Genomic DNA, 53,429 nt, shown 5'->3' on the forward strand with positions numbered 1-53,429 from the left:
AAAACCACCTGCTGGATGCGCGTCGCCAGCGGCTGGGCCGGCGCCGCGTACGGCGGCATCGCCATCCCGCGCATCGGCATGGAAGTCCTCGTCACCTTCCTTGAAGGCGATCCCGACCAGCCGCTGGTCACCGGTTGCCTGTACCACAAGGAAAACGTCGTCCCCTACGACCTGCCGGCCAACAAGACCCGCAGCACCTTCAAAACCCTGAGCTCACCGGGCGGCAAGGGTTACAACGAGTTCCGCATCGAAGACAAGAAAGGCGTCGAGCAGATCTACATCCACGCCCAACGCGATTGGGACGAGAACATCGAGCACGACCAGAAAATCCGCGTCGGCAACGAACGGCACGACACCGTCGAAGCCAACACACTGAGCGAGTTCAAAGTTGAGGAGCATCGGATGACGCATCTGGATCGTTTCAGTGAGATGCGCGCGGATGATCACCTGACCGTGGGTGTCACGCAGCACCTGAAAGTGGGCACTGCGCAGTTGGTCGAGGTAGGGTCCGAAATCCACTATCACGCTGGCGACAAGGTTGTGGTCGAGGGAGGCATGGAACTCACCGCCAAGGCTGGCGGCAGTTTCGTCAAGGTCGATGCCGGTGGCGTGACCATCAGCGGTGCGCAGGTGAAAACCAACTCCGGCGGATCGCCGGGGTCCGGTACCGGCATTGCGATCAAGCTGCCGATAGCGTTGACACCTGCTGGCGCCGATTCCGCCGGTAAAACCCTCAGCGCAGCGCCAATCAACACACCAACAGCCGCGGCATCGCTCACAACACCGTCGTCTGCAGCCGCGCCGAGCGCCGCAGAAACCCGGCTCATCCAGCAAAACATGCAGGCGCAGACATTGGTGGCCGCCGCAAAAACCGGCGTGCCTTTCTGCGAGATCTGTAACCGATGAGCCAGTTTCGACCCAGCCTCTACGAATGGTTGACCACCGAACTCTGGCCAAAAGGCTGGCGCCCGAACGCGCCTAAGGTCTACGCCTTGCTCGACGCCGCTCGCGACCCACGCATCGAATCGCTGGTCCGCAGCAGCGGCGCTGAATTTTCCTGCCTGTACGCAGGAGAACTTGCGCCGAGCCTGTCGGCAGCCGCGCCCTATCTGCTGCACCTCGATCCGCAGCAGGCGCACACTTGGCGACTGCTCGAAGACAGTTGGGGACAGAGTTGGGGCATTTTCGTCACCGCCCCCGCGCAGGTGTCCCTGGACGAATTACGCGGCCACTTTAGAACCTTGCTGCGAGTGACCGACCCGGAGGGCAACCTGCTGGTGTTCCGCTTCTACGACCCCAGAGTCCTGCGCGTTTACCTGCCGACCTGCACACCCCAGGAGCGTGCCGCGATGTTCGGTCCGGCGAGCCAACTGATCACCGAAACCAGCACCGGCCATTCATTGATTGTTTACCCGGCAGATCCTGCGGGCGGGCCGGCGGCGCGGGTCAGTGGCTGGCCGTCGGCTGATGCGGGCGGATGAAACGTTTTCAACAGACATTTCAACGTCATCTGCTCCATACACCGAGAAAACAACAATCATGGAATCCATTACTTGAAGCGTTTTGTGGCTTTTGTTTCCTGTGCTCGCACCCTGTAGCGCTGGCCCGCTCCTGTACCCCGATTCGCCCTGACCATGCCTGAATTGTTGAGGGCTCAGACCGGAGAAATCGTTGCCAGCAAGCCGATCAAAATAGTGAGGGCCAGAAAACCACCCAGGAAAATCGCCATCTTGTTCATTTTGCTCTCCTCAATGCTCAGCTTGCGGTGCACCGGACACTTCGGGATGAAGGATTGTCGTGAGTGACCGAACTGTGGGGCTATTTTGAGCGGATGACTGAACCGGTAACAGAGGCAGATCCAGCGAAAAAATACGGATCAGATGCGCATCTGATCTGCTTGAGCCATTGGCCGACATTCAGATCGCCGCACAGGGGTCCACTTTCCGAGCGATTGATCTAGAGTCATAGCCGTCGCGAGTACAACAACAAAAATCCCGGAGTGAACATGACCGACCTGAACCTGCAACCCAACGTCGCCGAATCGCTGAAGCACTGGCACGAAATGATCCGCACCGGCAACCTCAGCGCCCTGCCCGGCCTGCTCGACCCGCAAGCCGTGTTCCGCTCGCCGATGGCGCACACGCCCTATCCGGGCGCGCCGGTGGTGTCGATGATTCTCAACACGGTGTTCGAGGTGTTTGAGGATTTTCAATATCACCGTGAACTGGCGACGGCGGATGGGTTGAATGTGATTCTGGAGTTCAGTGCAAAGGTTGGAGCGAAGGCGTTGAAGGGGATCGACATGATTCGCTTTGATGAGAGTGGGAAGATTGTCGAGTTTGAGGTGATGGTGCGGCCGTTGAGTGGGTTGCAGGCGTTGGGGGAGGAGATGGGGCGGCGGCTTGGGGGTTATCTGGCTGCCGCAAAAATCTGATTTTGCTTTGAATAATCAGTAATTGATAAAAAACGAAGCCAGGTTATTCCCCGCTTATGAACAATGCGGGGTTTGGCTTTAAGATTACACCCACTTCAATGCACAATACCTCCAAAGACACTCTCTCAAGAATTATCCAACATAAGAATCCGGCATTCGCCATGAGAAAAAACAGAAAGCTTTTTGACATGTCCCTGGACCACGAAACCAACGACACTTATATTTGCCGCGAGTGCCTTGGCGACACTTTCTTGAAAAAAGCAATAATAGACTTCGCAAAAAAGCCTTGTCACTCCTGCCAGAAATCCAGTAATGGCTGCATTACAATAAAAATAATTTCGACGATGATTATATCTATCATAGAAGAACATTTTGAAATCCATGGAGCCAGTAAAACAAATCAGGAACCACTGACCCTAGGCCAAGTCACTGCACAAATAATAGTATGCAGCAACACTGAAATCTGCGAGCTAATCGCAACCCACCTACTATCTGATTTAGCTGACGAAAAAAAGACTCTATTTTCCGCAACAAACAAATATCAACAAAAGAAACGCGCATTTGATTCAGAAGAACAACGGCATGCATTTTTTCTAGCAGAATGGAATATCATTACTACCAAGCTCACGCACGCTCAAAGATACTTCAATGACGACGTGCAAGACTTCTTTCGATCTTTATTTACGGAAGCTACGGATGCTACAACAGAAACGCTATTTGAAACCAAGTCTACAATCGTCAAAAAAATAGACCCCGGACTTGAATTATTCAGAGCACGCCGTATGGATAGCCCTGAAAGTAAAAAACAAATATGCGAAAACCCCGAAAAATGGCTTGGAGCTCCACCCAAAGAAGCCGCTGGCCACAACCGAATGAATTCAGCGGGTATTCCGCTCTTTTACGCGGCAAAAGACAGGAGAACAAGCATTGCTGAAGTCCGCCCATCTCTTGGCGATTCGATTGCCATTGGTAAATTCGTAACCAAAAAAACCCTCACTTTTTTTGATTTCACCGGCTTTAATTATCCATGGAAGCACGAAGAGCTGAGTTTTTTTGAAAACAACTATACGGTAAGGGCGAACCAACGCGAGTTTCTGCGCTACTTCCACGACATCATTTGCCAACCTGTCCGCAGTGACGGGACTGGCTATATTATCACTCAAGCGATGGCGGAGTTTCTTGCAAGCAAACACCGCATAAAGTTTGATGGAATCATTTATAAATCAGTACAAGAACAAAACGGAATTAATTACACCATATTCAGCGAAAAACCTCGCGACTCTGAAATCACCGACAAAGACTGGCAACCGACATTTCCTGTGGCTTTCATAGGCGAGCCCGCATTTCAAACGGTGACAAGCATAAGTTATGAGTGCACTCCAGAAAAAACGATCAAATAGTAGAGCACAATAAAGCCTAAGACGCGCATCAAGTTAAATCTTTCATCCAAGACTTCGAACAACTAGTTCTATTTATAATAAAAAACCCGCTGACCATTACCGGCTCAGCGGGTTTTTATGTTTCAGCTTCAACAACTCAAGCGAACCACCATTCAGGTGGAGTACTCAAATCACAGCGCCATGTCACGTGCAGCATTTTCCTTCGGTGCTTCAACTTTTCCAGCGGCAGGTGCAGCAGGGGCAGCAACCTGACCAATCACCGGAGGCGTCGGCAGTTCGAGGATCTTGGCGGTGTAGGCCCATTCTGCAGCCACTTTGGCTGGATCGCTGTTCAACTGAGTGCCGTAGCTTGGCACGATCTGGTGCAGCTTGGTTTGCCACTCTGGGCTAGCCACTTTGTCTTTGAAGACTTTCTGCAGCACGCTCAGCATGATCGGTGCAGCGGTCGACGCGCCTGGCGATGCGCCCAGCAGGCCGGCGATGGAGCCGTCTTGTGCAGCAACGATTTCGGTGCCCAGTTTCAGCACGCCGCCAGCGGCTTCATCACGCTTGATGATTTGCACGCGTTGGCCGGCCTGCCACAGGCGCCAGTCTTCGGCTTTGGCGTTCGGGAAGTATTCCTTCAGCGCGTTCAGACGGTCTTCATCCGACAGCATCAGTTGGCCAGCGAGGTACTCGACCAGCGGGTATTCCTTGATGCCGACCTTGGTTATCGGCCAGATGTTGTGGGTGGTGGTGCTGGTCAGCAGGTCCAGGTACGAGCCTTCCTTGAGGAACTTGGTGCTGAAGGTCGCGAATGGGCCAAACAGGATGACGCGTTTGCCGTCCAGAACACGGGTGTCCAGGTGCGGAACGGACATCGGTGGTGCGCCAACCGACGCTTTACCGTAGGCCTTGGCCAGGTGCTGTTCAGCGATGGCCGGGTTATCGGTCACCAGGAACGAGCCACCTACCGGGAAGCCAGCGTATTCCTTGGCTTCAGGAATACCCGATTTCTGCAGCAGGTGCAGTGCACCGCCGCCCGCGCCGATGAACACGAACTTGGCGTCGGTTTCGGTTTTAGTGCCGTCTTTCAAGTTTTTGTAGCTGACGCGCCAAGTGCCGTCGGCATTCTTGGTGATGTCCTGGACTTCGCTCGACAGTTTCAGATCGAAGTTAGGCTTGGTCTGCAGGTACGTCGCGAACTGGCGGGTGATTTCGCCGAAGTTCATGTCGGTACCCAGCGGGCTCCAGGTGGCCGCGATTTTCTGGTTCGGGTCACGCCCTTCCATCATCAGCGGGACCCACTTCTTGATCACAGCCGGATCTTCGGAGTACTGCATGCCGGCGAACAGCGGGCTCGCTTGCAGGGCCTCGTAGCGCTTTTTGAGGAACTTGATGTTGTCATCGCCCCACACAAAGCTCATGTGCGGCGTGGTGTTGATGAACGAGCGAGGGTTCTTCAGAACGCCTTGCTGAACCTGCCAGGCCCAGAACTGACGGGAGACCTGGAACGCTTCGTTGATCTCGACGGCTTTCGGGATCGTTACGTTGCCTTTGTCGTCTTCCGGGGTGTAGTTCAGCTCGGCAAGTGCCGAGTGACCGGTACCGGCGTTGTTCCAGCCGTTGGAGCTTTCCAGGGCGACGCCGTCGAGGCGCTCGACCATTTCCATCGACCAGCTTGGCTCCAGCTCATTGATCCACACACCGAGGGTGGTGCTCATGATGCCGCCGCCGATCAGCAGAACGTCGACTTTCTTTGCTTCGTCAGCATTGGCGGATGTCATCCCCATCGCCAAAGCCAGACCCAGCAGGGCTGTGTTCACTTTCTTAAACATCTGTTGCACCTATGATAAAACGCCTTCCGCCCGCCGCTGTTATCTGTATGCGATCCGCTTTGATGACGCTCAGGCTAGCGTCTGGGATTGCAGCACACTTCAATTTTGACGGGTGGGCACACAAGGCCGACATGCCGCATCGACCTCAGTTAATGTCCCTTCTGAACTGACTTCTTATCATTATTGGCTTCAGCTACTTGAGCGACAGGGATTCCGTCGGCCCGCCCGAAGGCAAGCAAACTGAATAAGGTCAAACCAAGTTGGCGCGAAGAATATCACGTCAGGGCAAACCCGCGCGTCTGTTCCCGACTTGAGAGTCTTTTTCCGCTCAGGACACTATCGGCCGACGAAGGCTGAACATGACCCCTGAAGACTGAGGATGTGGAAGGAGTGCCTAAGTTCTGGATAACCTGCTAAGTTGTACGATGACTGACGAATGTTCGAGCAGTCATCACCCATAACAACAAGGAAACAACTTCCATGACCAAAACCCGACTCCTCATCGGTTTCCTCTGCGCCTTTAACGGCTACGCCATGGCCGCCGCTGCCCCGGCAGAGAAAGATGTCGCCCAAGCGGTCGATCATCTGACCCAGGCGATGCTGCACAAGGACATCGCCGAACTGAACGTACTCACCGCGCCCAACCTGACCTACGGCCATTCCAGCGGCAAGATTCAGGACAAGAAAGAGTTCATTGCTGACATCGAAACCGGCAAGAGCGCGTTCAAAACGTTAGAGATGCAGAATCAGACCATCACGCTGTCCGGCGATACTGCACTGGTGCGCCATCACTTTTCCGCGCAGGCGTTGAAGGGCACTGAGGTGATACCGACCGAAATCGAGAACTTTCAGATCTGGCAGAAGCAGGATGGTAAATGGTTGCTGGTGGGGCGGCAGGCGTTCAAGTTTTAAGGCCAGTGATCTAGCCTGAATGGATGTTGATTGTGCCGGCCTCTTCGCGGGCAAGCCCGCTCCCACAGGGTTCGATGTTGTGAATGCAATTTTGTTTACACCACCGCCCACTGTGGGAGCTGGCTTGCCAGCGATGAGGCCGGTTCAGACACCGAAACCGCATTTGACCCAACGGCTATCACAACCGAAACCGATCCACCGACTGCGCCAACTGCCCCGCCAGACTCGACAATTCATCCGTGGTATTCGCCGTTTGCCCGATCACCCGGCTATTGCCCTCGGACATCCCGGCAATCATTTCCACCTGATGGGCAATCTCGTTACTGGCCTGGCTCTGTTCGCCAATCGTGCGGGTGATGTCGTTGACCAGTTGTGTCGTGCTCAGCGTCGCCTCGAGGATTTCGCGGATGGCCCGCTCGACATTCGCTGTCACCGCCATGCCCTTGTCGACCTGGGCGACACCCGCCTCCATGCTGCTGACCGCCTCGCGGGTACTGTGTTGAATGCGCGCAACCATCGCGGCGATTTCCTGGGTCGAGGCGCTGGTGCGCGCCGCCAGGCTGCGTACTTCATCCGCGACCACCGCAAAGCCCCTGCCCTGTTCCCCGGCCCGGGCCGCTTCAATGGCAGCATTGAGCGCCAGCAGGTTGGTCTGGTCGGCGATACTCTTGATCACCTGAATGATGTTGAAAATGGCTTCGGATTCCTGATCCAGCGTGCGGATCACCTGTGCCGACTGTTGTGCTGATCGGGCGATATCGTCCATGTCGCTGACCACTTGATGAATCACTCCGCCGCCCTCCTTGGCCAGCGTCTCGGCCTGACTGGCCATGCTCAGGGCACGTTCGGCGTGGCGGGTGATTTCCTCGATGCTCGCGGTCATCTGGCTGGCGGCGGCGGCCATGGTGCCCGCGGCGACGCTTTGTTGCTGGCTGCTATCGGCGACCTGATGGCAGCCGTGGCTGAGTTGTTCGCTCATGCCACTGACGCCGTGAGCATTGCGCCGCACCACGTCGATCATGTTGCGCAAGTCTCGCTGCATGGTCGCCAGCGTGCGGATCAGGACACTGGCTTCATCCTTGCCGGACGGTTCGGCAATCGGCTCGCTGAGGTTACCGTGGGCGATGCTTTCGGCGATGCGACTGGCGGTCTTCAACGGCCCCATGATGCTCAGAATGACCCAGCGCCCCTGAATCAACAGCAGCACAAGGCTGGCGAGCAACACCACACCGAGCGCGACGTTGGCATTGCGGATGGCCGCTTCAGTGCCTGCGCTGGTCTGCCGGGTATTTGACTCGATCAACTCGCTCAAAGCGGCCATCTGTTCTTCGAGCTGACTGAATGCCGTGTTGAACGTGCCCAGCTCCTGTTGAGCGGCATCAGGATTGTCCAGCGCCAGCCCGACGATCCGCTCGCCCGCGTTGATGTAGGTATCGAGGCTCGGTTTGATCTGCTCCAGCGCCGTGCGCAATGTCGGGTTGATCGGCAACTTGAGGTTCTCCTCGAGCACCTCGCGAAAATGCCCCGCATGCTCGTTGATCGAATCGCGCACCTCGGTCGCCGTGCTGGTGCTTTTGCCCAGTCCAACCAGCATCGCCGAGTAGACATCGGCGCGCAGGGCGTCGTGCATCATGTCGGCTTCCATGTGGTTGCGCAGCGCGCTCATGCTGACCGCGTTGTCGCTGACCGCCGAGGCCATCCGCTGGTTGCCGACGTAACTGACCAGACTCACGATCAAGGCTGTCAGCAGACTTGTCACAATCAGCAACACTAAACGCAGTTTGATCGACACCGGGTTTTCCTCCTTGGCCACGCCCGTAAGCGCTTGTCAGCCTTCAGTTAAGCCTATTTGCGCAGGTCTGCCGGACCAGAGCGTGTCAGCCGGTGTCGGCATGCAGGCAGACTGCCGCAAAACTTTCGGATTGCGCGGCAAGTCTCACTTTTCAACGCGCACGGCCAACGCCTTCATCACCGGTTAATGCCGGCAGGCTATTGAGTCCGTCGTTTTGAATTCTCATGCAGCAAAAGGAAACGCTTATGAAACGCGCATTGTGGTTGGGTTTGCTCGGCACCTTCGCCATCGGTACCGCACACGCGGCGACGGAGAAAGTCGCCATCAATCTGGTCAGCGCCGACGGCGCGCCGCAGGCAATCGGCTCGGTCACCATCAGTGAAACCGCGTACGGCCTGTTGTTCACGCCCGACCTGAAATCCTTGCCGGCCGGCGTGCACGGTTTCCACGTGCATGAAAACGGTAGCTGTGAAGCCGGCATGAAGGACGGCGTGAAAGGTGCCGCACTGGCCGCGGGCGGACATTTCGATCCGCAAAAAACCGGTAAGCACCTCGGCCCTTACGCCGACGGTCATCTGGGTGATCTTCCGGCGGTTTACGTGAGCGCTGACGGCATCGCCAACTATCCGGTACTGGCGCCGCGTCTGAAAAAGATTTCCGAGATTAAAGGTCACGCCCTGATGATCCACGCCGGTGGCGACAACCACGCCGACATGCCCAAACCGTTGGGCGGTGGCGGTGATCGCATGGCCTGCGGGGTGATCTGAGCCGTCGCAGTTTGAAGGCCGGGCAACCCGCACGGGTGTTGCCCGCGTCTGTCTTGCAATAACGCAGACTTTCCGGCCATGCGGAACTCCCGCCCGCCGCGCCCCTCTCACATTATGTAGTCCTTCCCTTTTTGCTTCGCGCTTGTGGAGGAACACCGTCATGCGCAAGTTAGTGCTCGTTTCTTCTTTACTCTTATGCCTGCCGGTCGGTTCGGCGTTGGCCCGCGTTGATGCGGGAGACGTTGCCACCTCGGCCGGTGTCTCCGCGTCGCTGTACTCGACCTTCAAGGATCACAAAATGGTGATTCCGGCCCGTGACGACTTGTCTGCATTTGTCGCCAGTGGCGGGGCCATTCGTGGGGTTTATCTTGAATCGGTGCTGCAACAGGTCCGCCAGAATAACCCTGGCCTCGACGCCAGTGATGAAGATCTGGCCAACGCGATTCTGGTGCATTACGAAGGCCTGAATCAGTAGCCATCACGGATAAAGCAGCCGATGGATGGCCGCTGAAGGCGCATAGGCAAAACTGTCCGACGGCCTCTATGATGGAGGCCATGACGACTTCTGTGCCCTTGCGCTCACCCTGCCCGCCCGGCGCCTGCAATTGCGGGCGCGACCCGTTGCTGGAGACGCCCGGCGCGGATGTGCGCATCCTGCGCCTGACCCGCGAGGAGGAGAAACGCCTGCTCGCGCGCCTTGAAATGCTCAAGGACTTGAATGACCTCAAACATCTGCAACAGCGGATGTTCGAGCAACTGGGGATTCGCGTTGACGTCGCCCCTGGGTTCAATGAAGTCCGCACCATGCGCGGCATTGCTATTCAGATCGACGAATTACCGGGCTTGTGCCGCAAGACGCGCACAGCGATTCCAGCCGCCATCCGTCGCGGCCTGGAAAATCACCCGGAAATCGCCTTCGAATTGCTCAACGCCCACGACTTGCTGCGCGACACCTGATCATTTTTTCAGACCCAGGCGTTTGCGCATCTCGGCCGTGATGCTCTGACGGGTTTTCTTCATGTCGGCCCACGGTTCGTTGCCAACCTCCGCCAGCCGCTCATGAACGTTATGCACGTTCCACTGATTGCCGCCCTTTATTTCAGCGACCTCTTCACGAAACAGCGGCACCGACACCGGCAGACCTTCGCGGGTTCGTGCAGCGTAAGCGCAGATCGTGGTCGCGCCCAGGCCGTTGCGCAGGTAATCGATAAAGATCCGCCCGACGCGATTTTTCGGCCCGGACACCGCTGAAAAGCGGTCCGGCAATAGCTTGGCAATATGACTGACGATGGCGTGGCTGAAATCCTTGACCTCATCCCAGCCGAGTTTGCGGGTTAGCGGCACCACCAGATGAATGCCCTTGCCGCCGCTGGTTTTGAGAAACGCCTTGAGGCCCAGTTCATCGAGTACGGTCAATGTCAGCGCCGTCGCTTCGACCATGCTTTTCCACGGCAGCGACGGATCCGGGTCGAGGTCGAGGACGAAGCGATCGGGCTTGTCCAGATCGACCGTGGTCGCGTTCCAGGTGTGCAGTTCGACGGTGCTCATCTGCACCGCGCCAATCAGCGCTTCGGCATTGTTGATCAGCATCACCGGTTGCCCGGTGACATCCTTGTCCAGCGTGGTGATGCCAGGGATCGCCAGGCGTTCGGCGTTTTTCTGGAAGAACAGTTCGCCGGCAATACCGTCCGGGGCGCGCACCAGGGCCACCGGGCGATCCTTGAGTTGCGGCAGAATCCATTCGGCGACGCTGGCGTAATACTCGGCCAGTTGCATCTTGGTCGTACCGCTGACCGCGTCGATCACCCGGTCCGGGTGCGTGATGCGCACCTTGCCATTGGCCAGGCCGAGCTGTGACGGTGCCGTGTCAGTGTTGCTCACCGGGGCTTTTTTCGTCGGTTTCGTCGTGGCGGTTTTCTTCTCTGCAGTCTTCACCGGTTTCGCTCGCTCCTCAGTAATGGCTTTGGCCGGTTTGTCATTGCGCAAGCCATGGAACACGGCGTGGCGCACCGAACCGTCCTTGGTCATTTCGGCAAACGCGACTTCCGCCAGCAGTTTCGGCTTGAGCCAATGCACGCCTTTGACCTCGAAGCCGCTGGGTGGGTTGACCACCGCAGCCTTCTTCGCCTGCAACGGTTTGAGTTGAGCCAGAATGCTTTTCAACGTCGATTCGTTGAAGCCCGTGCCGACCTTGCCGGCGTAGCGCAACTCGCCGCTGTCGCGGTCATGCAGCCCCAACAGCAATGCGCCGAACGCACTGCGCGAGCCTTTCGGATCGGTGTAACCGACGACCACGAATTCCTGACGGTGTTTGCACTTGAGCTTGATCCAGTCGCCACTGCGCCGCGACACATATGGCGAGCCGAGGCGTTTGCCGATCAGGCCTTCCATCTGCATCTGGCAGGCGCTGTTGAGCAGGGCGTCCGGGGTTTCGTCGAACGCTTCGGAGAATCGCAGCAATGGTTGTTCATGGCTGCCGAGCACCGTGGCCAGCGCCGCGCGACGTTCCTCGACCGGCACTTCACGCAGGTCGACACCGTTGAGATACGGCAGATCGAACAGGTAGTAGAGAATGTTGCCGCTACGTCCCGCCTCAAAGGCATTTTGCAGGGCCTGAAAGTCCGGTACGCCTTGTTCATTGGCGACGACCATTTCACCGTCCAGCCATGCGGATTCCAGCCCCAGCGCAGCCAAAGCTTGCGCCTGTTGCGGTAACTTGTGGGTCCAGTCGTGACCGTTGCGGGTAAACAGTTGCACTTGATCATGATCGATGCGCGCCATGATCCGGTAGCCGTCGAATTTGATCTCGTAGCTCCACTGCCCTTCGGGTGCGCTGTCGACCAGCGTGGCCAGCTCCGGCTTGAGTTGCGTCGGCAATTTCGCCTTGTGCGCGCCGGTGAGCTTGCCGGTCGCGGGTTTGCGGGTCTTGCCCGCGGGCTTCTTTAACGGTTTGCTTTGCTCGGCGGCCAGTTTGGGTTTGCCCACTATCGTGCGTTCGCTCAGCACGCTGTCCGGTTCGGCCACCAACACATCGTAATCATCCTGCGGCCGTGCGGCGCTGTCCTGATGCTTGATCAGAAACCAGTTCTCCTTCTTGCCCGGCATGTGCGTGCGCACCAGGTTCCAGATGCCGGCGAGCTTTTCGCCTTGCAGCTCGAACTTGAGCTTGCCCTTGGCGTAGGCCTTGTGCGGATCCTCCAGAGGTATCCACACGCCGCGATCCCAGACGATCACATCACCAGCGCCGTAATGCCCTTCGGGAATGCTGCCCTCGAACGTTGCGTAATCGAGCGGATGATCCTCGACATGCACCGCCAGCCTCTTGACCTTGGGGTCGAGCGATGGTCCTTTCGGCACCGCCCAGCTCTTCAAGGCGCCATCGAGTTCCAGGCGAAAGTCGTAATGCAAGTGCGAAGCGTCGTGCTTCTGGATGCAGAACTGCAACGCGTGATCGGTGCCGGTTTTACGCCCTGAGCGCTTGACGGCGGCCGGTTCCGACGTCGCCGAAAAATCGCGCATGCGGTTGTAGTCGTCGAGGTTCCTGTTCATCGTGCACCTGCCTTGTTTCAGCCCATTCGGGTCACGGTCAGCGCCACCACCGCGATCCGGTCGACCCGTTGATAGCCGGGGTTGAGCAGTTCTTCACCGAAGACATCCGGATCAAGTTCGCGGTACGTCCAGCCAAAGCGCTGCTCATCCAGTCGTGGCAGCACGGTGTCGAGAAACGGATCGCGACCATCGACCATCGCCACGCCGGTGTAGAGCAACAGCGAGCCGCCGGGCGCCAGTCGATTCAGCGCCTGTTCGACAATACGCAACGACAGCCCTGCCCCCAGCGTTCCGCCACCGTGGCGATAGGCGCGTTCCGCCGGATCGGCCATGTACGGCGGGTTGGCGACGATCAGGTCAAATTCACCGTCGACACCCTGCAACAGATCACTGGCGTGCACTTCGACATTGGCGACCTCTGCCAGTGCCGCATTGATCGCGGTCAGACGCAGTGCCGCAGGGTTGATGTCCAGCGCCAGGACTTGCGCCTCGCGACGGGCGCGGCCGATCAGAATCGCACCGACGCCAGCCCCACAGCCGATATCTATTGCGCGATGGATGGGCGCGAAATTTTGCTGCAGGTGAGCGTGGATCAGTTGCGCGAAACGGTAGGTGTCGGGGCCGAAAAACACCGCATCAGCCGCCTCGGTGGGGAATGCCGAATGCACGAAGAGCAAATCATCCAGATTTGACCAGCGCACCCTACTCTTCAAGTGACCTTCGTAATTATCAATGACCTGTGCGTCTAGCAGTTGCCGCTGTTCATCGGCCGACAACAACCCCGGCGCGAATGGACGGGACCAGCCGAACACATCGCGCAAAGAGTCAGCCATCTGGCCCTCGTCACGCTGGTTGACCCGTTGATGGGTCAACGGCGTCGGCGTGGTGAACCGATACCCGTCTGCCAACAAGCGCCGGCCCAATTGCAACAGCACGAGGTCGTTGGGGCAGAGTTTTTCTTCCTGATTCATCGGCAAAGTCCTTAAGGCAAACGAGATTTGAGTTCGATAAAGTGCCGCGTGGCGAGCAGTCCGGCCGGGTGTGCATGGCGGGCCGGTGCGAGCCACGGGATCAGAATCGCCATCTGCGCCAAGCCGTCCTGACCTTGCAGCGCGGCGTTGAGCGCCTGTACGTCGGGATCCTGTTCAAGCCCTTCGATGGGCGCTGCGGTTTGACTGTGCCGGCGAGCGGGTCTGGTTTTATCCGTTGACGTCCAGTCGCCGGCAATCCAGTCGTGCACCAGTTGTTTCTCGTAGGCATTGAACACGCCAAACATCGCCGCACCATCGCCCGCGATCAGTTGCCAAAAACGACTGGCCTGCGGGTCGTCGTGGCGTTTGATCCAGCCTTTGTTCTGCAACGCCTGAAGAAAACCGGTCAATTGCTCCGGTGCGGCCAGCCATTGATTGACGGTCTGCCCTTCGAAGCGGCAGTAATCGGAGTGCATGTGTTGGGCGAATGGACATTTGCGCTCGAGCATCGCCAGCAACGCCTGCTCAAGGTCGAAACCTTCAATGATCGCGCGACTGCCCTGCCCCAGATCGTTGAGCCGATAGCCCAGCGAGACCCGGCGCAAGAACTCGGCGCGATCAGCCTCAAGCGGCAGCAGATCGAGCGCCGCTTGCACGGCTTTTTGCGCATGCCCGGTGCTCGCGTTATCGATGGTCACATGCAGGGTGAAATAGTACGGATCGATGCCTAGCTCACTGAGTTCGTAACTGCTGATCAACAAGTGCAGCGGCAGTTGTTCGTAGCCGAGGTTGTAGCCGATGACCTCGGGCAAGTAATCAGCGCCACAGACACCGAGGGCCAGTTGTATCGCGCCTTGCAAGTAGCGTTCATCGTCGATGGCACTGTTGTCCTGCAAGTCGTGCTCGGCGAGCAGTTTGCGGTAGATCACCACGTGGTTCTGCGCCGGATTGCCCTCGCCCAGTTCTTCCAGAAAGGTGCGCAACAAGCCTTGGAAACGCGGGTCCTGCCAGCGCGGCAACAGGCCGGAAAGCCAGGCGCCGTCGACCAGCTTGGTCGGTGCCACCGCTTGCAGAAAATACAGCGCGTGCGCCTTGCCACGGAAGAATTGCCGAGGCCCGCCGGCCTTGCGCTGTTGCAGATAGTCGGCGTATTGCCGGGCGACATCGGCGCAATGTTCGGCGACCCACGCGTGCCACGTTGTCGGATCTTCGGGCAGAGCATCGGTGAGTTGCGCAGCGTGTTGCAGTTGTTCCTGCAAAAACGCCCGCGCAAAGTCCTGTGAATTGTCATCGCGCAACAACGCGTCATAGATCTGTCGGATGTTCCCGGCGGCATTCATAAGATGCGGTTGGGCAGGCGCGGCTTGCAGGCGTGTCAGGACAGTCATGGCAGTTTTCTCGGTCGGTTGGCAGGACGCTGTTCCACGCGCCTCTACAGCAGCAGAGAGGCAGCGCCTGTGAAAAATTCAATCGACGTGAAAATTGCCCGGACGGACGGCCGTCTGCGCGATCCTCGCACACACTTAATTCCTCTGTAGGAGCTGCCGAAGGCTGCGATCTTTTGATTTTGATTTTAAAAAACAAGATCAAAAGATCGCAGCCTTCGGCAGCTCCTACGGGGTTACATCGTGCAATGGGTTGAGTTCGCGTAACGGTGAGGGATGGCTAACGTTCAGGAACGATGTTTTTGGGAGGGCAAAGGAATGCCTGTTGCTGCAAAGGCGTGTGGATTACGCAAGGGACGTTATAGCGAGGCTGGACGTATTTATCTGCTTACTGCCGTCGTTTACGAACGTCAGAGAGTGTTCTCGGATTGGCGTTTGGGAAGACTGCTGGTAGAGCAAATGCGTGCAGCCGATGACGAGGGAATGGTTCAGTCACTGGCGTGGGTGGTGATGCCGGATCATCTGCATTGGCTGATTGAATTGAAACAAGGTTCATTGGCAGCGCTCATGTGCCGCGTGAAATCGCGCAGTTGTCGCTCGGTCAATCTCAAGCGTGGCAGTCAGGGACGGTTATGGCAACGCGGTTACTACGACCGGGCGTTACGTCGTGATGAAGACCTTAAAGCGGCGGCCCGATACATCATCATGAACCCGTTGCGTGCCGGATTGGTTCGGCGTGTGGGGGATTACCCGTTGTGGGATGCAATCTGGCTTTGAAGATCAAAAGATCGCAGCCTTCGTCAGCTCCTACATGGAATGATGTACACCCTGTAGGAGCTGCCGAAGGCTGCGATCTTCTGATTTTGCTTTCAGGCCTGACCTTTGGCCTGCTGCTCCAGATGCACCTGCAAATCCGGGTCGATCTGCAATGCTGCCGCCAGTTCATCCAGATAACTGCGCTCGACGCCCTGCTGATCATCCACCAGCATCACGCTGGCCAAGTACATTTCGGCGGCGACGGCGGGGTCGCCATTGGCTGACTTTGCCACTTCGGCGGGGTCCAGCGGCTTGGCGACTTCGGCGTCGAGCCATTGCTGCAACTGCGGATCATCGGTGTGTTTGCCGATTTCGCTGCTGATCAGGTGTTTCTCGGATTCATCGATACGACCGTCAGCCTTGGCCGCCGCGATCAAGGCGCGCAGCACCGCATGGCTGTGTTCTTCGATTTCCGGGCCGGCAAGGAGATTCGCCGTTTGCGGGATCTGTTGCGGGGCCGCGCTGGCCTGACTGCGTTGCCAGGCCTGATAGGCCTGAAACGCCATCATGCCCAGCGACGCCAAAGCCGCATAATTGGTCCCGCCGGAGCGGCTTTGTGTGCCGCCGCCACCCAGCGCCCCACCCAAGGCGCCGCCAAGACCACCACCGGCACCGCCGCCGAGCAAACCACCAAGCAAGCCGCCCAAGCCGCCAAGTCCACCGGCGGATCCGCCGCCGCTGGCCGCGCCCGAGCCACCACCGAGCAGTCCGCCCAACAACCCGCCTAAACCACCCAAACCATCGCCGGCAGACGCTGAAGACTGTTGTCCCGCCGAGGCCTGGCCTCGCAGCAGTTGTTCGAGCAAATCGCTGGTGTTCATGACGTCATCCTCAAGCATTGGCAGTGACTGCGTCTGGCAACGATAGACCCCTCAAGCCATAGCGCCAGCACCGTTTGGCTGATGCTCGAAGCCCTGGCGGATTTCGCCCGCGTATTTTTTCGCCGGCCAGCTAAGATTGATCAATGGTGAACCTTATCCCGGCCAGACCGGTCGATAGCTGCAACCCCGACCCGGTTTGCCGGCGCCCTGCTACCCAAGGGTGATACCCGGCTTGCTTCACTTTCTGGAGAACGCCCCCGTGATATCGACCGTACACATCGCCAGGCTCAAAGCATGGGGCGCCCATGGTTTTACCGCGACTGGCGTGGTCACCGCTTTTCTGGCCACCCTCGCCCTGTTGGAAAACCAGCCGACCCATTGCCTCATGTGGCTGGGCGTGGCGCTGATTGTCGACGGCCTCGACGGCGCACTGGCGCGCAAGGTCAATGTGCAATCGGTGCTGCCGAGCTTCGACGGTTCGATCCTTGATCTGGTGATCGATTACCTGACATATGTGTTCATTCCGGCGCTGTTTATCTATCGCTACATTCCGCTGCCCGACTACACCCTGCTGCTGACCGTGTCGCTGATTCTGGTGTCGTCGCTGTTCTGTTTCTGCAACGTCAATATGAAGAGCAAGGACAACTACTTTGTCGGGTTTCCGGCGGCGTGGAATGTGGTCGCACTGTGTCTGTACATCATCGGCCCGGGGCCGTGGATTACGTTCCTGACGGTCATTGGCCTGGCGTTGCTGACCGTGACCCGAATGAAGTTTCTGCACCCGTTCCGTGTGCGCCGGTTCATGCCGATCAACATTGCGGTGACGGCGATCTGGCTGCTGTGCAGCTTGTCGCTGGTACTCAACCATCCGGTGATCAACCCGTTGGTGATGGGCTTGTGGTTGTTGATGTCGGCCTACTTTCTGGGGATCTGTATCTGGCGCACGGCGCTGGAATGGTTTGATCGGCCTCAGGTGAAATAGGCTAATAGATATCAATACAAAAGCCTGTGGGAGCTGGCTTGTCAGCGATGGCGGTAGATCTGCCAACAGCAATGTCGAATGACAGTCCGTCATCGCTGGCAAGCCAGCTCCAACAGGGATTTCCTTTGAACCGGAGATCGGCTCTTTTAGCGTTTAGTGATTACCACCTCCAGATATTCACTCGGCACCACCAGCGAACTCTCCCCCGCCCGATTCAACCGATTGAGCAAATCCGCCAGATCACTTTCCAGCGCCTGCCCGCTCTCCGGCGGCAGTGCCGCGAAGGCCTTGTGCACCGGCCCGTACCAATGGCGGAATATGTCGATGAAGTGCGCGGCCGAGCGATAGCGAAAATTGAACTCGCGCCGCGTCACGCGCAGCAGAAAATCACGGTCATCGAAATGCTTGTGCAGCCAGGCATCGGAGCCCCAATTCGAGGGGGGCTGGGCACCGGCAGGCGGGGGCAGATGCCGGCCGAGCGTCTTGAACATCTGACCGACGAAACCTTCCGGCGTCCAGTTGGCCAGACCGATCCGCCCGCCACGGCGACAAACCCGGCCCAGTTCGGCGGCAGCCTTGTCCTGGTCCGGCGCAAACATCACGCCAAAGGTCGACAGTACCGCGTCGTAACTCTCGTCAGCGAACGGCAGCGCTTCGGCATCGGCCACCTGAAACGTCACGTCCAGATGCTCTGCCCGGGCACGATCCTGCCCGCGCTCCAGCAATGCCGCGACGTAATCGGTCGAGGTGACCAGACAACCGCGCCGTGCCGCCGCCAGCGTCGCATTACCGTTGCCGGCGGCGACATCCAGTACCTCCTCGTCGCAACGCAGGTCGCAGGCTTCAGCGAGGTTTTCGCCGACGATTTGCAGGGTGGTGCCGATCACGGCGTAGTCGCCACTGGCCCACGCGACTTTCTGGCGTTCCTTCAAGGCAGTGAGATCAATCGGGGTACTCATGAACGTGAGCTCCGCTGCAGGTTGGGCCGGTGATCATTCGGCCGTGGTCGGATCGATGACCGTCACCACACGCGCCACACTGTTGGCAGGAAACCCACCGAGCCTGGCGTGTTCGCGGACCTGCTCTTCGTCTGGTGCGATGTACACGCAATAGACTTTGTCAGCGGTGACGTAACTCTGCAGCCACTGCACCTGCGGCCCAAGTTCGCGCAACGCCTGACACGACGTTTGCGACACAGCCTGAAGTTCTGCTTGCGACAGCTTTCCGGCCCCTGGAATCTCGCGTTCAATCACGAATTTCGGCATGGCAACCTCGCGCTCTTGTTATGTGGCAAGGCCGGCAGTGACCCTGCTCCTGCACTATCGCGCCGAGACCGCCCGGCGTCCCTGCCAATCGTCTGTCAACTCCGTAAAACCGGGGGTTTGCCGATGAGCGGTGGAAATCTGTAAAGCCTCTGGAACACCTAGAAAATTGCCAACGTCCCGGGATTGGTTTCTGATGCGTTCTCGCTTCTGGAACGGACTCGACTGATGTCACTGCAAATCGATTGGCTCGCGCATCACCTGCACCACAGCGACCGTTATGCTCAATGGATCCACCAACAATTCCCCTACGAATACGTCGACCACCCGCTGGACGAGTGGCAGCGTGAATTTGCCGAGGGCCAAAGCAATGGCGACTGGTCCTGCCTGATCGCCATGGACGGTGAACATCTGGTCGGCGGCGCCGCGCTGGCACGCGATGACCTCCCCCTGCGTCCCGAGCTCGGCCCATGGCTGGCCTGCGTGTTCGTCAGCCCTGAAGCGCGCGGGCAAGGTCTGGCGGAACGCTTGATTGAAGGGGTTTGCAAGAAGGCGAAAGACTGCGGGTTTACACGTCTTTATTTGCACACACAAAACAAGCAGGACTACTACGCCAAGCGCGGCTGGCAAGTCCTGGAGCGCTTTCGCGCCTGGGACAACGAACAATGGCTCATAGTCCGCGACCTCTGAGCCATTGGTTTTGCTGATCAAGCGGCAGGCGCCTTCGCCTCCTTGAGCAACTGCTGGATCATCTGCTCCTGCGTTTCGTAACGACCTTCGCCGAAGTGGCTGTAACGCACCTGGCCTTTGGCGTCGATCAGGTAATGCGCCGGCCAGTATTGATTGTCGAAGTTGCGCCAGATCGCATAGTTGTTGTCGATGGCCACCGGGTAGGTGATGCCGAGCTTTTTCACCTGATCCTTGACGTTGTCGATGATCCGCTCATAGCCGTATTCCGGGGTGTGCACGCCGATCACCACCAGGCCGTCCTTCTCGTATTTCTTCGCCCATTCTTTGACGTACGGCAGGGTGTGCTGGCAGTTGATGCAGTCGTAGGTCCAGAAATCCACCAGTACAACTTTGCCGCGCACGGATTCAGCGCTCAGTTCTGGCGAGTTCAGCCATTGCACTGCGCCGGCCAACGACGGCATCGCGCCTTTGCCCTCCTCCATCGGCGAGTCCGCGCGGACTTTGCTGATGAAGTAGTCGACCACTTTTGGCACGTTCTCCAACACGCTTTTTTCGACGCTGGCCACACCTTGGGAGGACGTGTTTGCCAGCAAGGTTTTATCGAAGCCGGTGGCAATGACCGCCGCCGTCGCGAGTACCGCAACACCGGCACCACGGCGCAACCAACCGGTGAACGGGATTGACGGTTTCAGGCGATTGACCAAGCCGCGCCCGGTAAAGATCAACGTGCCCAGCGACAAGGCACTGCCGGCGCCGTAGGCCAGCAGCAACAGGCTGGTCTGCGCGTTGGCGCCTTGCAGCATGGCACCGGTGAGGATCACGCCAAGAATCGGCCCGGCGCACGGTGCCCACAGCAGCCCTGTAGCCACGCCAAGCATGATCGAGCTCAACGGCCCGGCCTTTTTCCGGGTATCCGGGTCGAGACGATTGCCGAGCATCACGAAGGGACGTGTCAGCCAGTCGCCGATACGCGCCGAGATCAGCGACAGGGCGAACACGCTCATCACAATCAGCGCGACGTAACGGCCGCTGTTGCTGGCTTGAATCACCCATTCACTGCTGACCACCGCCAGGCTGGAGATCAGCGCGAAGGTCAGGGCCATGCCGCCGAGGGTCAACAGTATCGAAGCGCGGCTACGTTGGGCGCCGGCAAACAGAAACGGGACCACCGGCAGGATGCAGGGGCTGAGCACGGTCAGCAGACCGCCGAGGAATGCGATGAGGTACATAGTGAGTCACCCTTGATCAATGAATGTGACAGGCCATTCAAACGTTCTGGCTTTCCAGCCAATGGCTCTGCGGCGTGCGACTGGAACCGTCTGCAGCAAACATCTGGCCCTGCGGCGTGCGGCTGGCGCCGTCCGCTGCAATCTGGCCGTCGCTGCCCTGCTTGGCCACCGGTGTCAGCTGGAAGCAGGTGCCGCTGTGGCAGCTATGCTGTTCAACCGCAGCGTTTGCATGGGCAGCGACACCGGCCAGTGAGAAGGCGATGACGGTCAAAAAGCGCGATACGTTGTTCATGGCTGTTTCCTTCTATAAAGAGTGATGGCTTAGTTGTCGTTGTTGCAGCCGTCAGCGAATTTGCTGTAATCGAGCACGCGGGTCTGACCGGCCGAATCGAGGTAGGTCATGCGCGCCTCGACAATCCCGCAATTCACTGAGTTGTCCTGTTTCAGCGAGATCACTTTCTGGATATCCAGGTGAGTGCCGTAGGTGTAGGTTTGCGGGGTGACATCGGCTTCGGCGCGGGCCGACAGCGTGCAGATGTTCAGGGCGGCAAACAGGCAGGCGGCGATTACGGATTTGTTGTTCATGGCGTGTTCCTCAAGGCTTCAGTGGGTTTGAGCCGAGGCGATCGGTGTGGGCCTCGATGGAGCCTATTTGAGGCTCGCGAGGTATCGCGTCTGTGTCAGGAACAGGCGTGTTTCAATCGCTGTGTATCCCGGCCAGCGGGGGATACACAGCGATACAAAACCCTGAAAAAACCGCGTTTTTGCGTGCTCATGTATCCGTTGTCACGGCAGATACACTGCAATACAAAGGCAGGCAGGCGAGCCGCCCGAGGCTCGATAGACTGCTCGGCATTCCCCTTTGATAGAGGCTCGAACCCGATGGATCATGTCGATCACATTCTCATCGTCGACGACGACCGCGAGATCCGCGAACTGGTCGGCAACTACCTGAAGAAAAACGGCCTGCGCACCACGGTGGTCGCCGATGGCCGGCAGATGCGCAGCTTTCTTGAAGCCAACACCGTCGACCTGATTGTGCTCGACATCATGATGCCCGGCGACGATGGCCTGCAGTTATGCCGTGAACTGCGCGTGGGCAAACACAAGGCCACGCCAGTGTTGATGCTGACCGCGCGCAACGATGAAACCGACCGCATCATCGGCCTGGAAATGGGCGCCGACGATTACCTGACCAAACCGTTCGCTGCCCGCGAATTGCTCGCGCGGATCAACGCTGTGCTGCGTCGCACGCGCATGCTGCCGCCGAATCTGGTGGTCACCGAAGCCGGTCGCTTGTTGGCTTTCGGCCGTTGGCAACTGGACACCTCAGCCCGCCACTTGCTCGACAAGGACGGCACCATGGTCGCCCTCAGCGGCGCCGAATACCGCTTGCTGCGAGTGTTCCTCGATCACCCGCAACGGGTGCTCAGCCGCGATCAACTGCTCAACCTGACGCAGGGCCGCGACGCCGATCTGTTTGATCGCTCGATCGATTTGCTGGTCAGCCGTTTGCGTCAGCGTCTGCTTGATGATGCGCGCGAGCCGGCCTACATCAAGACCGTGCGCAGCGAAGGTTACGTGTTCTCGCTGCCGGTCGAGATTCTCGGTGCCCCGGCATGAGCATCAATCTGCACTGGCCGCGCACCCTCGCCTCGCGCCTGTCGCTGATTTTCCTGATCGGCCTGCTGCTCGCCCAGGCGCTGTCGTTCGGTGCGCAGTATTACGAGCGTTACCAGAGCGCCAAGAACACCATGCTCGGCAATCTCGAGACCGACGTTTCGACCTCGATTGCGATCCTTGATCGCCTGCCTGCCGCAGAGCGTCCCGACTGGCTCAAACGTCTGGCGCGAGCCAACTACGGTTACCTGTTGAGCGAAGGTGAACCGGGCACGCCGATCGAAGCCAGTGATGTTCCGGTGGCTGTCACCTCGATCACCGAAGCCATTGGTGAACGCTATCCGCTGACCTTCACCGACATTCCCGGGCCGAAGAAACACTTTCAGGGCCATCTGCGCCTGAGTGACGGCAGTCCGGTGACCATCGACGTGCGTCCCGCCATGGTCCCGTTGTCACCGTGGTTGCCGGCGGTCCTGCTCGGCCAACTGGCGCTGATGCTCGCCTGTACCTGGCTGGCGGTGCGCATTGCGGTCCGCCCGTTGACCCGGCTGGCCGACGCCGTGGAAACCCTCGACCCCAACGCCCACCCGATCAATCTCGACGAAAGCGGCCCCACCGAAGTGGTCTACGCCGCGCGTGCATTCAACACGATGCAGGCGCGCATCGCTGCCTACCTCAAAGAGCGCATGCAACTGCTGGCGGCGATTTCCCATGACCTGCAAACCCCGATCACGCGAATGAAGCTGCGCGCCGAGTTCATGGACGACTCCGCCGAGAAAGACAAACTGTGGAATGACCTCAGCGAGATGGAGCATCTGGTACGCGAAGGCGTGGCTTATGCCCGCAGCATCCATGGCTCGACCGAGGAAAGCCGCCGCACCAACATGGATTCCTTCCTCGAAAGCCTGGTGTTCGACTATCAGGACATGGGCAAGCAGGTGAACCTGGTTGGCAAGAGCGCGGCGGTCATCGACACTCGGCCCCATGCCTTGCGCCGTGTTCTGGTGAACCTGACCGACAACGCGCTGAAATTCGCCGGCGCCGCCGAAGTCTGGGTTGAAGCCAACAAGGGCAGCCTGGCGATCACCGTGATGGACCGTGGGCCGGGCATCGCTGAATCCGAACTGGCGCAAGTGCTGCAACCGTTCTACCGCGTGGAAAACTCGCGCAATCGCGATACCGGCGGCACCGGGCTGGGACTGGCCATCGCCCAGCAACTGGCCATGGCGTTGGGCGGCTCACTGACCTTGAGCAACCGCGACGGTGGCGGGTTGTGTGCGGAACTGAAACTCCCCCTGCACTCCTGATAACAGCGAAAAGCCCTGTGGGAGCGAGCTTGCTCCCACAGTGTGCGGCGCGGTTTAAGTATTCAAGATGCCAGACCGATCACCTGGTCCTCATGCATCTGCCGCAACAACATCAGGCCGTTGTCCATGAACGAATTGCTGGCGGACTGCCCGGCCTCCTGCGCCAGAGCTTGCAGCTGCTCGCGCCCTGTCAGCGGTGCAAACTCGGTGATGCGCTGTAACAAGCGCCAGGCCAGCGGGCTCAGTTCGGAAAACTTCACACTCCAGTCTGCCGTGCGCCGCACCAGCAAAAACGTCGGTTGCCCCGGTGGCGTGGCGGGCTGATTGTCCGGATCGAGTTCATGCACCGGCCAGACATACGCCAGAGGCCAGACCAACGCCGAGATTTGCAGTGGGCGTTCCAGCAACAGCGCCGGATCGGTCGGCGGCAGCGCTTGGGCATCCGATTGCTGCAAGACCATCTCAACCCATTCGTAATGCGCCAGCTCCAGTAAAAACGCCGGCCACTCACCCTCGCGCAACACTTGCGGTGGCGAAGCGAGGAAGTCGAGAAACGTTTCGGCAATCTCTCCAAATTTCGGGGTCTGCGCCCGCCAGTCGCGCAAGAACCCTCGCACCAGCAAGTGCCAGCGTTGCTCCCCGATAATCCGGATCAACACCGGAAACGTACCGCTTAACAGTTGCGATACGTTGTTGAACACCAGATCGCGATAGACGTTGACCCGCGCCACGTTCATGTCGGCCGGTGGCGACCGGTGTTCGGGATCACGCAAATACCGGGTCAGTGCCTGTTGTTGCAACGTCAGGTTATCCACGATGGCGTCCCCCCGCTTGCAAGTGGCGAATGGTCTGCAATTCGGTAACCAGCTCGGAAAAGGCCGGGAAGTTGAAATCCCGCTCCAACAAAGTGGGTTGCGCGTCAAATCGTGCGTAGGCCTCGGCCAGCAATGCCCAGACCGCCGGCTTCACCGAGGCGCCATGGGTGTCGATTTTCAGCGTGTCGGACTCATCGAAATGTCCGGCCACATGCATGCCGACCACCCGGCCTGGCTCGATACCGGCTAAAAATGCTTGCGGATCAAATCCGTGGTTGATCGCGTTGACGTAGACATTGTTGACGTCCAGCAGCAGGTCGCAATCGGCCTCGCGCAGCACGGCGTTGGTGAAGGTCACTTCGTCCATGTCCTGACGCGGCGCGGCGTAGTAGGAGACGTTTTCCACGGCCAGACGCCGGCCGAGAATGTCCTGAGCCTGACGGATGCGCGCAGCGACGTGATGCACCGCTTCTTCGGTGAACGGCAATGGCAGCAAATCATAGAGATGCCCGTCATCGCTGCAATAACTCAGGTGTTCGCTGTAGAGCGGCACATTGTAACGGTCGAGAAACACCCGCACTTCGTGCAAGAACCCGATATCCAGCGGCGCCGGCCCGCCGAGTGACAACGACAAACCGTGACAGGACAACGGGTAGCGTTCGGCCAGTTCACGCAACGCCGCGCCATGGGCGCCGCCGACGCCGATCCAGTTTTCCGGAGCGACTTCGAGAAAGTCGAAATCGCCGGTGCGGGCAGCTTGCAGGTCTTTCAGCAGGCCACGGCGCAGGCCGAGGCCGACGCTGGGTGGCGTTGATGATTGAGGAATTTGCATGGGGAAACCTCGATGGGTGGGTCTACCCAGTGGAATCGACGCCTGTATCACGGCTGTGTGCAACTGACCGGACGTTTGCAGCCCTGTGTATCCTCCAACCACCGCGATACACAGTGATACTCAATCTTCATCAAACAGCTCCCACAGTTTTTTCAGTGTTCACAAATACAGCGTCACGCCCGGACCGGGGCTAGACTCCTTTATTACCCAGTCGAGGGGGACGCAGGGCGTCAGCCGTGCCCTGCCCAACTCCGCGACCACCGCCCGGTGGCGCACGCCTCGACCTTCGACGCCGCCGGACTGTGATCCTGTTTCAGGAGCACACGTGATGGACGAGGCGAAGCTCAACCAATTCATGGGCAAACTGGTCAACGACATGGGCGGTGCGGCGATGCTGGCCAATGTCATCGTCGGCGAAGAGCTCGGCTTGTACCGGGCCATGGCCGACAGTCAGCCAATCAGTGCCGATGCCCTCGCCGCGAAAACCACCTGCAATCCGCGTCTGGTGCGCGAATGGCTCAGCGCTCACGCGGCGTCCGGCTATATGGAGCACCACGACGGCCAGTTCCGTTTACCGGAAGAACAGGCGCTGGCGTTGGCCGTCGAAGACTCGCCGGTCTACGTCGCCGGTGGTCTCGGGGTGGTGGCGTCGTTTTTCCACGACAAGGACAAACTGGTCAAAGCCATGCGCGGTAACGGCGCCCTGCCTTGGGGCGATCACCATCCGTGCATGTTCACCGGCACGGAACGCTTTTTCCGGCCCGGCTACAAAGGTCACCTGATCGCCGAATGGCTGCCGGCGCTGGACGGTGTCGTGGCCAAGCTTGAAGAAGGCGCCAAAGTCGCCGACATCGGCTGCGGCCACGGCGCCTCGACGGTGATCATGGCGCAGGCGTTTCCCAACTCGCGCTTCGTCGGCTACGACTATCACGCGCCGTCGATCACCGTTGCCACCCAACGCGCCGAGGAAGGCGGCGTCAGCAGCCGGGCGAAGTTTTTCCAGGGCTCGGCAAAGAGCTACCCCGGCAACGACTACGACCTGATCTGCTATTTCGACTGCCTGCACGACATGGGCGACCCGGTCGGCGCCGCGCGTCACGCCTATGACTCGCTGAAAGACGACGGCACGGTGTTGCTGGTCGAACCGTTCGCCAACGACACGCTGGACGACAACATCAACCCGGTCGGACGGCTGTTCTACGCCGCCTCGACGTTTATCTGCACACCGAACTCGCTGTCGCAGGAAGTCGGCCTGGGCCTGGGCGCGCAGGCAGGGGAAATGCGTCTGCGCAAAGTGTTTGTCGAGGCCGGGTTCAAGCAGTTCCGTCGGGCCACGCAAACGCCGTTCAATCTGATTCTGGAGGCGCGCAAGTAACCTGCGCGGGTCGCGTGCTAACCTGCTGGCATCGTCCTTCCCCGGAGCGCTGACCATGCTCGACAGCCCGACCCGCGAACACCTCGACACCCTGCAAGAGGTGATGGCTGATGGCGACTTCATCGTATTGACCGGGGCCGGCATCAGCACGCCGTCGGGGATTCCGGATTACCGCGACCGCGACGGTGTACGCCGTGGCCGACAACCGATGATGTATCAGGAGTTTCTGGCCGCCGCTGAATCACGCCGCCGCTACTGGGCGCGGGCCATGCTGGGTTGGCCGAGGGTGCGTCAGGCGCAGCCGAATGCTGCGCACGAAGCGTTGGCCAGTTTGCAGCGCCAAGGGCTGATCAGCGACTTGATCACTCAGAACGTCGACACCCTGCACGATCAGGCCGGCAGTCACGATGTGATCGAACTGCACGGCAGCCTGCACCGGGTGTTGTGCCTGGACTGCGGTCAGCGCAGTGAACGCGACGCGATTCAACAACTGATGGAATTGCACAATCCGTATCTGGCCGGCGTCGATGCGGTGCAGGCGCCGGACGGCGACACCCTGCTCGACCCGGCGTTCGAGGCGCGTTTTCAGGTGCCGCATTGCCCGCATTGCGCCGGTGAACGAATGAAACCGGACGTGGTGTTTTTCGGCGAGAACGTCGCGCAGCCCACGGCGGCTCGGGCAATGGCAGCGGCCGAAAATGCGGCAGGGATGTTGGTGGTGGGGTCTTCGTTGATGGCGTATTCGGCGTTTCGTTTGTGCCGGGTGATTGCCGATCGCGGCAAACCGTTGATTGCGATCAATCTGGGCAAGACCCGCGCGGATGATTTGCTGGACTTGAAGATTGAAGCGTCGTGTGAACAGCTGTTGCCGTTGTTGGCGAGGGGTCTGGACCGGTGAATGGCTGCACTCTGTGCTCGACTCAGGATCCAAGCCCCTCACCCTAGCCCTCTCCCACGGGAGAGGGAACTGACCGAGTTGTCAGGGCTGAATACTGCGACCTGGAAATGCTGAGTCGAGCCCACTTTCTGAAATGCCCACGATCGGCTCCCTTTCCCCCTAGTCCTCTCCCAAGGCAGAGGGAACTGACCGAGTTGTTGATGGGCGATATATCGACCTGGAAATTTGGAGTCGGACCCAGTTTCTGAAATGCCCCCGATCAGCTCCCTTCCCCCTCGCCCCCTTGGGGGAGAGGGTTGGGGTGAGGGGGTAAATCTCACAGTCGCCCGAGATCTTCCGCCTGGAGAATATCGAACAACGCCTGCGCCGCTGCCGACAGTTCATTGCCCGGCTCGGTCAGCACGCCGATGGCCCGCTCCACCGAATCATCCAGCGTCAGGCAATGGGCGCCCAACTCCTGCATCTGCCCGGCACACAACGCCGGGACGGCGCTGACACCCAGCCCACTGGCGACCATCCGCCCGACCGTTGCCAATTGATGGCTTTCAAACTCCACCGGCAACTTCATGCCCCGCGCCTGCAAGTGCTCTTCGAGCATCACCCGCACCGTCGAGGGCCGCTGCAACGTGATGAACGGCTCCTGCAACAACGTCTGCCAGTCGATCTCAGTGCGCTGCGCCAGCGGCGAATCCTTCGACACCACCGCGACGAAGCGATCCCTGTACAGCGGCGTAAACGTCATCGACGTGTTTTGCATCGGCTCAAACGCCACCCCCAGTTCAACCTGACGATCGCGCACCATCTCCAACACCTGCTCATTGATCACGTCGTTGACCGTGACATTGACGTTCGGATAGCGCGCACGAAACGTTTTGAGGATCGGTGGCAACAGGTTGCCGGCAAACGACGGCATCGCCGCCAGCGTCACCCGCCCGCGTTGCAGGCTGAAGCGCTGACGTATTTCGTCTTCGGCGTTGTCCCAGTCCGCGATCAGGCGCCGGGCCAATGGCAGCAGCGACTCACCTTCTGCGGTCAGCGCCACATTGCGGGTGTTGCGGCTGAACAGGCGGCCGCCCAGGCCCTCCTCCAGCGCTTTGATGGTCAGGCTCAACGCCGATTGCGACAGGTGCAGCCGCTCGCAAGCCACGGCGAAACTCAGGCTTTGCGCCACGGCGAGGAAGGCGCGGATCTGTTTGATGGTCATACTGAAGCCTCAGGATCTTCGGCGCATCGTGGGAACGATCAAAGCAGCCGCCATAACGCGACTATTGAGTTTTATCTATCAATCAACCTTAAAAATCAACTTAACAAATATATTCTCCAGCGCGACACTCCAACCATTCGGCTAGCCAGCCGCCCGCAAATAATAAAAGAGGTGCATATGGCAGGTTTCGACAAGCGCGTGAGTTCCTACGAGGAAGCCCTCGCCGGACTGGAAGACGGCATGACCGTTATCGCCGGCGGCTTTGGTCTGTGCGGTATTCCGGAAAACCTGATCGCCGAGATCAAGCGCAAAGGCACCCGCGACCTCACCGTCGTCTCCAACAATTGCGGCGTCGACGGTTTCGGCCTCGGCGTGCTGCTCACCGACCGCCAGATCAGCAAAGTCATCGCCTCCTACGTCGGCGAAAACAAGCTGTTCGAAGAGCAACTGCTCAAGGGCGACATCGAAGTCATCCTGACCCCGCAAGGCACCCTCGCCGAGAAAATGCGCGCAGGCGGCGCCGGCATTCCGGCCTTCTTCACCGCCACCGGCGTCGGCACCCCGGTCGCAGAGGGCAAGGAAGTGCGTGAGTTCAAAGGTCGCAAGTACCTGATGGAAGAATCCATCACCGGCGACTTCGCCATCGTCAAAGGCTGGAAAGCCGACCACTTCGGCAACGTCATCTACCGTCACACCGCGCAGAACTTCAACCCGCTGGCCGCCACCGCCGGCAAGATCACCGTGGTTGAAGTCGAAGAAATCGTCGAACCCGGCGAACTCGACCCTTCGCAGATCCACACCCCTGGCATCTACGTCGATCGGGTCATTTGCGGCACGTTCGAAAAACGCATCGAACAGCGCACCATCCGCAAATAATTCAGGCTGACGGAGAATAAAAACATGGCACTTTCCCGCGAACAAATGGCTCAGCGCGTCGCCCGCGAAATGCAGGACGGCTTTTATGTGAACCTCGGCATCGGCATTCCGACCCTGGTCGCCAACTACATTCCCGACGGCATGGAAGTCATGCTGCAATCGGAAAACGGCCTGCTCGGCATGGGCCCGTTTCCGACTGAAGACACCATCGATGCCGACATGATCAACGCCGGCAAACAGACCGTAACCGCACGCATCGGTGCGTCGATTTTCAACTCTGCCGAATCCTTCGCGATGATCCGCGGTGGCCATGTCGACCTGACCGTGCTTGGCGCATTCGAAGTCGACGTCGAAGGCAACATCGCCTCGTGGATGATCCCCGGCAAACTGGTCAAGGGCATGGGCGGCGCGATGGATCTGGTGGCCGGCGCCGACAACATCATCGTGATCATGACCCACGCCTCCAAGGACGGTGAGTCGAAATTGCTCAGCAAGTGCAGCCTGCCGCTGACTGGCGCCGGCTGCATCAAGCGTGTGCTGACCGACCTCGCTTACCTGGAAATCGAAAATGGCGCTTTTGTCCTCAAGGAACGCGCACCTGGCGTCAGCGTCGAGGAAATCGTCGCCAAAACCGCTGGTAAACTGATCGTCCCGGATCACGTACCGGAAATGCAGTTCGCTGCCCAGTGAGGAATTCGAAAATGCAAGACGTCGTAATTGTTGCCGCCACGCGTACCGCGATCGGCAGTTTCCAGGGTTCGCTGGCCAGCGTGTCCGCCGTTGATCTGGGCGCGGCGGTGATCCGCCAATTGCTCGAACAAACCGGCCTGGACGGTGCGCAGGTCGATGAAGTGATCATGGGCCAGGTGTTGACCGCCGGCGCCGGCCAGAACCCGGCGCGTCAGGCTGCGGTCAAGGCTGGCCTGCCTCACGCCGTACCCGCCATGACCCTGAACAAGGTGTGTGGTTCGGGCCTCAAGGCCCTGCACCTCGGTGCGCAGGCGATCCGTTGCGGCGACGCTGACGTGATCATCGCCGGTGGCCAGGAAAACATGAGCCTGTCCAACTACGTGATGCCGGGCGCACGCACCGGTCTGCGCATGGGCCACGCGCAAATCGTCGACACCATGATCAGTGATGGCTTGTGGGATGCGTTCAACGACTACCACATGGGCATCACCGCCGAGAACCTCGTCGATAAATACGCCATCAGCCGTGAACAGCAAGATGCTTTCGCCGCCGCTTCTCAGCAGAAGGCCGCTGCCGCCATTGAGGCCGGTCGCTTTGTCGATGAGATCACCCCGATCCTGATTCCACAGCGCAAGGGTGACCCTGTTGCTTTCAAGGTCGACGAGCAACCGCGTGGCGACACCACTGCCGAATCCCTGGCGAAACTGCGCCCGGCGTTCAAGAAGGATGGCAGCGTCACTGCGGGTAACGCCTCCTCGCTGAACGATGGCGCCGCCGCCGTGATTTTGATGAGCGCAGAAAAAGCCAAGTCCCTCGGCCTGCCCGTACTGGCCACCATCGCCGCTTATGCCAACGCGGGTGTTGACCCGGCGATCATGGGCATCGGTCCGGTATCGGCGACCCGCCGCTGCCTCGACAAGGCTGGCTGGGACATCGGCCAGCTCGACCTGATCGAAGCCAACGAAGCCTTCGCCGCGCAATCACTGGCAGTGGCCAAGGATCTGCAATGGGATCTGGACAAGGTCAACGTCAACGGCGGCGCCATCGCGTTGGGCCATCCGATCGGTGCATCAGGTTGCCGCGTGCTGGTAACGCTGCTGCATGAAATGATCAAGCGTGATGCGAAAAAGGGTCTGGCGACCCTGTGCATCGGTGGCGGTCAGGGTGTGGCGCTGGCGCTGGAACGCGCATAACCAGAGTTCAACAGTGAATGGCGGATCCACGACATCCGCCGCTTGCTGGCAACAAAAACCCGGTGCGACTTGCGTTACACCGGGTGTTTTTTTGCCTGTTCGAAAAGTGCGTTGAATGTTCCGACGCCTGCTCGCGAAGAGGCCGGACCGGCCAGCGAAAATCTAAGGCTTGCGCAGCAGGTACGTATCCATGATCCACCCATGCTCCGCCCGCGCCGCCTTGCGCACCCGCTCGATCTCATCCGCGACATCGGCAAGCCTGCCACTGATCAGAATCTCATCCGGCGTGCCCAGGTAGGCCCCCCAGTAAATCTCGGTCTGCTGATCGGCGACCTGGTGATAAGAGTCTTCAGCATCGAGCATTACCACCACACTGTCCGCATCACTCACCTGCCCTGCTGCCAAACGCCGCCCGGTGGTGATTTCAATGGAACGACCGATCGTATTCAGCGGCACCTTGTGCTGCGCCGCCAACGCCTGAACGCTGGTAATCCCGGGAATCACGTCAAACTCGAAGGCACACGTGCCCGAGGCCAGAATGGCCTGGAGGATACGCACGGTGCTGTCGTACAACGCCGGGTCGCCCCACACCAGGAAACCACCGCACTGGCCGTCAGACAATTCGTCATTGATCAGGCGTTCGAAGGTCTGCTGCTTGGCACGGTTCAGGTCATCGACACTGGCCGTGTAGTCGACATCGCCCCGTTCGCGCTCCGGGCTGTGAGCTTCGACGAAGCGATAGTCAGGGTCGTCGATGTAGCGCTCACAAATTTCGCGACGCAGGTCGATCAGTTTGTCTTTGCTCTGGCCTTTATCCATCAGGAAGAACACATCGACCCGGTTCAACGCCTTCACCGCCTGCATCGTGATGTAGTCGGGATTGCCAGCACCGATGCCAATCACCAGCAGTTGTTTCATCACAAAGCTCCTTTAAGACACAGGCGCCAGCGCCCGGTGAAGCGCAGTTCGAGCATCGACAACGGTTCGACATCAATGTCATGAAACGCCGAACCGCGCATCACGTGGATCAGCGCAGCGCGGATGACAAACGGATGCGTCACCGCCACTACATGCCCTGGCGTGGCTTGCAGACTGGACAACCACGTGCTCATGCGCTCGCACAGCTGCGCCACCGACTCACCGCCGTGGGGGGTGGCTTGGGGGTCTTCGAGCCAGACGTGCAGCGCTTCTGCTTCCGAGGCTTGCAGGGCTTTGATCGACATGCCGTGCCAGCGCCCCCAGTCACAATCACGCAGCGCCTCATCAACCTGCGCGTCGGCGCCGAACCACGCTGCTGTCTGGCGCGTGCGCAACTCCGGCGCGCAAATCAAGCGGCGCGCGGCGTCGAAACGCTCCGCCCATTCACCCGATGCCAGCCGGATATTTTCAACAGGTTCATTCGTAGGAAAACACGCCAATTTCTGTGCGACGGTTCGCGCATGGCAAATCAATGTCAAACGAGTGGTCTGCACAGGGATCGCTCCGGTGGGCGTTCATGAAAATCAGCGGCGCAAAGCCGTTCTCTCGGTGATTGTGCCGTAAACCGAGGGTTGCGGGGTTACTGGGTAGACCCCGTTTAAAACCGACATACGCAGAAATACGGCGATCTCTGACACTGTTGTGGGCTATGGACTACGAGCCCTGTCGAACTCGGTGTAGTCCTTGTTACACGGGCGTCTCGCCTCATTCTGGCGCCTTTTCAACACGCTGCAAAATTCACTAGACATGTAACGTCAGTTACATAAATACTGTTTTAACGGATTATGAAGCGAATTCAACACACTCATCCAGCAGGAGCCCGGATGCCCCCTCTCAGAGACCTGATCACCGATCCCGGCCTGGATCTTACGCCGTCGGAGCGCAAAGTCGTTCGCGCCTTGCTTGATCAGTACCCACGCAACGGTCTGGGGCCGATGGCGCGTCTGGCCGAACATGCAGGCGTCAGCGATCCGACCATTGTGCGGCTGGTGAAAAAACTCGGCTTCGGCGGTTATGCCGAATTCCAGGAAGCACTGCTCAGCGACATGGACCACCGCTTGCGCTCGCCGCGCACACTGCTGCAACCGCGCGCTCATCAGCACAAGGACGACGCCTGGAGCCACTATCTGGGCGACAGCCATCGCCTGCTGGTCGAAACCCAATCGCTGACCCAGCCGGAAGATGTACGCATTCTCACCGACTGGCTGCTCGATCCCCGGCATCAGGTGTACTGCTTCGGCGGACGCTTCAGCAGCCTGATGGCCACTTACCTGCTCAATCACCTGCGCCTGTTGCGCCCCGGTTGCTTCGCCCTGGAAGACAACGCGCAACTGCCTGATCGACTGTTTGATCTGCAGCGTCAGGACGTCGTGCTGCTGTTCGACTATCGCCGTTACCAGACCCAGGCCCTGCGGGTCGCCAGTGCGGCGAAAAACAACAACGCGCGCGTGGTGTTGTTCACTGACATCTATGCCTCGCCGCTGCGCGAGCTGGCCGACCTGATTATCAGCGCGCCGGTGGAATCGGCCTCGCCGTTCGACACCATGGTGCCGGCGCTGGCGCAGGTCGAGGCACTGATCGCCTGCCTGACCTTGCGCACCGAAAACCTCGCCGATCGCCTGGAAGGCATCGACGCCCTGCGCAATGACTTCAACACCCACCTGCTGGAGGATAAATAAGGATGTTCAGCCTTCCCCACCGCTCGCCGCGGGACTTGCCGTTTGTCACCGATCACACCGCGCTGTTGCTGGTGGATATGCAGCGTGCCTGGCTCGAACCGCAGTTCGACGCGCACCTCAACGGGCCTGACGCCGAGTATTTCCTGACCCGGGCGCACATGCAGGTGGTGCCCAACCAACGTCGCTTGCTCAGCGCTTTTCGCGAGGCGCGGCAGAACGTGCTGCACACGATTATCGAAAGCCTCACCGCCGATGGCCGCGACCGTTCGCTCGATCACAAGCTCTCGGACATGCACCTGCCCAAAGGCAGCGTACAGGCCAGGATCATTGAAGACCTGAGCCCGGTGGAAAACGAAATCGTCCTGCCGAAGACGTCATCGGGCGTCTTCAACTCGACCAACATCGACTACGTGCTGCGCAATCTGCAAACCCGTCATCTGATCATCGCCGGCATCGTCACCGACCAATGCGTCGATATGGCCGTGCGCGACGCTGCCGACCGTGGCTATCTGGTCACGCTGGTCGAGGACGCCTGCGCCACCTACAGCGCCGAACGCCATCACGCTTGCCTGAATGCGATCAAGGGTTACTGCTGGATTACCGACACCGACACCGTGCTCGGCCGCCTGCAGGAGATGCAGCCATGAGCGCCCGCCTGGCACCACTGCCGATGACCACGCTGGTCACCACCGATCTGATCGGTATTACCCGTGGCCGCTCGTTTCCCACTGATGAGCTTGAGCATTATCAAGCCGCCGGTTGCGGCTGGGTGCCGGCCAACAGCGCGTTGACGCCGCAGGACATCATTGCTTCGACCAATCCGTGGGGCGCGTATGGCGACTTGCGGCTGATTCCCGATCTGAGCAGCCGCGTCACCGTCGGCAATGGCCCGGACGCCGATGCCCCGGCACTGGATTTCATCCACGGCGATATCCGCGAAACCGATGGCCGCCCGTGGGGCGCCTGCCCGCGCACGCTGCTGCGCGATGAAATCGAGCGTTATCGCGATGCGTTGGGCTTGCAGGTCAACGCCGCGTTCGAACACGAATTCAACCTGCACGCCGGTTTCGCCGAGCATCTGGCGTTCTCCCTCGAAGCCCAGCGTCAGGGCGCCGAGTTCGGCGGCTGGCTGCTCAGCGCCCTGCGCGCCGGCGGTGCCGAGCCGGAAATGTTTCTGCCCGAATACGGCAAGCACCAATACGAGATCACCTGCCGCCCGACGCTCGGCGTGGCGGCGGCCGATCGCGCCGTCAACGTGCGCGAGATCACCCGCGAGATCGCCCGGCAAATGGGCCTGGACTTGAGCTTCGCGCCGAAGACTGCCGCCGACGCGGTGTGCAACGGCGTGCACCTGCATGTCAGCCTGCTCGATCTGGCCGGCCAGCCGATGCTCTACGACGCCGGCACCAGCAATGGACTGTCGAGTCTCGGCCAGCATTGGGCAGCGGGAATCCTGCATTACTTGCCGGCACTGTGTGCGTTCACCGCGCCGACGCCAGCGTCGTACGAGCGCTTGCAGCCGCATCACTGGAGCGCGTCTTACGCTTGTCTGGGTCAACAGAACCGCGAGGCGGCGCTGCGCATCTGCCCGACCGTGACCCTCGGCGGCAAATCCGTGGCCAACCAGTTCAACCTCGAATTCCGCGCCATGGACGCCACCGCCTCGCCGCATCTGGCCATGGCGGCGCTGCTGATCGCCGGACGGCTGGGCATCGAACAGCGTCTGGCGCTGAACGCGATCACCAATGAAATTCCCGATTCACTCAACGACGAGCAACGCAAGGCCCGGGGCATCGTCGCCCTGCCCGCCTCGCTGGCCCAGGCGCTGGATTGCCTGCGCAACAGTGGCGCCTTCACCGAATGGCTGCCCAAGCCGCTGCTCGACACCTATTACGCCCTGAAAACCGAGGAACTGGCGCTGACGGAACAGCTCTCGCCCGCTGACTTGTGTGAGCACTATGCACGCCTGTACTGAATCCGCCGAGTTGGGGTTGTACACCCGACCGGTTTACAACCTGAGCCGCACCGACTCGACGCACCCGGTGATTCTGGTGTGCGAACACGCCAGCCGCTACATCCCCGACGCCCTGAACAATCTGGGCCTGGACGACGCCGCCGCTGCCGAACACATCGCCTGGGACATTGGCGCGCTGCAACTGGCCGAGCAGTTGTCGCAGATGCTTGGCGCAACGCTGTTGAGCGCCAATTATTCGCGGCTGCTGATCGATTTGAACCGGCCCCGCCATGCCCCGGACAGCATTCCGGCACAGAGCGAGATTTATCAGGTGCCGGGCAACCGTGAACTCGACGAAGCCACCCGCGAATACCGCCGCCAGACCTTGTTCAAGCCGTTTCACGCGCGCTTGCAAACGTTGATCGACGAACGTGTTGCCAAGGGCCAAGCGGTGCGTGTGGTGGGGATTCACAGTTTCACCCCGGTGTATTACGGCCAGCCGCGACCACTGGAGATCGGCGTGCTGTTCGGTCAGGCGAAAGACTACGCGCAACGTCTCCTCGACGGCCTCGCTGAACATCCAGTGAAAGTGGCTGGTAATCAGCCGTACAAGATCGACCCGCTGGGCGACATGACCGTGCCGGTGCACGGTGATGCCCGGGGCCTGGACTCGGTGCTGATCGAGGTGCGGAATGACTTGTTGCGCAGCCCCGAAGCCGTTTCGCGCTGGGCCGGATACCTCGCGCCATTGCTGTAACGAAGACCGCTGACACTGCAAAACGATGGACCGATATAACAACTAAAACGACCGATTGGCTGACAAGGAGTTGCGCTTCATGGAAATTGAAGAATTCGGCTACAAGCAGGAGTTGAAACGTAGCCTGACGCTGACCGACCTGGTGGTGTACGGGATGATCTTCATGATCCCCATCGCCCCGTTCGGTGTATATGGCTACGTCAACGCCGAAGCCCCGGGGATGGTGCCGCTGGCGTACATCATCGGCATGGTGGCGATGCTGTTCACCGCGCTGAGCTACGGCAGCATGGCCAAGGCGTTTCCGATCGCAGGTTCGGTGTATTCCTACGCGCAACGCGGCCTTAATCAGCACGTCGGCTTCATCGCCGGTTGGTTGATGCTGCTCGATTACCTGCTGATCCCGCCGCTGCTCTACGTCTACGCGGCGATGGCGCTCAACCATTTGTACCCGGACATTCCGAAAGTCGGCTTCATTCTGGCGTTTCTGGTCAGCGCGACCTTCGTCAACCTGCGCGGCATCACTTTCACCGCACGGATGAACATCATCTTCCTGCTGGCGCAACTGGTGGTGCTGGGGATCTTCCTGTTCTATGCGTGGAATGCCCTGCACAACGGTGGCGGTAATGGCGAGCTGACCCTGGCGCCGCTGTATCACCCGGAAACCTTCAACTTCGCCCTGCTGATGCAAGCGGTGTCGATTGCCGTGCTGTCATTCCTCGGCTTCGATGCGATCTCTACCCTCGCCGAAGAAATCAAAGGTGATCCGGGCAAAAGCGTCGGCAAAGCCGCGCTGATCACGCTGGTGGTCATGGGCGTGATTTTCGTTGCACAAACCTGGATCGCCACCGATCTGGCGGCCGGCATGGGTTTCAAATCCGCCGACACCGCGTTCTATGAAATCGCCGAAATCGCCGCCGGCAGCTGGCTAGCGACCCTGACTGCTGTCGCGACGGCACTTGCCTGGGGCGTGGCCGTGGCAATCACCTCGCAAGCGGCGGTTTCGCGCCTGCTGTTCGGCATGGCACGCGACGGCAAACTGCCGAAAGTGCTGGCCAAGGTGCACCCGAAACACAACACGCCGTACCTGAGTATTTATCTGGTGGCGGTGCTGTCGCTGGTGATCTGCTACCTGTTCATCAACTCGGTCGACACCCTCACCTCGCTGGTCAACTTCGGCGCGCTCAGCGGTTTCATGCTGCTGCACCTGACGGTGATCAACTACTACTGGCGTCGGCAGAAGTCCGGTCAGGTCGTGCGTCACCTGATCTGCCCGGTGGTCGGCTTCATCATCGTCGCGGCCATCATGTACAACATGGGCGTCGATGCGCAGAAGCTCGGCCTGATCTGGATTGCCCTGGGTCTGGTGTACCTGTTCTTCCTCAACAAGCTCGGCGCCAGCACCGCGCTGCCTGACCCGAGCAATGGCTGACAAGAAAAAGAGCGGCGTCTGACAACAAATCAGGCGACCGCCGATTTATCGCGTGGAAACCGACAGTGATAGTCAGGTTCGGCGACTTTGCCGAACCTTTTGATACAGGAGTATATCCATGCTGGTCTTACGCCCAGTCGAACAGACTGATCTGCCCCAGCTCCAACAATTGGCCCGCGACAGTCTGGTGGGCGTGACCTCCCTGCCGGACGACAGCGAGCGCTTGCGCGCAAAAATCGCCGGTTCCTGCGCCTCGTTCGCCAGCGCGGCAGAGGCTAACGGCCCGGAGAACTACTTCTTCGTGCTGGAAGACCTGGACAGCCAACGGCTGGTCGGCTGCTCGGAGATTCTCGCGACGGCGGGTTTTGACGAGCCGTTCTACAGCCTGCGCAACCGCCATTTCACCAGTGCCTCACGCGAGCTGAACATCGAACACGGCGTGCCAGCGCTGTCGCTGTGTCACGACCTTAACGACCACACGCTGCTGCGCGGTTTTCATATCGACGCCACGCTGGTGCGTACGCCGTTCTCCGAGTTGCTGTCACGGGCGCGCCTGTTGTTCATCGCCGCCCATGCGCCGCGCTTTGCCGAGGCTGTGATTACCGAAATCGTCGGCTACAGCGACGAGGCCGGTCATTCGCCGTTCTGGGATGCGCTGGGCAAGCACTTCTTCGACCTGCCTTACGCGGAAGCCGAACGCTTGTGCGGGCTGCAAAGCCGCACGTTCCTCGCCGAACTGATGCCGCAATACCCGATCTACGTGCCGATGCTGCCGCAAGCGGCGCAAGACTGCATCGGTCGCATTCATCCGGACGGTCAGGAAGCGTTCGACATTCTTGAGCGTGAAGGCTTCGAAACCAATAGCTACATCGACCTGTTCGACGCTGGCCCGACCCTGTATGCGCGCACCTCGAATATCCGCTCGATTGCCCGCAGCCAGACTGCAACGGTGCAGCAACGGCCACAGATCGATGCCCGTGGCCGTTACCTGCTGGGCAATGACGCGCTGCACGGCTTTCGCGCGATCATGGCCGAACTCGATTATCAACCCGGTCAACCGCTGTCCCTCACCCCTGCGATATGTGCGGCGCTGAACGTGACCGATGGCAGCCCGATCCGGCTGATTGCCCTGTGAAACCCGCGCGGTTGCGCAGCCAACGACAGTGCCCGAACAGGCGCGCAGAAGGAGTTACAGCATGATTGTCCGCCCGGTCAAAGTCAGCGACCTGCCAGCCTTGATGGCGCTGGTGCAACAGGCCGGCCCGGGGTTCACCACCCTGCCGGCCAACGAAGACCGCCTGTCCCACCGGGTCCGCTGGGCGCAACGGGCGTTCGCCGAACAGGTCGAACGGGCCGACGCGGACTATCTGTTTGTGCTCGAAGACGACGACATGCGGGTAGTCGGCGTCAGCGCACTGGCCGGGGCGGTCGGCCTGCGCGAACCCTGGTACAACTATCGGGTCGGATTGACCGTCAGTTCGGCGCCGGATCTGGGTATTCAACGGCAGATCCCTACGCTGTTTCTCAACAACGAACTGACCGGCCAATCGGAGCTGTGCTCACTGTTTCTCGGTCATGATCAGCGCCACGGCAGCAATGGCCGCTTGTTGTCGCTGGGGCGTTTGCTGTTCGTTGCCGAGTTTCCGCACCTGTTCGGCGAGAAGATGATTGCCGAACTGCGCGGCAGTGCCGATGAACACGGTTGTTCGCCGTTCTGGGACAGTCTGGGCCGGCATTTCTTTCAAATGGACTTCAGCCATGCCGATCACTTGTCCGGGCTGGGTAACAAATCGTTCATCGCCGAACTGATGCCGCGCCAGCCGCTGTACACCTGCATGCTTACCGAACAGGCCCAAGCCGCCATCGGCCAGGCACACCCGAATACCGAGCCGGCATTGAAAATCCTCCAGGCCGAAGGGTTTACCCACAAAGGCTACATCGACATTTTCGACGGCGGCCCGGTGATCGAAGCACCGGTGCGCAGTATTCGCACCGTGCGTGAAAGCGTCGAATTGACCCTGAGCCTCGGCAGCCCGGATGAACAGGCGTCGCTGTGGCTGATTCACAACCGCCGTCTGGAAAACTGCCGCATCACCGTCGCCCGCGCCCGCCGGGTCGGCAGCAGCCTGGTCATCGACCGCCTCACCGCCAAGCGCCTGCAACTGCAACCGGGCAATTCGGTACGTGCGGCAATGCTGCCCAATCAACAGCAACAGGCGGTGGCGGCCTGACGGTCATCACCGCAAAAAAGGTAAATCCTTTCAGCAAAAGAATCCGCGACAACCTGTCCCTTGCAAATTCGTCATGATCATTGACCCATTCGCGTGATAGCCTTTTCATTCTTCGGCGTTGACACCTTTGTTCAAGCCTTTCCATTCCTTTGTATTGGTGGAACTCGTATGACCAGGCTTTCCCATCAAGATTTGCGCCGTAACTTCCGTCAACTGCTGGCCTCCGACACCTGCTATCACACGGCTTCGGTGTTCGATCCGATGTCGGCGCGGATTGCCGCTGACCTGGGTTTTGAAGTGGGGATCCTCGGCGGTTCCGTGGCCTCGTTGCAGGTGCTCGGTGCCCCGGACTTTGCCCTGATCACCCTCAGCGAGTTCGCGGAACAGGCCACCCGCATCGGCCGCGTCGCCCAATTGCCGGTGATCGCCGACGCCGACCACGGCTACGGCAACGCCCTCAACGTGATGCGCACCATCGTCGAACTGGAACGCGCCGGCGTCGCCGCCCTGACCATCGAAGACACCTTGCTGCCGGCCCAATTCGGGCGCAAATCCACCGACCTGATCACCGTCGCCGAAGGTGTCGGCAAGATCCGCGCGGCGCTGGAAGCCCGGGTTGATACGGAAATGGCGATCATCGCCCGTACCAACGCCGGCATCCTGCCGAACCAGGAAATCATCAGCCGCACTCGCCAGTACCAGGCGGCCGGGGCTGACGGCATCTGCATGGTCGGGATTCAGGATTTTGATCAACTCGAACAAATCGCCGAACACCTGACCGTACCGCTGATGCTGGTCACCTACGGCAACCCGGCGCTGCGCGACGACAAACGTCTGGCCGAGCTCGGTGTGCGTGTGACCATTGATGGGCATGGTGCTTATTTTGCGGCGATCAAAGCGACGTACGACAGCCTGCGCGAGCAGCGGCAGATTTTTACCCAGGCCTCCGATCTGAGCGCAACCGAATTGACCCACACCTATACCCAGCCGGAGGAATACATTCTCTGGGCCAAGGAATACATGAGCGTCAAGGAGTGATGGGCTGACCGGGCTGACGCCATCGCTGGCAAGCCAGGCTCCCACAGGTTATGCGGTTCGACATCAATTGATGGTTCAACACCAAACCCTGTGGGAGCTGGCTTGCCAGCGATGAGGTCTGCCGCTACACCGCTAAACCGGTGTCTTGTAAGCCTCCTCCCGCTGCAGCGCCCGCGCCTGAATCACATTCAGAATCGCACAGCCCTCGCGCATCAACAGATGCCCACTTTCCCACAAAAGCCCCTCACCCTAGCCCTCTCCCAGAGGGAGAGGGAACTGATTGGGGGATGCTTGGGAGCTACGCCGACGTGAGAGACCGCGCTGAATCCGACTTTGAGTTCAAGCTGATCTTTCAGGCCGCCGTGTTAATCACAAACAACACGGTCAGTCCCCTCCCGGGGGGAGAGGGAACTGATTGGGGGATGCTCTGGATCTACGCCGACGTGAGAGACCGCGTTGAATGCGAATTTGCATTCAACTTGATCTGCCGGTTGCCACATGGACCACAAACAACACGGTCAGTCCCCTCTCCCTCTGGGAGAGGGTTAGGGTGAGGGGCCGATTTATCTGGCACCCCGCCGACCTCATCACACCGCAAACCACCTCACCGCGGCTTAATGATCATTCCCACGCTCCGCGTGGGAATGCGGCCCGGGACGCTCTGCGTCCCACACAAAGCGAACGCGGAGCGTCCGTTGAGGCATTCCCACGCAGAGCGTGGGAACGATCGCTACCTCAACGCGGTTTGCCCAACTCCATAATCATCCGCGACAACAGATAAATCCGCGGCGCCACGCTCGCCACTTCAGCGTATTCCTCCGGCGTGTGAATATTGCCACCAACAATCCCGAAACCATCCAGCGTCGGCGTGCCGACTCCAGCGGACAGACTGGCATCCGCCGCGCCGCCACTGCCCTCCTCAGTCAATTTGCGGCCAATCTCACCATAAATCCCCTGAGCCATGGCCATCAGACGATCCGACTCCGGCGTCTGCGGCATCGGTGGCAAGCCGCGTTGCAATGAAGTCTTCACTTCTGTCTCAGCAATCAGCTTGTCCTGCGACACCCGCGCCAGATCTTTCTCGATCCGGTCGAACTCCTCCGGCACCGCCGCGCGCACGTCGGCCTTGGCCGTGGCTTGATCGGGAATCACGTTGGTGCGGTCACCGGCCTTGAGCACGGTGAAGTTGATGGTGGTCTTCTTCGCCTCATCACCGAGTTTGCCCAGTTGCAGAATCTGATGCGCCGCCTCCATCGCGGCGTTGCGTCCCAACTCCGGCGCAACGCCCGCATGCGCGGCTTTACCCTTGACCTCGACCAGCGCCGTCGCGCTGCCCTTGCGCCACACCACCAGGCCATCGGCCGGGCGGCCCGGCTCCAGGTTGAGGGTCACGTCGTGCTGTTTGGCGGTTTTCTTGATCAGGTCGGTGGCGACGTCCGAGCCGGTTTCTTCACTGGCGTCGAGCAGGAAGGTGATTTGCGCGTAGTCCTTGAAGTCGAGGTTTTTCAGGACTTTCAGCGCATAGATCCCGGCGACGATGCCGCCCTTGTCATCCATCACCCCCGGGCCGTAAGCACGACCGTCCTTGATGTGGAATGGCCGCTCGGCCGCCGAACCTTCCTTGAACACCGTGTCCATGTGCGCCATCAGCAGGATTTTTGCCTTGCCGGTACCTTTCAGCGTCGCGAGTACATGGTTGGATTTTTCCGGGGTGTTGGGCACCAGTTCGATGGTGGCGCCGAGTTTTTTCAGCTCATCGATGGCGATGTCGCTGACTTGCTTGAGGCCGGGCTCATAGCCGGAACCGGAGTCGATATTGACCAGCCGCTCCAGCAGTTTCAGGGCTTCTGGCTGGTATTGCTCGGCATCGGCGAGCACTTGTTTGTGCGATTCGGCAAAGGCGTTGGCAGCCGAGAAAGCGAGAGACAGGCCGAGGCTGGCGGCCAGCAGGGAGCGAGAAAATGAGAACGTCATGAAGCGATCCTTGTTTCGCGTCGGGGGGATTTAACCGTACCCGACATCGGCGCGAGGCTCTACACCGAATGCGACATCTCCCTGACCACCAGCGAACACGTGTAGGAGCTGCCGAAGGCTGCGATCTTTTGATCTTGCTTTTGATTTAGAAAGACCAGAGTCAAAAGATCGCAGCCTTCGGCAGCTCCTACAGAGGGTGTGGGGTATAGCGATCAAACCGAATCCAGCAACGTCCGCCGAGGCTTGTCATCGCAATTGCAGATCACCCGATTACGCCCGCTCGCCTTGGCCTCGTACAACGCCTGATCGGCATCATTGAGCCAGCGTGTCGCGTCGGCATGCGCCGGATCGTACGCCGCCAGGCCGATACTCAAACTGACCTTCAACGCCGGATTCTGCTCATAGCCCAGAAGCGCAAAGCGCTCACGCAACGCTTCCATCGCCTGCGCGGCGTTGAACAACGGCAGTTCCGGCAGAATCACGCAGAACTCATCACCGCCGTAGCGCCCGGCCACATCGGTCGCCCGCAGGTTCTGCTTGAGCAACTTGCTCAACTGGCGCAGCACGATGTCGCCGGCGACGTGGCCGTATGTGTCGTTGATCGCCTTGAAATGATCGATGTCGATCAACGCAATCGCCGCGCCCTGTTTCTGCCGTTTGCAGCGCTGAAAAGCAATCTCCAGTTGATCCTTCCAGGCGCCGTGATTGAGCAGCCCGGTCAGGCTGTCGGTGCGGCTCAGGGCAAGCAATTCGCGTTTATGTCGACCGAGGGTGTAGGCCTGCCGAAAGCAGATCCAGCCCAGCGCCAACGGGTACAGCAGCAGTAACGGGAAACAGGCGTACATTTGCGCAGGCGAGGTCTGCGGAACGAATGCCGGAGCAAAAACCACCAGCCCGACGCCGACCCCGAGCAACTGCGCCGCAGAACCTGCCAATAGAAAGCGTGAACCACCGATAGCGACGTTGTTCATCGCCATCATCGAAATGGTCGTGGCCGTGGGCAACGGATTGAAATGCATGGCGGCAAGCCAAAAGCCGCCGAAAAAGGCGTCGATCAACAGATTGCGATGTTCAGCGTGGTAAGGAACCCTGGAGCGACGTGCCCATTGAAACGCCAGATGCGGCCAGACCAGGCCGTTGAAGAGCATCAGAGCCCAGACCCACAGCGGCGGATCCAGCGCATACATCGCAACGGATACACACAGCAGCCCAAGCAACAGCCCGAGGGTTCGCGACGTATAAAGCCTCCTGGCCAATGAAAGTCCCTTTCCTCCCGTATTTCCCATGAGGACCTCGATCACGCACACCGCAGGACGGATGTGATGGGAGTCTATCAGGGCGACGTTAAATAGCCATCACCGGCCAGCGGGCTGAATAGAGCGACATCAGGGCCACACGCCGTGCAAATATTTGGCTATACATGAAAGGAGCAAAATGGAAAAACAACTATAAGAAGGAGGCCCATGCACACCTATCACGTGTTGATCATCGGCAGCGGTTTTGGCGGTCAATCTGCTGCGGTCAATCTGCTCAAGGCCGGAATCGACGATTTCCGCCTGCTGGAGCGAAGGGACTTCTTTGGCGGCACCTGGTGCCAGAACACCTACCCCGGCGCGGCGGTGGACGTGCCGTCGCCGCTGTACTCGCTGTCGTTTGCGCCGTACCGCTGGTCGCAGATGTTCGCCGGGCAGGCCGAACTGCAGCGCTACACCGAGCATGTCATCGAGCAATTCGGTCTGCGCGAACGCGTGGAACTGCAAGCCGATGTCGAGCGTGTCGAATGGGACGACACGGAAAAACGCTGGAACGTGTACACCGGCAGCAAAGGAATATTCCATGCGCAGTTCCTGATCAATGCCACCGGGCCGCTGAGCCAGCCGGTCATCCCACACTTCCCCGGTCGAGATCGCTTTCAAGGCAAGACTTTTCATACAAACAACTGGGATCACAGCTACGACTATCGCGATAAACGCGTGGCCATCGTTGGCAGCGGCGCCAGTGCGGTGCAAGTGATTCCGGCCATTGCGGAACAGGTCGAGCAACTGCACGTGTTTCAACGCACGCCGCATTGGGTGCTGCCCCGCGCCGATCGCCAGTTCGGGCCGTTACAGCGCTGGCTGCTGGGCCAGAAACCCGCCTACAAACTATTGCGCTGGCTGATTTACTGGCAATTCGAAACCCGGGTCATCGCCTTCAAATATTCAAAAGCGGCGATTCACCTGGTGCAACAGCACGCCCTGCGTTTTCTCAAACGCCAGGTGCCGGACCCGGTGCTGCAAGAAAAACTCACCCCGGACTTCACCATCGGCTGCAAACGGGTGCTGGTGTCCAGCACGTATTACCCGGCGCTGAGCCGTCCCAACGTCACCTTGCATACCCGCGAGCAAGGCATCGCTTCCATCGACGAAACCGGCATTAACACTCAGGACGGCCAGCACATTGATGTTGATCTGATCGTCTGGTCGACCGGTTACGACGCCACCGACGGGGTGATTTCCTACCCGGTCAGCGGAAAAAACGCCGTGCAGCTCAGAGATGTCTGGGCGCAATACCCGCGTGCGTATCTGGGCACCAGCCTGCCGGACTTTCCTAACCTGTTTATCGTTACCGGGCCCAACACCGGCATCGGCCACACCTCGGCGCTGTTCATCATCGAATCGCAGATGAACTACATCCTCGACTGCATCCGCACCGTGCAGGCCAAAGGCCTGCGCAGCATCGAAGTGCGCCCCGAAGCGGAACGTACCTACACTGAGATGATTCACCGGGAGATGGAGCGCACGGTCTGGAAGTCCGGCGGCTGCCACAGTTGGTATCAAAGCAAGAGCGGTCATGTGATCGCGATGTTTCCCGGCTTCAGTTTCAGCTATCACCGCTTGACCCGAGCGCTGAAACCGGCCGACCACATTCTGTCCTGAACACGTAAAAGGAAGACGTCGATGCTTTTGCTGTTTGTCGCCCTCGCGGTTTTCGTGGCCTGGAGCTGGTTGAGTTATCCGGCGGTCGGCCATTGGCTGTATGACCTGAACATGGCCATCGAGGCCAAGTTGTACAAATTGCACAAGATCGAAGTGCCAATCGCCGAGATGACCGTCTCGACCTGGCAGGGTGGGCCGTATGAAGCGGCGAGCGCGATTCTGATGTTGCATGGCTACAGCGCCGACAAAAACCTGTGGCTGCGCTTTTCCCGGCACTTCGTGCGCCAGTATCGGGTGATCATCCCGGACCTCGCCGGTCACGGTGAAACCGGCTTCAAGGCTGGCGGCGGCTATGACATCCCGCTGCAAGCCAAACGCATGATCCAGTTGCTCGATGTCTGCGGCGTGGAGAAAGTCCATGTGATCGGCAACTCGATGGGCGGTTACATCGCGGCGTGGCTGGCGGCGACTTATCCCGACCGCATCGCTTCGGTGGCATTGATCGACCCGGCGGGCGTCACCGCGCCGGAGGCCAGCGACATGGAGCGGCATCTGGCGCGCGGGCATAACCCGTTTCTGATCAACTCCCGGGAGGAGTTTCGCCAGTTTTACGCGATGACCATGGAATCACCACCGTGGGTGCCGAACCTGGTGCTGGACGCGATCGCCCAGCGTTACGAACAACAACGCGATGAACTCGAGGAGATCTTCCGCGATTTTCGCGCCAGCCCGCCGATGGAGCCGAAACTCGCCGACATCAAATGCCCGGCGCTGTTGCTCTGGGGGCGCAAGGACCGGCTGATCGATGTCAGCAGTGTGCCGGTGTGGAGCAAGGGCATCGCCAATTTGCGCGTGGATGTCTGGGACCATGTCGGGCACATGCCGATGGTCGAACAGCCGGGGAACACTGCGCGGCTTTATCGCGAGTTTTTGGGAAGCCAAAGATGACAAAGCACCCAGCTCCTGATCGTTCCCACGCTCTGCGTGGTAATGCCTCAAGGGACGCTCCGCGTCCAGTGACGCGGAGCGTCACGGGCTGCATTCCCACGCAGAGCGTGGGAACGATCACGGGTAAGGGCCTGAGATGAACATTCTTTATGACGAACGCCTCGACGGCCCGCTGCCGCAGGTGAACAAAGCCGAATTCCTCAAGTCATTGCAGCAAACGCTGCCAGACCTCGATATCTTGTGGCGCGAGGACGAACTCAAACCCTACGAATGCGATGGCCTCTCCGCTTACCGCACCACGCCGATGCTGGTCGCCCTGCCCCGACGACTTGAGCAAGTGCAAACCCTGCTCAAACTCTGCCATGAAAAAAACGTCCCGGTGGTTGCCCGTGGCGCCGGCACCGGGTTGTCCGGCGGCGCCTTGCCGCTGGAACAAGGCCTGCTGCTGGTGATGGCGCGCTTCAACAATATTCTGCACATCGACCCCGCCGCTCGCGCTGCGCGGGTTCAACCGGGGGTGCGCAATCTGGCGATTTCCCAGGCAGCGGCGCCCTTCGGCCTGTATTACGCGCCGGATCCTTCGTCGCAGATCGCCTGCTCGATCGGCGGCAACGTCGCGGAAAACGCCGGTGGCGTGCATTGCCTCAAGTACGGATTGACCGTGCACAACCTGCTGAAAATCGAAGTGCTGACCATCGAAGGCGAACGCCTGACCCTCGGTTCGGATGCGCTCGATTCAGCCGGTTTCGATCTGCTCGCGTTGTTTACTGGTTCTGAAGGCCTGCTGGGGATCATCACCGAAGTCACGGTCAAACTGCTGCCCAAACCTCAGGTGGCGAAAGTCCTGCTGGCCTCTTTCGACTCCGTGGAAAAGGCTGGCCGCGCGGTCGCCGAGATCATCGCGGCGGGGATCATTCCCGGCGGCCTGGAGATGATGGACAACCTCGCCATTCGCGCCGCCGAAGATTTCATCCACGCCGGTTACCCGGTCGATGCCGAGGCGATTCTGCTGTGCGAACTCGATGGCGTCGAAGCCGACGTCCACGACGATTGCCAACGGGTGCGCGAGGTCATGACCGTGGCCGGCGCCACCGAAGTGCGTCAGGCCCGCGACGAAGCCGAGCGCGTGCGCTTCTGGGCGGGACGCAAAAATGCCTTTCCAGCAATCGGCCGTTTGTCACCGGACTATTACTGCATGGACGGCACCATCCCGCGCCGCGAATTGCCCGGGGTTCTGCAAGGCATCGCCCGCCTCGGCGAAGAATACGGTTTGCGCGTGGCCAACGTGTTCCATGCCGGCGACGGCAACATGCACCCGCTGATTCTGTTCGACGCCAATCAACCCGGCGAACTGCACCGCGCCGAAGCCTTGGGCGGCAAGATCCTCGAACTGTGCGTGCAGGTCGGCGGCAGCATCACCGGTGAACACGGCGTCGGCCGCGAGAAAATCAATCAGATGTGCGCGCAGTTCAACAACGACGAACTAAGCCTGTTCCATGCAGTAAAAGCCGCGTTCGACCCACAAGGCCTGCTCAACCCCGGCAAGAACATTCCGACCCTGCACCGCTGCGCCGAATTCGGCGCCATGCACATTCACGCCGGGCAATTGCCGTTCCCCGAACTGGAGCGCTTCTGATGGCCGATGTCGATGCCGCCAGCGCCCTGCTCGATCAGGTCAACGAAGCGCGGGCCAATGCCACGCCGCTGAAAATTCAGGGTGGCAACAGCAAAGCGTTCCTCGGCCGCGAGGTGGCGGGTGAAGTGCTCGACACCCGCGCCCACTGCGGCATCGTGCGATACGAGCCGACCGAACTGGTGATCACCGCGCGCGCCGGCACACGTTTGTCCGAGCTGCTGGCGGCGCTGGATGCTGCCGGACAAATGCTGCCCTGCGAGCCGCCGGCATTCGATGAAGGCGCTACCGTCGGCGGCATGATCGCCACGGGTTTGTCCGGACCACGACGGCCATGGTCCGGCTCGGTGCGCGACTTTGTCCTCGGCACGCGAGTCATCACCGGCCTCGGTCAGCACCTGCGTTTCGGCGGCGAAGTGATGAAAAACGTCGCCGGTTATGACCTGTCGCGGCTGATGGCCGGCAGTTACGGCTGCCTCGGCGTGCTCACCGAGGTCTCGCTGAAAGTCCTGCCGAAACCGCGCCAGTGCCTGAGCATTCGCCTCGATATGGACTGCGCGCGGGCACTGGCCAAGCTTGCCGAATGGGGCCAGCAACCGTTGCCAATCAGTGCCGCGTGCCACGATGGCCAGAGCCTGTACCTGCGTCTTGAAGGCGGCGAAGGCTCAGTGACGGCGGCACATCAACGCCTCGGCGGTGAGCCGCTGGACTCGCAGTTCTGGGGTGATCTGAATGAGCAGCGGCTAGATTTTTTCGATGAGGGCCGGCCGTTGTGGCGCTTGTCATTACCGAACAATCTCGGGCCACTGGACTTGCCCGGCGAGCAGTTGCTCGACTGGGCCGGCGCGCAACGCTGGCTGAAATCCGATGCGGCGCACATCCACATCCTTGCGCAGGAACTGGGCGGCCACGCCACCTGCTTCAGCCATGGCGCCAGCGATACGCCGTTCCAGCCATTGCCCGCGACGCTGTTGCGCTATCACCGGCAACTCAAGGCCCAACTCGATCCGCAAGGGCTGTTCAACCCCGGGCGCATGTACGCGGAGTTCTAGCCATGCAAACCACCCTCAGCGAACAGTCCCGGCAACTGCCCCGCGCCGCCGAGGCGGAAAAGATTCTGCGCACCTGCGTGCATTGTGGCTTTTGCAATGCGACCTGCCCGACCTATCAGTTGCTCGGCGATGAACTCGATGGCCCGCGCGGGCGTATCTACTTGATCAAGCAAGTGCTCGAAGGCGCGCCGGCAACCGCGCAAACACAACTGCACCTGGACCGCTGCCTGTCATGCCGCAACTGCGAAACCACCTGCCCGTCCGGCGTCGACTATCACAACCTGCTCGACATCGGCCGCGCGGTGGTCGATCACGCGGTGCCACGTCCGGCGGCGCAGCGTCTGTTGCGCGAAGGTTTGCGCGCATTGGCGCCGAATCCAGGGTTGTTCAAAGGCTTGCTGCGGGTGGGCACGACGTTTCGGCCGCTGTTGCCGCGCTTGCTTGAAAGCAAACTGCCGCAGCATCTACCGTTTTCCGGTTTGCGCCCCGCCCCGCGTCATGCCCGGCGGGTGTTGTTATTGGAAGGCTGCGTGCAACCGGGTTTGTCGCCGAACACCAATGACGCCACGGCGCGGGTGCTGGATCGCTTGGGCATCAGTGTTACCCCGGTGGCCGAGGCCGGTTGTTGTGGTGCTTTGGACTACCACCTCGACGCACAAGCCAAGGGCCTCGACCGCGCCCGGCAGAACATCGATGCCTGGTGGCCGCACCTGCAAAACGGCGCCGAAGCGATTGTGCAGACCGCCAGCGGTTGCGGCGCATTCATCAAGGATTACGGGCATTTGCTAGCGAACGATCCGGTGTATGCGGCCAAGGCCCGGGAAATCAGCGAGCGGACGCTGGATCTGGTGCAGATACTCGATCGGGAACCGCTGGAAAAAGTCTGCGCGGCGAGCGAGCGACGGATTGCCGTGCATTGCCCGTGTACGTTGCAGCACGCTTTGAAACTGGGCGGCGCGGTGGAAGCTGTGCTGACGCGCCTGGGTTTCAATCTCACCGCCGTGCCCGACGGCCATTTGTGCTGCGGCTCGGCAGGTACGTATTCGCTGACACAACCAGTGCTGGCCCGGCAACTGCGCGACAACCGCCTCAATGCGCTGGAGAGTGGCCGCCCTGAGCTGATCGTCACTTCCAACGTCGGCTGCCAGAGCCATCTGGCCAGCGCCGGACGCACGCGGGTGATGCACTGGATCGAACTGGTGGATCAGTCGTTGGCAGAATGAAGTTCGTAGGATTCTTCGTTTGCCCGCGTGCGAGAAGGCTGCGATCTTTTCCCTCATCCATTCCGTGACCGTGGCAGGAATTTTTTTCATGACCGTGCAGCCGTTCGTCAGCCCCGACCTGATCCGCCAACGCTTCTCCAAAGCGATGTCCGACATGTACCGCGAAGAAGTGCCGCTGTACGGCGCGCTGATGGTGTTGGTGGAACAGACCAACCGCGAAGTGCTTGCACGTCAGCCGGACATCGCCCGGCAGCTCGACAGCACCGGTGAAATCCAACGGCTGGACATGGAGCGCCATGGCGCCATCCGGGTCGGCACCGCCACCGAACTGGCCATCCTCGCCCGTCTGTTTGCGGTGATGGGCATGCAACCGGTGGGTTATTACGACCTGACTCCGGCGGGCGTGCCAGTGCATTCCACGGCATTTCGCGCGGTGCATGAGGAGGCGCTGCAAGTCAGCCCGTTTCGGGTGTTTACGTCGCTGTTGCGCCTGGAATTGATTGAAGATCCGCAACTGCGCGCCTTTGCCGAATCCGTGTTGGCCCAGCGTTCGATCTTTACCGCTGAAGCATTACGCCTGATCGCGCAGGCTGAAACCGCGGGCGGATTGAATGAAAGCGAGGCCGAGGCATTCGTCCTGCAGGCATTGGAAACCTTTCGCTGGCATCACAGCGCCACGGTTACTGCCGCGCAATACCAGACTTTAAGCGCCCAACACCGTTTGATCGCCGACGTGGTCGCGTTCAAAGGCCCGCACATCAATCACCTGACGCCGCGCACGCTGGACATCGACCGCGTGCAGGAGCAAATGCCAGCCCATGGCATCACCCCGAAAGCAGTCATCGAAGGCCCGCCGCGCCGGCAGTGCCCGATCCTCTTGCGCCAAACCAGTTTCAAAGCGCTGGACGAGCCGATCGCCTTCACCGATCAGAACCAGACCCGTGGCAGCCACAGCGCGCGATTCGGCGAAATCGAACAGCGCGGCGCGGCACTCACCCCCAAAGGCCGGGCGTTGTATGACCGCTTGCTGAATGCCGCGCGCGATGAACTCGGTGACTTCCCCAACGAAGCCAACGCCGTACGTTACAACGCGCTGATGGCTCAGCACTTTGGCGAATTTCCTGACAGTGTCGAGGGCATGCGAGAACAAGGGTTGGCGTACTTTCGTTATTTCGCCACGGAAAAAGGTCTGGCTGCTGGAGGGCTTGGACAGTCGTCACTGGAGGACTTGTTGCGCGATGGTTATGTGAAAGCGGAACCGTTGGTGTACGAAGATTTCCTGCCGGTGAGTGCTGCGGGGATTTTTCAGTCGAACCTAGGCGATGCGGCGCAGGCGCATTATGGCGAGCATTCCAATCGGCAAGCCTTCCAGCAGGCGCTGGGGCGCACGACCATTGATGAGTTGGGGTTGTATGCGGCGACGCAGCAGCGTTCGATCGATGAGTGTCTGACACAACTTACGCGTTGAAAAATCAAAAGATCGCAGCCTGCGGCAGCTCCTACAGAGGAAATGCATTCCAAATGTAGGAGCTGCCGAAGGCTGCGATCTTTTGATCTAAAAGCCTTGATGCAACCGCTTCAGACAAATGAAGGCATCTGGCCACTGTGCGCAAGAAGTTGCGCACTTGTTTTGCAAAAAAGCCTGATAAAACCGCTGAGAGCCGCGCTGTACAAGGCCTGCAGCCAAGTGCGCAAGAAGTTGCGCAGTACTGCGCAACTTCTTGCGCACTTTGGTATTGGGCGAACGCTTTTTTTCGCACAAGCGCCTGAAAAATCAGACAAACACCCCGGCCCGCATGGTCGCCACAATTGTTGGCACGCTCCTTGATAACAGTCAGGCACCCACCGGGCGATTTCGCCTCCCGGGCACCTTAAATTATTCCGCAAGGAGAGCACCCCATGGCAACACCAGCGTACATGTCGGTTACCGGCGAAAAACAAGGCCTGATCACTGCAGGCGCTTTCACCGCTGACTCCG

General features: G+C 59.8%; 50 protein-coding genes and 2 pseudogenes. 33 read left to right on the top strand and 19 right to left on the bottom strand.

What is annotated here, in order from left to right; genetic code table 11:
- From tssI to ACIF4X_RS23025, 4 genes are all read left to right on the top strand, one after another.
- The coding region (gene tssI, locus ACIF4X_RS23010) for a type VI secretion system tip protein TssI/VgrG (RefSeq protein WP_397483855.1) at window positions 1-906 on the top strand (906 nt) is incomplete at its 5' end.
- Entirely contained in the window at window positions 903-1,481 is a 579-nt protein-coding gene (locus tag ACIF4X_RS23015) for a DUF4123 domain-containing protein (RefSeq protein ID WP_397483856.1), read from the top strand. The genes tssI and ACIF4X_RS23015, both read left to right, overlap by 4 nt.
- Before the next feature lie 524 nt (window positions 1,482-2,005).
- Window positions 2,006-2,434 (top strand): nuclear transport factor 2 family protein, encoded by a 429-nt coding sequence (locus ACIF4X_RS23020; RefSeq protein WP_397483857.1) that lies wholly within the window; start codon window positions 2,006-2,008, stop codon window positions 2,432-2,434.
- A 56-nt stretch (window positions 2,435-2,490) separates the two neighbouring features.
- Window positions 2,491-3,834, top strand: a complete 1,344-nt coding sequence (locus tag ACIF4X_RS23025; protein ID WP_397483858.1) for an RES family NAD+ phosphorylase — start codon at window positions 2,491-2,493, stop codon at window positions 3,832-3,834.
- 170 nt (window positions 3,835-4,004) lie between these two features.
- On the opposite strand, the gene mqo is transcribed toward ACIF4X_RS23025, so the two are convergent.
- Window positions 4,005-5,651: a malate dehydrogenase (quinone) gene (gene mqo / locus ACIF4X_RS23030; RefSeq protein WP_397483859.1), complete on the bottom strand. Its 1,647-nt coding sequence runs from the start codon at window positions 5,649-5,651 to the stop codon at window positions 4,005-4,007.
- Between the two features lie 480 nt (window positions 5,652-6,131).
- Between mqo and ACIF4X_RS23035 the strand changes: the two genes are divergently transcribed.
- The gene (locus ACIF4X_RS23035; protein ID WP_397483860.1) at window positions 6,132-6,563 is read left to right on the top strand and encodes a nuclear transport factor 2 family protein; all 432 of its coding nucleotides are present in this window, start codon (window positions 6,132-6,134) and stop codon (window positions 6,561-6,563) included.
- A gap of 178 nt (window positions 6,564-6,741) precedes the next feature.
- On the opposite strand, the gene ACIF4X_RS23040 is transcribed toward ACIF4X_RS23035, so the two are convergent.
- A complete protein-coding gene (locus ACIF4X_RS23040; protein ID WP_397483895.1) occupies window positions 6,742-7,605 on the bottom strand; it encodes a methyl-accepting chemotaxis protein in 864 nt (287 codons plus the stop codon).
- Window positions 7,600-8,376 (bottom strand): annotated as a pseudogene (locus ACIF4X_RS23045) (MCP four helix bundle domain-containing protein); the annotation flags it as partial. The pseudogene ACIF4X_RS23045 and the gene ACIF4X_RS23040, both read right to left, overlap by 6 nt.
- A 224-nt stretch (window positions 8,377-8,600) precedes the next feature.
- On the opposite strand from ACIF4X_RS23045, the gene sodC reads away from it, so the two are divergent.
- From sodC to ACIF4X_RS23060, 3 genes are all read left to right on the top strand, one after another.
- A complete protein-coding gene (sodC, locus tag ACIF4X_RS23050) occupies window positions 8,601-9,122 on the top strand; it encodes a superoxide dismutase [Cu-Zn] SodC (protein ID WP_397483861.1) in 522 nt (173 codons plus the stop codon).
- 160 nt (window positions 9,123-9,282) lie between these two features.
- A complete protein-coding gene (locus tag ACIF4X_RS23055; protein ID WP_397483862.1) occupies window positions 9,283-9,597 on the top strand; it encodes a DUF2388 domain-containing protein in 315 nt (104 codons plus the stop codon).
- An 80-nt stretch (window positions 9,598-9,677) separates the two neighbouring features.
- Entirely contained in the window at window positions 9,678-10,079 is a 402-nt protein-coding gene (locus ACIF4X_RS23060) for a hypothetical protein (protein ID WP_397483863.1), read from the top strand.
- On the opposite strand, the gene ligD is transcribed toward ACIF4X_RS23060, so the two are convergent.
- The 3 genes from ligD to ACIF4X_RS23075 are packed head-to-tail and all read right to left on the bottom strand — an operon-like array spanning window position 10,080 to window position 15,030.
- Complete coding sequence (gene ligD, locus ACIF4X_RS23065; RefSeq protein ID WP_397483864.1) at window positions 10,080-12,671, bottom strand: DNA ligase D; 2,592 nt, start codon at window positions 12,669-12,671, stop codon at window positions 10,080-10,082. It lies immediately after the preceding gene.
- A gap of 17 nt (window positions 12,672-12,688) precedes the next feature.
- Window positions 12,689-13,642, bottom strand: a complete 954-nt coding sequence (locus tag ACIF4X_RS23070) for a methyltransferase (protein ID WP_397483865.1) — start codon at window positions 13,640-13,642, stop codon at window positions 12,689-12,691.
- 11 nt (window positions 13,643-13,653) lie between these two features.
- Entirely contained in the window at window positions 13,654-15,030 is a 1,377-nt protein-coding gene (locus ACIF4X_RS23075) for an iron-containing redox enzyme family protein (protein ID WP_397483866.1), read from the bottom strand.
- 315 nt (window positions 15,031-15,345) lie between these two features.
- On the opposite strand from ACIF4X_RS23075, the gene ACIF4X_RS23080 reads away from it, so the two are divergent.
- Window positions 15,346-15,804, top strand: a complete 459-nt coding sequence (locus ACIF4X_RS23080; RefSeq protein WP_397483896.1) for an REP-associated tyrosine transposase — start codon at window positions 15,346-15,348, stop codon at window positions 15,802-15,804.
- Window positions 15,805-15,896: 92 nt separating this feature from the next.
- Here ACIF4X_RS23080 and ACIF4X_RS23085 read toward each other — a convergent pair whose 3' ends face one another.
- A complete protein-coding gene (locus ACIF4X_RS23085; protein WP_397483867.1) occupies window positions 15,897-16,664 on the bottom strand; it encodes a tellurite resistance TerB family protein in 768 nt (255 codons plus the stop codon).
- Between the two features lie 259 nt (window positions 16,665-16,923).
- Here ACIF4X_RS23085 and pcsA point away from each other — a divergent pair, with 259 nt between their 5' ends.
- A complete protein-coding gene (pcsA, locus tag ACIF4X_RS23090) occupies window positions 16,924-17,646 on the top strand; it encodes a phosphatidylcholine synthase (RefSeq protein ID WP_007919592.1) in 723 nt (240 codons plus the stop codon).
- 146 nt (window positions 17,647-17,792) lie between these two features.
- On the opposite strand, the gene ACIF4X_RS23095 is transcribed toward pcsA, so the two are convergent.
- Window positions 17,793-18,605 (bottom strand): class I SAM-dependent methyltransferase, encoded by an 813-nt coding sequence (locus ACIF4X_RS23095; RefSeq protein WP_397483868.1) that lies wholly within the window; start codon window positions 18,603-18,605, stop codon window positions 17,793-17,795.
- Between the two features lie 33 nt (window positions 18,606-18,638).
- Entirely contained in the window at window positions 18,639-18,911 is a 273-nt protein-coding gene (locus ACIF4X_RS23100) for a DUF4242 domain-containing protein (protein WP_180699504.1), read from the bottom strand.
- A gap of 225 nt (window positions 18,912-19,136) precedes the next feature.
- On the opposite strand from ACIF4X_RS23100, the gene ACIF4X_RS23105 reads away from it, so the two are divergent.
- Complete coding sequence (locus ACIF4X_RS23105; RefSeq protein WP_397483869.1) at window positions 19,137-19,598, top strand: GNAT family N-acetyltransferase; 462 nt, start codon at window positions 19,137-19,139, stop codon at window positions 19,596-19,598.
- 17 nt (window positions 19,599-19,615) lie between these two features.
- On the opposite strand, the gene ACIF4X_RS23110 is transcribed toward ACIF4X_RS23105, so the two are convergent.
- The 3 genes from ACIF4X_RS23110 to ACIF4X_RS23120 are packed head-to-tail and all read right to left on the bottom strand — an operon-like array spanning window position 19,616 to window position 21,412.
- The gene (locus ACIF4X_RS23110; RefSeq protein WP_397483870.1) at window positions 19,616-20,827 is read right to left on the bottom strand and encodes a cytochrome c biogenesis protein DipZ; all 1,212 of its coding nucleotides are present in this window, start codon (window positions 20,825-20,827) and stop codon (window positions 19,616-19,618) included.
- Between the two features lie 37 nt (window positions 20,828-20,864).
- Window positions 20,865-21,119, bottom strand: coding sequence for a hypothetical protein (locus ACIF4X_RS23115; RefSeq protein ID WP_397483871.1), 255 nt, complete (start codon window positions 21,117-21,119; stop codon window positions 20,865-20,867).
- Between the two features lie 29 nt (window positions 21,120-21,148).
- Entirely contained in the window at window positions 21,149-21,412 is a 264-nt protein-coding gene (locus ACIF4X_RS23120) for a DUF2790 domain-containing protein (protein WP_397483872.1), read from the bottom strand.
- Between the two features lie 297 nt (window positions 21,413-21,709).
- Here ACIF4X_RS23120 and ACIF4X_RS23125 point away from each other — a divergent pair, with 297 nt between their 5' ends.
- Both ACIF4X_RS23125 and ACIF4X_RS23130 read left to right on the top strand, forming a co-directional pair.
- Complete coding sequence (locus ACIF4X_RS23125) at window positions 21,710-22,450, top strand: response regulator (RefSeq protein ID WP_007919579.1); 741 nt, start codon at window positions 21,710-21,712, stop codon at window positions 22,448-22,450.
- Complete coding sequence (locus ACIF4X_RS23130; protein ID WP_397483873.1) at window positions 22,447-23,754, top strand: ATP-binding protein; 1,308 nt, start codon at window positions 22,447-22,449, stop codon at window positions 23,752-23,754. Before ACIF4X_RS23125 ends, ACIF4X_RS23130 begins: the two co-directional genes overlap by 4 nt.
- A gap of 62 nt (window positions 23,755-23,816) precedes the next feature.
- Here ACIF4X_RS23130 and ACIF4X_RS23135 read toward each other — a convergent pair whose 3' ends face one another.
- Window positions 23,817-24,569: a DUF2063 domain-containing protein gene (locus ACIF4X_RS23135; RefSeq protein WP_397483874.1), complete on the bottom strand. Its 753-nt coding sequence runs from the start codon at window positions 24,567-24,569 to the stop codon at window positions 23,817-23,819.
- Entirely contained in the window at window positions 24,562-25,401 is an 840-nt protein-coding gene (locus tag ACIF4X_RS23140; protein WP_397483875.1) for a DUF692 domain-containing protein, read from the bottom strand. The genes ACIF4X_RS23135 and ACIF4X_RS23140 overlap by 8 nt, the downstream gene beginning before the upstream one ends.
- 328 nt (window positions 25,402-25,729) lie before the next feature.
- Between ACIF4X_RS23140 and ACIF4X_RS23145 the strand changes: the two genes are divergently transcribed.
- Together ACIF4X_RS23145 and ACIF4X_RS23150 are read left to right on the top strand one after the other, a co-directional pair.
- Window positions 25,730-26,776 carry a class I SAM-dependent methyltransferase gene (locus ACIF4X_RS23145; RefSeq protein ID WP_102902879.1) on the top strand — a complete coding sequence of 349 codons (1,047 nt, stop codon included), beginning with the start codon at window positions 25,730-25,732 and terminating at the stop codon, window positions 26,774-26,776.
- Between the two features lie 55 nt (window positions 26,777-26,831).
- Window positions 26,832-27,674 (top strand): NAD-dependent protein deacetylase, encoded by an 843-nt coding sequence (locus ACIF4X_RS23150; protein ID WP_397483876.1) that lies wholly within the window; start codon window positions 26,832-26,834, stop codon window positions 27,672-27,674.
- A 316-nt stretch (window positions 27,675-27,990) separates the two neighbouring features.
- On the opposite strand, the gene ACIF4X_RS23155 is transcribed toward ACIF4X_RS23150, so the two are convergent.
- Complete coding sequence (locus tag ACIF4X_RS23155; protein WP_397483877.1) at window positions 27,991-28,878, bottom strand: LysR substrate-binding domain-containing protein; 888 nt, start codon at window positions 28,876-28,878, stop codon at window positions 27,991-27,993.
- Window positions 28,879-29,055: 177 nt separating this feature from the next.
- On the opposite strand from ACIF4X_RS23155, the gene ACIF4X_RS23160 reads away from it, so the two are divergent.
- From ACIF4X_RS23160 to ACIF4X_RS23170, 3 genes are read left to right on the top strand one after another with little or no spacing between them, the layout of a single operon-like run.
- Complete coding sequence (locus ACIF4X_RS23160) at window positions 29,056-29,754, top strand: CoA transferase subunit A (RefSeq protein WP_016983257.1); 699 nt, start codon at window positions 29,056-29,058, stop codon at window positions 29,752-29,754.
- 24 nt (window positions 29,755-29,778) lie between these two features.
- On the top strand, window positions 29,779-30,444 hold the full coding sequence (locus ACIF4X_RS23165; RefSeq protein ID WP_397483878.1) for a CoA transferase subunit B: 666 nt from the start codon (window positions 29,779-29,781) through the stop codon (window positions 30,442-30,444).
- 11 nt (window positions 30,445-30,455) lie between these two features.
- Window positions 30,456-31,637 (top strand): acetyl-CoA C-acetyltransferase, encoded by a 1,182-nt coding sequence (locus tag ACIF4X_RS23170; RefSeq protein ID WP_397483879.1) that lies wholly within the window; start codon window positions 30,456-30,458, stop codon window positions 31,635-31,637.
- Between the two features lie 162 nt (window positions 31,638-31,799).
- On the opposite strand, the gene cobF is transcribed toward ACIF4X_RS23170, so the two are convergent.
- Both cobF and ACIF4X_RS23180 read right to left on the bottom strand, forming a co-directional pair.
- Window positions 31,800-32,555 carry a precorrin-6A synthase (deacetylating) gene (gene cobF, locus ACIF4X_RS23175; RefSeq protein WP_397483880.1) on the bottom strand — a complete coding sequence of 252 codons (756 nt, stop codon included), beginning with the start codon at window positions 32,553-32,555 and terminating at the stop codon, window positions 31,800-31,802.
- The gene (locus ACIF4X_RS23180) at window positions 32,555-33,109 is read right to left on the bottom strand and encodes a histidine phosphatase family protein (protein ID WP_397483881.1); all 555 of its coding nucleotides are present in this window, start codon (window positions 33,107-33,109) and stop codon (window positions 32,555-32,557) included. Before ACIF4X_RS23180 ends, cobF begins: the two co-directional genes overlap by 1 nt.
- A gap of 330 nt (window positions 33,110-33,439) precedes the next feature.
- Between ACIF4X_RS23180 and ACIF4X_RS23185 the strand changes: the two genes are divergently transcribed.
- From ACIF4X_RS23185 to ACIF4X_RS23220, 8 genes are all read left to right on the top strand, one after another.
- Window positions 33,440-34,294, top strand: coding sequence for a MurR/RpiR family transcriptional regulator (locus ACIF4X_RS23185; RefSeq protein WP_397483882.1), 855 nt, complete (start codon window positions 33,440-33,442; stop codon window positions 34,292-34,294).
- Window positions 34,295-34,296: 2 nt separating this feature from the next.
- A complete protein-coding gene (locus ACIF4X_RS23190; RefSeq protein ID WP_397483883.1) occupies window positions 34,297-34,941 on the top strand; it encodes an isochorismatase family cysteine hydrolase in 645 nt (214 codons plus the stop codon).
- A complete protein-coding gene (locus ACIF4X_RS23195) occupies window positions 34,938-36,269 on the top strand; it encodes a glutamine synthetase (RefSeq protein WP_397483884.1) in 1,332 nt (443 codons plus the stop codon). Before ACIF4X_RS23190 ends, ACIF4X_RS23195 begins: the two co-directional genes overlap by 4 nt.
- Entirely contained in the window at window positions 36,253-37,005 is a 753-nt protein-coding gene (locus tag ACIF4X_RS23200) for an N-formylglutamate amidohydrolase (RefSeq protein ID WP_397483885.1), read from the top strand. Before ACIF4X_RS23195 ends, ACIF4X_RS23200 begins: the two co-directional genes overlap by 17 nt.
- A gap of 79 nt (window positions 37,006-37,084) precedes the next feature.
- Window positions 37,085-38,434 carry an APC family permease gene (locus ACIF4X_RS23205; protein WP_007919552.1) on the top strand — a complete coding sequence of 450 codons (1,350 nt, stop codon included), beginning with the start codon at window positions 37,085-37,087 and terminating at the stop codon, window positions 38,432-38,434.
- A 118-nt stretch (window positions 38,435-38,552) separates the two neighbouring features.
- On the top strand, window positions 38,553-39,569 hold the full coding sequence (locus ACIF4X_RS23210) for an arginine N-succinyltransferase (protein WP_397483886.1): 1,017 nt from the start codon (window positions 38,553-38,555) through the stop codon (window positions 39,567-39,569).
- Window positions 39,570-39,630: 61 nt separating this feature from the next.
- Window positions 39,631-40,665, top strand: a complete 1,035-nt coding sequence (gene astA, locus ACIF4X_RS23215) for an arginine N-succinyltransferase (protein WP_397483887.1) — start codon at window positions 39,631-39,633, stop codon at window positions 40,663-40,665.
- Window positions 40,666-40,833: 168 nt separating this feature from the next.
- Window positions 40,834-41,703, top strand: a complete 870-nt coding sequence (locus tag ACIF4X_RS23220) for an oxaloacetate decarboxylase (RefSeq protein ID WP_007919546.1) — start codon at window positions 40,834-40,836, stop codon at window positions 41,701-41,703.
- A 735-nt stretch (window positions 41,704-42,438) separates the two neighbouring features.
- Here ACIF4X_RS23220 and ACIF4X_RS23225 read toward each other — a convergent pair.
- Both ACIF4X_RS23225 and ACIF4X_RS23230 read right to left on the bottom strand, forming a co-directional pair.
- A complete protein-coding gene (locus ACIF4X_RS23225) occupies window positions 42,439-43,677 on the bottom strand; it encodes a M20/M25/M40 family metallo-hydrolase (RefSeq protein ID WP_397483888.1) in 1,239 nt (412 codons plus the stop codon).
- Window positions 43,678-43,889: 212 nt separating this feature from the next.
- On the bottom strand, window positions 43,890-44,963 hold the full coding sequence (locus ACIF4X_RS23230; RefSeq protein ID WP_397483889.1) for a diguanylate cyclase: 1,074 nt from the start codon (window positions 44,961-44,963) through the stop codon (window positions 43,890-43,892).
- Window positions 44,964-45,140: 177 nt separating this feature from the next.
- On the opposite strand from ACIF4X_RS23230, the gene ACIF4X_RS23235 reads away from it, so the two are divergent.
- The 7 genes and pseudogenes from ACIF4X_RS23235 to ACIF4X_RS23265 form a co-directional block, all read left to right on the top strand.
- Window positions 45,141-46,595 carry a flavin-containing monooxygenase gene (locus ACIF4X_RS23235; RefSeq protein WP_397483890.1) on the top strand — a complete coding sequence of 485 codons (1,455 nt, stop codon included), beginning with the start codon at window positions 45,141-45,143 and terminating at the stop codon, window positions 46,593-46,595.
- A 21-nt stretch (window positions 46,596-46,616) separates the two neighbouring features.
- Window positions 46,617-47,543, top strand: coding sequence for an alpha/beta fold hydrolase (locus tag ACIF4X_RS23240; protein WP_242206552.1), 927 nt, complete (start codon window positions 46,617-46,619; stop codon window positions 47,541-47,543).
- A gap of 136 nt (window positions 47,544-47,679) precedes the next feature.
- Window positions 47,680-49,179 carry a glycolate oxidase subunit GlcD gene (gene glcD, locus ACIF4X_RS23245; protein WP_397483891.1) on the top strand — a complete coding sequence of 500 codons (1,500 nt, stop codon included), beginning with the start codon at window positions 47,680-47,682 and terminating at the stop codon, window positions 49,177-49,179.
- Window positions 49,179-50,228 carry a glycolate oxidase subunit GlcE gene (gene glcE / locus ACIF4X_RS23250; protein ID WP_397483892.1) on the top strand — a complete coding sequence of 350 codons (1,050 nt, stop codon included), beginning with the start codon at window positions 49,179-49,181 and terminating at the stop codon, window positions 50,226-50,228. The genes glcD and glcE overlap by 1 nt, the downstream gene beginning before the upstream one ends.
- A 2-nt stretch (window positions 50,229-50,230) precedes the next feature.
- Entirely contained in the window at window positions 50,231-51,451 is a 1,221-nt protein-coding gene (gene glcF, locus ACIF4X_RS23255) for a glycolate oxidase subunit GlcF (RefSeq protein WP_397483893.1), read from the top strand.
- Between the two features lie 88 nt (window positions 51,452-51,539).
- The gene (locus tag ACIF4X_RS23260; RefSeq protein WP_397483894.1) at window positions 51,540-52,919 is read left to right on the top strand and encodes a VOC family protein; all 1,380 of its coding nucleotides are present in this window, start codon (window positions 51,540-51,542) and stop codon (window positions 52,917-52,919) included.
- Window positions 52,920-53,350: 431 nt separating this feature from the next.
- Window positions 53,351-53,429: pseudogene (locus tag ACIF4X_RS23265) on the top strand (type VI secretion system tube protein Hcp); the annotation flags it as partial.

The sequence above is a fragment of the Pseudomonas sp. NPDC085632 genome (genome assembly GCF_044541255.1).
In the GTDB taxonomy this organism is placed as follows: Bacteria; Pseudomonadota; Gammaproteobacteria; order Pseudomonadales; family Pseudomonadaceae; genus Aquipseudomonas.

Coding starts and splice junctions, on each gene's coding strand:
- glcF (WP_397483893.1), top strand. CDS start 50,231: ATGCAAACCACCCTCAGCGAACAGTCCCGGCAACTGCCCCGCGCCGCC.
- ACIF4X_RS23155 (WP_397483877.1), bottom strand. CDS start 28,878: ATGACCATCAAACAGATCCGCGCCTTCCTCGCCGTGGCGCAAAGCCTG.
- astA (WP_397483887.1), top strand. CDS start 39,631: ATGATTGTCCGCCCGGTCAAAGTCAGCGACCTGCCAGCCTTGATGGCG.
- ACIF4X_RS23195 (WP_397483884.1), top strand. CDS start 34,938: ATGAGCGCCCGCCTGGCACCACTGCCGATGACCACGCTGGTCACCACC.
- ACIF4X_RS23185 (WP_397483882.1), top strand. CDS start 33,440: ATGCCCCCTCTCAGAGACCTGATCACCGATCCCGGCCTGGATCTTACG.
- ACIF4X_RS23100 (WP_180699504.1), bottom strand. CDS start 18,911: ATGCCGAAATTCGTGATTGAACGCGAGATTCCAGGGGCCGGAAAGCTG.
- ACIF4X_RS23225 (WP_397483888.1), bottom strand. CDS start 43,677: ATGACGTTCTCATTTTCTCGCTCCCTGCTGGCCGCCAGCCTCGGCCTG.
- ACIF4X_RS23070 (WP_397483865.1), bottom strand. CDS start 13,642: ATGAATCAGGAAGAAAAACTCTGCCCCAACGACCTCGTGCTGTTGCAA.
- ACIF4X_RS23020 (WP_397483857.1), top strand. CDS start 2,006: ATGACCGACCTGAACCTGCAACCCAACGTCGCCGAATCGCTGAAGCAC.
- ligD (WP_397483864.1), bottom strand. CDS start 12,671: ATGAACAGGAACCTCGACGACTACAACCGCATGCGCGATTTTTCGGCG.
- ACIF4X_RS23115 (WP_397483871.1), bottom strand. CDS start 21,119: ATGAACAACGTATCGCGCTTTTTGACCGTCATCGCCTTCTCACTGGCC.
- ACIF4X_RS23120 (WP_397483872.1), bottom strand. CDS start 21,412: ATGAACAACAAATCCGTAATCGCCGCCTGCCTGTTTGCCGCCCTGAAC.
- ACIF4X_RS23200 (WP_397483885.1), top strand. CDS start 36,253: ATGCACGCCTGTACTGAATCCGCCGAGTTGGGGTTGTACACCCGACCG.
- ACIF4X_RS23060 (WP_397483863.1), top strand. CDS start 9,678: ATGACGACTTCTGTGCCCTTGCGCTCACCCTGCCCGCCCGGCGCCTGC.
- sodC (WP_397483861.1), top strand. CDS start 8,601: ATGAAACGCGCATTGTGGTTGGGTTTGCTCGGCACCTTCGCCATCGGT.
- ACIF4X_RS23035 (WP_397483860.1), top strand. CDS start 6,132: ATGACCAAAACCCGACTCCTCATCGGTTTCCTCTGCGCCTTTAACGGC.
- ACIF4X_RS23075 (WP_397483866.1), bottom strand. CDS start 15,030: ATGACTGTCCTGACACGCCTGCAAGCCGCGCCTGCCCAACCGCATCTT.
- ACIF4X_RS23165 (WP_397483878.1), top strand. CDS start 29,779: ATGGCACTTTCCCGCGAACAAATGGCTCAGCGCGTCGCCCGCGAAATG.
- ACIF4X_RS23170 (WP_397483879.1), top strand. CDS start 30,456: ATGCAAGACGTCGTAATTGTTGCCGCCACGCGTACCGCGATCGGCAGT.
- ACIF4X_RS23190 (WP_397483883.1), top strand. CDS start 34,297: ATGTTCAGCCTTCCCCACCGCTCGCCGCGGGACTTGCCGTTTGTCACC.
- ACIF4X_RS23055 (WP_397483862.1), top strand. CDS start 9,283: ATGCGCAAGTTAGTGCTCGTTTCTTCTTTACTCTTATGCCTGCCGGTC.
- ACIF4X_RS23080 (WP_397483896.1), top strand. CDS start 15,346: ATGCCTGTTGCTGCAAAGGCGTGTGGATTACGCAAGGGACGTTATAGC.
- ACIF4X_RS23015 (WP_397483856.1), top strand. CDS start 903: ATGAGCCAGTTTCGACCCAGCCTCTACGAATGGTTGACCACCGAACTC.
- ACIF4X_RS23150 (WP_397483876.1), top strand. CDS start 26,832: ATGCTCGACAGCCCGACCCGCGAACACCTCGACACCCTGCAAGAGGTG.
- ACIF4X_RS23230 (WP_397483889.1), bottom strand. CDS start 44,963: ATGGGAAATACGGGAGGAAAGGGACTTTCATTGGCCAGGAGGCTTTAT.
- ACIF4X_RS23260 (WP_397483894.1), top strand. CDS start 51,540: ATGACCGTGCAGCCGTTCGTCAGCCCCGACCTGATCCGCCAACGCTTC.
- ACIF4X_RS23210 (WP_397483886.1), top strand. CDS start 38,553: ATGCTGGTCTTACGCCCAGTCGAACAGACTGATCTGCCCCAGCTCCAA.
- ACIF4X_RS23160 (WP_016983257.1), top strand. CDS start 29,056: ATGGCAGGTTTCGACAAGCGCGTGAGTTCCTACGAGGAAGCCCTCGCC.
- cobF (WP_397483880.1), bottom strand. CDS start 32,555: ATGAAACAACTGCTGGTGATTGGCATCGGTGCTGGCAATCCCGACTAC.
- ACIF4X_RS23095 (WP_397483868.1), bottom strand. CDS start 18,605: ATGAGTACCCCGATTGATCTCACTGCCTTGAAGGAACGCCAGAAAGTC.
- ACIF4X_RS23205 (WP_007919552.1), top strand. CDS start 37,085: ATGGAAATTGAAGAATTCGGCTACAAGCAGGAGTTGAAACGTAGCCTG.
- glcD (WP_397483891.1), top strand. CDS start 47,680: ATGAACATTCTTTATGACGAACGCCTCGACGGCCCGCTGCCGCAGGTG.
- ACIF4X_RS23145 (WP_102902879.1), top strand. CDS start 25,730: ATGGACGAGGCGAAGCTCAACCAATTCATGGGCAAACTGGTCAACGAC.
- ACIF4X_RS23130 (WP_397483873.1), top strand. CDS start 22,447: ATGAGCATCAATCTGCACTGGCCGCGCACCCTCGCCTCGCGCCTGTCG.
- ACIF4X_RS23085 (WP_397483867.1), bottom strand. CDS start 16,664: ATGAACACCAGCGATTTGCTCGAACAACTGCTGCGAGGCCAGGCCTCG.
- ACIF4X_RS23125 (WP_007919579.1), top strand. CDS start 21,710: ATGGATCATGTCGATCACATTCTCATCGTCGACGACGACCGCGAGATC.
- ACIF4X_RS23105 (WP_397483869.1), top strand. CDS start 19,137: ATGTCACTGCAAATCGATTGGCTCGCGCATCACCTGCACCACAGCGAC.
- glcE (WP_397483892.1), top strand. CDS start 49,179: ATGGCCGATGTCGATGCCGCCAGCGCCCTGCTCGATCAGGTCAACGAA.
- ACIF4X_RS23240 (WP_242206552.1), top strand. CDS start 46,617: ATGCTTTTGCTGTTTGTCGCCCTCGCGGTTTTCGTGGCCTGGAGCTGG.
- ACIF4X_RS23235 (WP_397483890.1), top strand. CDS start 45,141: ATGCACACCTATCACGTGTTGATCATCGGCAGCGGTTTTGGCGGTCAA.
- ACIF4X_RS23220 (WP_007919546.1), top strand. CDS start 40,834: ATGACCAGGCTTTCCCATCAAGATTTGCGCCGTAACTTCCGTCAACTG.
- ACIF4X_RS23040 (WP_397483895.1), bottom strand. CDS start 7,605: ATGCAGCGAGACTTGCGCAACATGATCGACGTGGTGCGGCGCAATGCT.
- ACIF4X_RS23140 (WP_397483875.1), bottom strand. CDS start 25,401: ATGCAAATTCCTCAATCATCAACGCCACCCAGCGTCGGCCTCGGCCTG.
- ACIF4X_RS23025 (WP_397483858.1), top strand. CDS start 2,491: ATGAACAATGCGGGGTTTGGCTTTAAGATTACACCCACTTCAATGCAC.
- mqo (WP_397483859.1), bottom strand. CDS start 5,651: ATGTTTAAGAAAGTGAACACAGCCCTGCTGGGTCTGGCTTTGGCGATG.
- ACIF4X_RS23110 (WP_397483870.1), bottom strand. CDS start 20,827: ATGTACCTCATCGCATTCCTCGGCGGTCTGCTGACCGTGCTCAGCCCC.